The sequence below is a fragment of the Helicobacter sp. 16-1353 genome (genome assembly GCF_003288815.1).
GTDB lineage: Bacteria > Campylobacterota > Campylobacteria > Campylobacterales > Helicobacteraceae > NHYM01.
The window spans coordinates 1-57671 of sequence record NZ_NHYM01000008.1 but is presented as its reverse complement, the minus strand read 5'-3'; the positions used below and the strand labels follow the sequence as shown (position 1 = coordinate 57671).

58 protein-coding genes and 1 pseudogene (1 of these 59 running past the window's edge) are annotated in these 57671 nt (G+C 33.3%); 36 read left to right on the top strand and 23 right to left on the bottom strand.

Features of this window, described 5'->3' with window-relative positions; translation table 11 throughout:
- The 3 genes in view from CCY99_RS06140 to CCY99_RS06130 are tightly spaced (at most 33 nt apart) and all read right to left on the bottom strand, a layout consistent with a single transcriptional unit that may run on beyond the window.
- Nucleotides 1–769 carry the 5' portion of a cytochrome bc complex cytochrome b subunit gene (locus CCY99_RS06140; RefSeq protein ID WP_112060544.1) on the bottom strand. The gene continues 470 nt to the left of window position 1, outside the view, so only the first 769 of its 1239 coding nucleotides appear in the window; its start codon is at nucleotides 767–769; the stop codon falls past the left edge of the window.
- Nucleotides 770–779: 10 nt separating this feature from the next.
- On the bottom strand, nucleotides 780–1283 hold the full coding sequence (petA, locus tag CCY99_RS06135; protein ID WP_112060543.1) for a ubiquinol-cytochrome c reductase iron-sulfur subunit: 504 nt from the start codon (nucleotides 1281–1283) through the stop codon (nucleotides 780–782).
- 33 nt (nucleotides 1284–1316) lie between these two features.
- Nucleotides 1317–2744 carry an SAM-dependent methyltransferase gene (locus CCY99_RS06130; protein ID WP_112060542.1) on the bottom strand — a complete coding sequence of 476 codons (1428 nt, stop codon included), beginning with the start codon at nucleotides 2742–2744 and terminating at the stop codon, nucleotides 1317–1319.
- 26 nt (nucleotides 2745–2770) lie between these two features.
- Between CCY99_RS06130 and CCY99_RS09580 the strand changes: the two genes are divergently transcribed.
- Entirely contained in the window at nucleotides 2771–2938 is a 168-nt protein-coding gene (locus tag CCY99_RS09580; RefSeq protein WP_181646864.1) for a hypothetical protein, read from the top strand.
- Nucleotides 2939–3246: 308 nt separating this feature from the next.
- On the opposite strand, the gene CCY99_RS06125 is transcribed toward CCY99_RS09580, so the two are convergent.
- From CCY99_RS06125 to dgt, 3 genes are all read right to left on the bottom strand, one after another.
- The gene (locus CCY99_RS06125; protein ID WP_112060541.1) at nucleotides 3247–3435 is read right to left on the bottom strand and encodes a hypothetical protein; all 189 of its coding nucleotides are present in this window, start codon (nucleotides 3433–3435) and stop codon (nucleotides 3247–3249) included.
- 61 nt (nucleotides 3436–3496) lie between these two features.
- The gene (locus tag CCY99_RS06120; RefSeq protein WP_112060540.1) at nucleotides 3497–4687 is read right to left on the bottom strand and encodes an aspartate aminotransferase family protein; all 1191 of its coding nucleotides are present in this window, start codon (nucleotides 4685–4687) and stop codon (nucleotides 3497–3499) included.
- A 1-nt stretch (nucleotide 4688) separates the two neighbouring features.
- Entirely contained in the window at nucleotides 4689–5738 is a 1050-nt protein-coding gene (dgt, locus tag CCY99_RS06115; RefSeq protein ID WP_112060539.1) for a dGTP triphosphohydrolase, read from the bottom strand.
- A 94-nt stretch (nucleotides 5739–5832) separates the two neighbouring features.
- Between dgt and CCY99_RS06110 the strand changes: the two genes are divergently transcribed.
- The 7 genes from CCY99_RS06110 (at nucleotide 5833) to CCY99_RS06085 (ending at nucleotide 12627) form a co-directional block, all read left to right on the top strand.
- Nucleotides 5833–6591, top strand: a complete 759-nt coding sequence (locus CCY99_RS06110; protein ID WP_112060538.1) for an MBL fold metallo-hydrolase — start codon at nucleotides 5833–5835, stop codon at nucleotides 6589–6591.
- A gap of 330 nt (nucleotides 6592–6921) precedes the next feature.
- Nucleotides 6922–7692 (top strand): HesA/MoeB/ThiF family protein, encoded by a 771-nt coding sequence (locus CCY99_RS06105; protein WP_112060537.1) that lies wholly within the window; start codon nucleotides 6922–6924, stop codon nucleotides 7690–7692.
- An 88-nt stretch (nucleotides 7693–7780) separates the two neighbouring features.
- Nucleotides 7781–9157: a hypothetical protein gene (locus CCY99_RS06100; protein ID WP_112060536.1), complete on the top strand. Its 1377-nt coding sequence runs from the start codon at nucleotides 7781–7783 to the stop codon at nucleotides 9155–9157.
- A 109-nt stretch (nucleotides 9158–9266) separates the two neighbouring features.
- Nucleotides 9267–9464 carry a hypothetical protein gene (locus CCY99_RS06095; protein ID WP_112060535.1) on the top strand — a complete coding sequence of 66 codons (198 nt, stop codon included), beginning with the start codon at nucleotides 9267–9269 and terminating at the stop codon, nucleotides 9462–9464.
- Complete coding sequence (locus tag CCY99_RS06090; RefSeq protein ID WP_112060534.1) at nucleotides 9461–9649, top strand: hypothetical protein; 189 nt, start codon at nucleotides 9461–9463, stop codon at nucleotides 9647–9649. The genes CCY99_RS06095 and CCY99_RS06090 overlap by 4 nt, the downstream gene beginning before the upstream one ends.
- A gap of 48 nt (nucleotides 9650–9697) precedes the next feature.
- Nucleotides 9698–9832 (top strand): hypothetical protein, encoded by a 135-nt coding sequence (locus tag CCY99_RS09930; protein ID WP_258443660.1) that lies wholly within the window; start codon nucleotides 9698–9700, stop codon nucleotides 9830–9832.
- Nucleotides 9833–9858: 26 nt separating this feature from the next.
- Nucleotides 9859–12627 (top strand): hypothetical protein, encoded by a 2769-nt coding sequence (locus CCY99_RS06085; protein WP_112060533.1) that lies wholly within the window; start codon nucleotides 9859–9861, stop codon nucleotides 12625–12627.
- A 286-nt stretch (nucleotides 12628–12913) separates the two neighbouring features.
- Here CCY99_RS06085 and CCY99_RS06080 read toward each other — a convergent pair whose 3' ends face one another.
- The 3 genes from CCY99_RS06080 to CCY99_RS06070 form a co-directional block, all read right to left on the bottom strand.
- Complete coding sequence (locus tag CCY99_RS06080) at nucleotides 12914–14146, bottom strand: MFS transporter (protein WP_112060532.1); 1233 nt, start codon at nucleotides 14144–14146, stop codon at nucleotides 12914–12916.
- A complete protein-coding gene (locus CCY99_RS06075) occupies nucleotides 14136–15137 on the bottom strand; it encodes a sugar phosphate isomerase/epimerase (protein ID WP_112060531.1) in 1002 nt (333 codons plus the stop codon). Before CCY99_RS06075 ends, CCY99_RS06080 begins: the two co-directional genes overlap by 11 nt.
- 92 nt (nucleotides 15138–15229) lie before the next feature.
- Nucleotides 15230–15982 (bottom strand): formate/nitrite transporter family protein, encoded by a 753-nt coding sequence (locus CCY99_RS06070; protein WP_181646863.1) that lies wholly within the window; start codon nucleotides 15980–15982, stop codon nucleotides 15230–15232.
- A gap of 166 nt (nucleotides 15983–16148) precedes the next feature.
- Between CCY99_RS06070 and CCY99_RS06065 the strand changes: the two genes are divergently transcribed.
- From CCY99_RS06065 to CCY99_RS09925, 5 genes are all read left to right on the top strand, one after another.
- Complete coding sequence (locus tag CCY99_RS06065; protein WP_112060529.1) at nucleotides 16149–17726, top strand: flagellin A; 1578 nt, start codon at nucleotides 16149–16151, stop codon at nucleotides 17724–17726.
- Between the two features lie 454 nt (nucleotides 17727–18180).
- Nucleotides 18181–19779 (top strand): tetratricopeptide repeat protein, encoded by a 1599-nt coding sequence (locus tag CCY99_RS06060; protein ID WP_112060528.1) that lies wholly within the window; start codon nucleotides 18181–18183, stop codon nucleotides 19777–19779.
- Nucleotides 19763–20419, top strand: coding sequence for a 3-methyladenine DNA glycosylase (locus tag CCY99_RS06055; RefSeq protein ID WP_112060527.1), 657 nt, complete (start codon nucleotides 19763–19765; stop codon nucleotides 20417–20419). Before CCY99_RS06060 ends, CCY99_RS06055 begins: the two co-directional genes overlap by 17 nt.
- Nucleotides 20416–21663, top strand: coding sequence for a M20/M25/M40 family metallo-hydrolase (locus CCY99_RS06050; RefSeq protein ID WP_112060526.1), 1248 nt, complete (start codon nucleotides 20416–20418; stop codon nucleotides 21661–21663). The genes CCY99_RS06055 and CCY99_RS06050 overlap by 4 nt, the downstream gene beginning before the upstream one ends.
- Nucleotides 21664–21674: 11 nt before the next feature.
- On the top strand, nucleotides 21675–21803 hold the full coding sequence (locus tag CCY99_RS09925; protein ID WP_258443653.1) for a hypothetical protein: 129 nt from the start codon (nucleotides 21675–21677) through the stop codon (nucleotides 21801–21803).
- 69 nt (nucleotides 21804–21872) lie between these two features.
- Here CCY99_RS09925 and CCY99_RS06045 read toward each other — a convergent pair whose 3' ends face one another.
- The 7 genes from CCY99_RS06045 to CCY99_RS06015 form a co-directional block, all read right to left on the bottom strand.
- Complete coding sequence (locus CCY99_RS06045) at nucleotides 21873–22397, bottom strand: sel1 repeat family protein (protein ID WP_112060525.1); 525 nt, start codon at nucleotides 22395–22397, stop codon at nucleotides 21873–21875.
- Between the two features lie 26 nt (nucleotides 22398–22423).
- Nucleotides 22424–22906, bottom strand: coding sequence for a hypothetical protein (locus CCY99_RS06040; protein ID WP_112060524.1), 483 nt, complete (start codon nucleotides 22904–22906; stop codon nucleotides 22424–22426).
- A gap of 36 nt (nucleotides 22907–22942) precedes the next feature.
- Entirely contained in the window at nucleotides 22943–23422 is a 480-nt protein-coding gene (locus CCY99_RS06035) for a sel1 repeat family protein (protein WP_112060523.1), read from the bottom strand.
- Between the two features lie 239 nt (nucleotides 23423–23661).
- Nucleotides 23662–24009, bottom strand: a complete 348-nt coding sequence (locus CCY99_RS06030) for a hypothetical protein (protein ID WP_112060522.1) — start codon at nucleotides 24007–24009, stop codon at nucleotides 23662–23664.
- Between the two features lie 156 nt (nucleotides 24010–24165).
- Complete coding sequence (locus CCY99_RS06025) at nucleotides 24166–24408, bottom strand: hypothetical protein (RefSeq protein ID WP_146744950.1); 243 nt, start codon at nucleotides 24406–24408, stop codon at nucleotides 24166–24168.
- 172 nt (nucleotides 24409–24580) lie between these two features.
- The gene (locus CCY99_RS06020) at nucleotides 24581–25060 is read right to left on the bottom strand and encodes a sel1 repeat family protein (RefSeq protein ID WP_112060520.1); all 480 of its coding nucleotides are present in this window, start codon (nucleotides 25058–25060) and stop codon (nucleotides 24581–24583) included.
- Between the two features lie 71 nt (nucleotides 25061–25131).
- On the bottom strand, nucleotides 25132–25431 hold the full coding sequence (locus tag CCY99_RS06015) for a hypothetical protein (RefSeq protein ID WP_112060519.1): 300 nt from the start codon (nucleotides 25429–25431) through the stop codon (nucleotides 25132–25134).
- 368 nt (nucleotides 25432–25799) lie between these two features.
- Here CCY99_RS06015 and CCY99_RS09340 point away from each other — a divergent pair, with 368 nt between their 5' ends.
- Nucleotides 25800–26006, top strand: coding sequence for a hypothetical protein (locus CCY99_RS09340; protein ID WP_146744949.1), 207 nt, complete (start codon nucleotides 25800–25802; stop codon nucleotides 26004–26006).
- Between the two features lie 354 nt (nucleotides 26007–26360).
- On the opposite strand, the gene groL is transcribed toward CCY99_RS09340, so the two are convergent.
- The 4 genes and pseudogenes from groL to selD all read right to left on the bottom strand — a co-directional run bounded on the left by groL (nucleotide 26361) and on the right by selD (nucleotide 30665).
- Nucleotides 26361–27998 carry a chaperonin GroEL gene (gene groL, locus CCY99_RS06010; protein ID WP_112060518.1) on the bottom strand — a complete coding sequence of 546 codons (1638 nt, stop codon included), beginning with the start codon at nucleotides 27996–27998 and terminating at the stop codon, nucleotides 26361–26363.
- A 29-nt stretch (nucleotides 27999–28027) separates the two neighbouring features.
- Nucleotides 28028–28291 (bottom strand): annotated as a pseudogene (gene groES / locus CCY99_RS06005) (co-chaperone GroES); the annotation flags it as partial.
- Nucleotides 28292–28631: 340 nt separating this feature from the next.
- Complete coding sequence (locus tag CCY99_RS06000; protein WP_112060516.1) at nucleotides 28632–29210, bottom strand: class II aldolase and adducin N-terminal domain-containing protein; 579 nt, start codon at nucleotides 29208–29210, stop codon at nucleotides 28632–28634.
- 324 nt (nucleotides 29211–29534) lie between these two features.
- Nucleotides 29535–30665, bottom strand: a complete 1131-nt coding sequence (selD, locus tag CCY99_RS05995) for a selenide, water dikinase SelD (protein WP_112060515.1) — start codon at nucleotides 30663–30665, stop codon at nucleotides 29535–29537.
- A gap of 411 nt (nucleotides 30666–31076) precedes the next feature.
- Between selD and CCY99_RS05990 the strand changes: the two genes are divergently transcribed.
- The 16 genes from CCY99_RS05990 to mnmA all read left to right on the top strand — a co-directional run bounded on the left by CCY99_RS05990 (nucleotide 31077) and on the right by mnmA (nucleotide 46184).
- Nucleotides 31077–31850: a heat-shock protein gene (locus CCY99_RS05990; RefSeq protein WP_112060514.1), complete on the top strand. Its 774-nt coding sequence runs from the start codon at nucleotides 31077–31079 to the stop codon at nucleotides 31848–31850.
- A gap of 21 nt (nucleotides 31851–31871) precedes the next feature.
- Nucleotides 31872–32462, top strand: a complete 591-nt coding sequence (grpE, locus tag CCY99_RS05985) for a nucleotide exchange factor GrpE (RefSeq protein WP_112060513.1) — start codon at nucleotides 31872–31874, stop codon at nucleotides 32460–32462.
- A gap of 16 nt (nucleotides 32463–32478) precedes the next feature.
- A complete protein-coding gene (gene dnaK / locus CCY99_RS05980; RefSeq protein WP_112060512.1) occupies nucleotides 32479–34374 on the top strand; it encodes a molecular chaperone DnaK in 1896 nt (631 codons plus the stop codon).
- A gap of 244 nt (nucleotides 34375–34618) precedes the next feature.
- Nucleotides 34619–36058: a DUF6056 family protein gene (locus CCY99_RS05975; protein WP_112060511.1), complete on the top strand. Its 1440-nt coding sequence runs from the start codon at nucleotides 34619–34621 to the stop codon at nucleotides 36056–36058.
- A gap of 45 nt (nucleotides 36059–36103) precedes the next feature.
- Nucleotides 36104–36568, top strand: a complete 465-nt coding sequence (gene aroQ / locus CCY99_RS05970; RefSeq protein WP_112060510.1) for a type II 3-dehydroquinate dehydratase — start codon at nucleotides 36104–36106, stop codon at nucleotides 36566–36568.
- Complete coding sequence (locus CCY99_RS05965; RefSeq protein ID WP_112060509.1) at nucleotides 36568–37584, top strand: M24 family metallopeptidase; 1017 nt, start codon at nucleotides 36568–36570, stop codon at nucleotides 37582–37584. The genes aroQ and CCY99_RS05965 overlap by 1 nt, the downstream gene beginning before the upstream one ends.
- A 15-nt stretch (nucleotides 37585–37599) precedes the next feature.
- On the top strand, nucleotides 37600–38079 hold the full coding sequence (gene folK / locus CCY99_RS05960) for a 2-amino-4-hydroxy-6-hydroxymethyldihydropteridine diphosphokinase (RefSeq protein WP_112060508.1): 480 nt from the start codon (nucleotides 37600–37602) through the stop codon (nucleotides 38077–38079).
- Nucleotides 38080–38088: 9 nt separating this feature from the next.
- The gene (gene flhF / locus CCY99_RS05955) at nucleotides 38089–39498 is read left to right on the top strand and encodes a flagellar biosynthesis protein FlhF (RefSeq protein ID WP_112060584.1); all 1410 of its coding nucleotides are present in this window, start codon (nucleotides 38089–38091) and stop codon (nucleotides 39496–39498) included.
- The gene (locus CCY99_RS05950; RefSeq protein ID WP_112060507.1) at nucleotides 39495–40355 is read left to right on the top strand and encodes a P-loop NTPase; all 861 of its coding nucleotides are present in this window, start codon (nucleotides 39495–39497) and stop codon (nucleotides 40353–40355) included. The genes flhF and CCY99_RS05950 overlap by 4 nt, the downstream gene beginning before the upstream one ends.
- 20 nt (nucleotides 40356–40375) lie before the next feature.
- Nucleotides 40376–40702, top strand: coding sequence for a hypothetical protein (locus CCY99_RS05945; protein WP_112060506.1), 327 nt, complete (start codon nucleotides 40376–40378; stop codon nucleotides 40700–40702).
- Between the two features lie 2 nt (nucleotides 40703–40704).
- Complete coding sequence (locus CCY99_RS05940) at nucleotides 40705–41409, top strand: RNA polymerase sigma factor FliA (RefSeq protein WP_112060505.1); 705 nt, start codon at nucleotides 40705–40707, stop codon at nucleotides 41407–41409.
- Entirely contained in the window at nucleotides 41402–42472 is a 1071-nt protein-coding gene (fliM, locus tag CCY99_RS05935) for a flagellar motor switch protein FliM (protein WP_112060504.1), read from the top strand. Before CCY99_RS05940 ends, fliM begins: the two co-directional genes overlap by 8 nt.
- Entirely contained in the window at nucleotides 42469–43299 is an 831-nt protein-coding gene (gene fliY / locus CCY99_RS05930) for a flagellar motor switch protein FliY (RefSeq protein ID WP_112060503.1), read from the top strand. Before fliM ends, fliY begins: the two co-directional genes overlap by 4 nt.
- 43 nt (nucleotides 43300–43342) lie before the next feature.
- Entirely contained in the window at nucleotides 43343–43942 is a 600-nt protein-coding gene (locus CCY99_RS05925) for a LemA family protein (protein WP_112060502.1), read from the top strand.
- Between the two features lie 71 nt (nucleotides 43943–44013).
- Nucleotides 44014–45069: a M48 family metalloprotease gene (locus CCY99_RS05920; RefSeq protein WP_146744948.1), complete on the top strand. Its 1056-nt coding sequence runs from the start codon at nucleotides 44014–44016 to the stop codon at nucleotides 45067–45069.
- 80 nt (nucleotides 45070–45149) lie between these two features.
- Nucleotides 45150–46184, top strand: a complete 1035-nt coding sequence (gene mnmA, locus CCY99_RS05915) for a tRNA 2-thiouridine(34) synthase MnmA (RefSeq protein ID WP_112060500.1) — start codon at nucleotides 45150–45152, stop codon at nucleotides 46182–46184.
- A gap of 149 nt (nucleotides 46185–46333) precedes the next feature.
- Here mnmA and CCY99_RS05910 read toward each other — a convergent pair whose 3' ends face one another.
- Nucleotides 46334–47719 (bottom strand): DASS family sodium-coupled anion symporter, encoded by a 1386-nt coding sequence (locus CCY99_RS05910; protein WP_181646862.1) that lies wholly within the window; start codon nucleotides 47717–47719, stop codon nucleotides 46334–46336.
- A 232-nt stretch (nucleotides 47720–47951) separates the two neighbouring features.
- Entirely contained in the window at nucleotides 47952–50708 is a 2757-nt protein-coding gene (gene ileS / locus CCY99_RS05905; protein ID WP_112060498.1) for an isoleucine--tRNA ligase, read from the bottom strand.
- Nucleotides 50709–50815: 107 nt separating this feature from the next.
- Here ileS and CCY99_RS05900 point away from each other — a divergent pair, with 107 nt between their 5' ends.
- Entirely contained in the window at nucleotides 50816–51376 is a 561-nt protein-coding gene (locus CCY99_RS05900) for a rhodanese-like domain-containing protein (protein WP_112060497.1), read from the top strand.
- A 68-nt stretch (nucleotides 51377–51444) separates the two neighbouring features.
- Here CCY99_RS05900 and CCY99_RS05895 read toward each other — a convergent pair whose 3' ends face one another.
- Nucleotides 51445–53106, bottom strand: a complete 1662-nt coding sequence (locus CCY99_RS05895; protein WP_112060496.1) for an N-6 DNA methylase — start codon at nucleotides 53104–53106, stop codon at nucleotides 51445–51447.
- Nucleotides 53107–53329: 223 nt separating this feature from the next.
- On the opposite strand from CCY99_RS05895, the gene CCY99_RS05890 reads away from it, so the two are divergent.
- The 5 genes from CCY99_RS05890 (at nucleotide 53330) to CCY99_RS05870 (ending at nucleotide 57431) form a co-directional block, all read left to right on the top strand.
- Complete coding sequence (locus CCY99_RS05890; RefSeq protein ID WP_112060495.1) at nucleotides 53330–54247, top strand: methylenetetrahydrofolate reductase; 918 nt, start codon at nucleotides 53330–53332, stop codon at nucleotides 54245–54247.
- A gap of 145 nt (nucleotides 54248–54392) precedes the next feature.
- On the top strand, nucleotides 54393–55055 hold the full coding sequence (locus tag CCY99_RS05885; RefSeq protein ID WP_112060494.1) for a type II secretion system protein: 663 nt from the start codon (nucleotides 54393–54395) through the stop codon (nucleotides 55053–55055).
- Complete coding sequence (locus CCY99_RS05880; protein ID WP_112060493.1) at nucleotides 55052–55894, top strand: hypothetical protein; 843 nt, start codon at nucleotides 55052–55054, stop codon at nucleotides 55892–55894. The genes CCY99_RS05885 and CCY99_RS05880 overlap by 4 nt, the downstream gene beginning before the upstream one ends.
- Nucleotides 55891–56361, top strand: coding sequence for a hypothetical protein (locus tag CCY99_RS05875; RefSeq protein ID WP_112060492.1), 471 nt, complete (start codon nucleotides 55891–55893; stop codon nucleotides 56359–56361). The genes CCY99_RS05880 and CCY99_RS05875 overlap by 4 nt, the downstream gene beginning before the upstream one ends.
- 20 nt (nucleotides 56362–56381) lie before the next feature.
- The gene (locus CCY99_RS05870; RefSeq protein WP_112060491.1) at nucleotides 56382–57431 is read left to right on the top strand and encodes a PilT/PilU family type 4a pilus ATPase; all 1050 of its coding nucleotides are present in this window, start codon (nucleotides 56382–56384) and stop codon (nucleotides 57429–57431) included.
- The last annotated feature ends 240 nt before the right edge of the window (nucleotides 57432–57671 follow it).

Below are 57671 nucleotides of genomic sequence, written 5' to 3'. Positions count from 1 at the left end.
CTTTTGATAGGAAATCAGGCCAAAACGCCACGATTTTAGATTCCTTTTTATTGCCATTTTTATATTTCTCTACTTCTTTATCAAAATCTAGCTCCTCGCCATCTTGATTATTTACATGCGGGACTCTTAACGAGTAGAAATGCACCACGATTAAAAGCATAATAACCACAGGAAGTAAGAATACATGCAACATAAAGAATCTAGTTAGTGTCGCATCAGCTACAGTGAAATTTCCACGAATCCACACAACTAAATCTGGTCCAATAAATGGAATTTTTGCAAATAAATCCGTGATAACTTTCGCCGCCCAATAGCTCATCTGCCCCCAAGGTAGCATATAACCACTAAATGCCTCTGCACTAAATAGCACGAAAAGTAGCATTCCAGTTAGCCATATCATCTCTCTCCCTTTTTTATAAGAGCCATAATAAATCGCAACTAACATATGGATATAAATCACAAGGAAAATGAGCGATGCACTCACAGCGTGTGCGTGTCGCCAAAGCCACCCATAGCTAACCTCATTCATAATAGTTAGATTTACGCTATCAAATGCAAGTTTCACATCTGGCTTATAATACATAAGCAAGAATATCCCAGATACCACAAGCACACTAAATAGCATAGTTAGAACCACACCCATCGCCCAAAGCCAATTTATATTTTTTGGAATCCAATATTCCGTCATCAAAACTTTTGTAACAGCTTTTATAGCCAATCGCTGGTCAAGCCAGTCTATAAAACTATCTGCTTTTTTAATATTCGCCATTAATTTCTCCTTATGCTTTTGACACTAATTGCTTATATACTTCGCCCTCTTCACCAAAAGTAAGCTTAGTTCCATCAATATTGAATGGAGGTATTTCCATCGGTCTTGGTGGTGGTCCAGCTAGATTTACACCCGAAGAGTTAAAAACTCCGCCGTGGCAAGCACATAGGAATTCTTTCTTATTTGCTACATATAAAGGAATGCAGCCAAGATGCGTGCATACCTGCAATCCAACCGTATACAACTCGCCATTTACCTCAAAGTCTCTTCCCTCGACTTTTGTATCATCTGCGGCTTTTTTAAGCACATATACAGGTTGCCCACGCCATTCAAAAGTTTTCAATTCCCCAACTTGAAGTTGAGAAATATCCACAGTTGTAAATCCACCTGTAACCACACTAGGAAGTGGGTCCCAACTTTTTTTCATAGCATACAATGTCCCAATAGCCCCAATTGTCGCCACTCCTGCTAGGCTCATTCCTAGAAAATCGCGTCTATTGACATTTTCTTCCATGTAATCTCCCTGATAAAATTTTAAAAAGTAATATTATACTAGCTTAGGTTTAAAATTGATATAAATTGATGTTTTAAAATTATCATTTAATACATTAAGTAAAGTTTTAATCTTATTACTTTCCTTTAAATATATAGTGTTTGTGATTGATTTGCTACTATGAAACTTTTGCAATAAATCCAAAATGCCAAAATCCTCTATTAACGCAATATCTTGTTTTTTAAATAAAATTTTCTTCCCACCAATATTTTCAAAAGATTTATCAAGCAATAAAAAAGGCACATTATAGGTAATATCACTTGTTTTAAAATATGATTTAAGGGCATTTATTTTTTCAAAAAGTGGAAATACCTTATGTTTGTGAAAGATTCTAATATTAAAATGATTATTATAATATCTATCCCCATAGTCAAATACAGCAAAAATCCATCTTTTATTTTCTGGATTAATGTCTCTTAAGGTAGCACAAAAATCAAAATAGCTAAGCGGAATCTCGCCTTTTATGATATGTAGAGATTCTGCAATTTGCATTATAGAATCTAGGTTTTTAAACAAATCCCCAGATTTTCCAATATCATTGGAATTTGCTATAAAGTGGGATTTTGGCTTACTATTGCTCGTTTTACAGGAAACTTCGCTATTGCTAGTTTTACAGAAAATTTCCGCACCGGAAAACGGCGGATAGGATTTGTCTAATTGTTTAGAACAATCAAATTCATTAGATTCTAGATTATTAAAATTATTGGAATCTTGATTTTTAGAATATCTTAGAATCTCTTTAGAATCTAAGAATCTTATATTCATATTTTTATCCACAAATGCCATTTTTCCATCACTATAAAGCTCGCAAGGCAAAGCGTCAAAAAATTCATTTGCGATAAAAAATGTATTATTTTTAAGTGGTTTTAGAGAATCTAGATTTTTTAAAATATGGATTTTTGGAGGTTTGGAATTATTAGAATCTAGCGAATCTTTGGGATTATTGGGCGAATCTATCGTAGAATCTGCAGATTCTCGGCATTTTGTAGAATCTAGCTTAGAATCTATGGCAGAATCCTTAGATACTTGCAAGTTTTTAGAATCTAAATCTTTAGAATCCGCTAAATTGCAAGCTAGTTTTTTATTCGCTATTTTGGTATTAGATTCCATCTCAAGCCCAGCTATTTTTGCATTAGATTCGATTATATAAAACTCGCAGTTTTCCGCCACACCAATCCCTAAAGCCTCCAAAAAACTATAAATATCTTTTATTAGATTCGTGTTATTTGCCCCGCAATCTACGATATTTAGTGGTAGCTCCAAGTTTCCATTTTCAAGATTTTTTAAGATGTAATTTGCAATCGCTCCTCCAAAAAATTTACTTACGCTCACAGCGGTATAAAAGTCCCCAGATTTGCCGATTGTTGCATTTTTATAATATTCACTCACCCACTGGGCGAAAAACTCACTAAAAGGTTGCATATTATTTCCTTAGTATTATTTTCCTTTTGCATTCTATAAAAATGCCCTTAGATTCTATCTTTTTCGCACCCATTTACGGCGTAAAACCATCGTTTCACACAAGATTTATCTTATGCGGTAGCACCAAAAAAGGCGGATTGTTAAAAACTCCAGCTTTTGATAATCCGCAAAAAAATGGCGGTGGGCGGGATTAGACAAAATCAACCTATTAAAAAATCTTAATTTTTAAGCGAATTCGAATCGAATATAACACTCGTGTCAAAAATCAATAAAATTTTTCTTTTAAGGCGAATCTGTTTCCTTGTTTTGGTGTTTTTTGCAAGGAAATTTTAAGAGCTAACGCCCTTAAAATCTTTCATCTATTCTCGCTTACTACCCCTATTTTTGGGTGCTAAAGCACGGAATCTTTAAGTTAATGAAAAATTGCGAAGCAATTTTTAAGAATCTCGTGTGAGTCGGTAGCCTCACACCTTAAAAGGGTGGAGGACAAAATAAACAGACTTTAAGAATCTAAAAAATTTTTATAGATTCCCAAGATTCCACAGATTTTCAAAACTTCAAAGATTCCAAATTGTGAGAATCTAAAGAATCCAGCAAAGAATTTTAAAGATTCGCTTAAAACAATTTTTTTAATTAGTGGAGAGCTTTGCCCTCGATTTAATCTATCGCTCACCGCCTTTTTATGAATCATCAAAAACCAAATCTTTTGCTAACTCACCATATTTTAGGCACTAAAGCATAGAATCTAAAATTTAAATTTTTATAGAATCTAGTGCCTTTGTAAGCCGCTCAAAGCCCTCTTTTATCTCTTCTTTTGAAATGGTAATTGGCGGTAAAAATCGAAGCGTAGATTTGCCTGATTTTAGTAGTAGCACGTCCTCTTTTTTTGCCGCTTTGATGATTTGCCCTAGAATTTCATCGCTTGGCGTTTGCATTCCACGCATTAGCCCAAGCCCAGAAATCCCCAAAAATATACGCTCATATTTGGCTTGAAGTTCCCTTAAATGCTCCTCAAAAAATGCGATATTTTCACTCAATTCCCCACTTTTTTGATACGCCTCCAAAACCTCCAAGACGCACAACCCAGCCGATGTAGAGAGGAAGTTCCCACCAAATGTGCTGCCGTGCTCACTTGGCTCAAACACATCGATTTTATTTGTCATAGTCGCCCCTATGGGGACGCCTCCAGCAAGCCCCTTTGCAAGGCTAACTACATCTGGCGTAACCCCATAGGCATTCGCACACAAGAATTCTCCGCTTCGATACACGCCACTTTGCACCTCATCAATCATCAGCAATACATCGTTTTCTTGCGTCCATTCCCTAAGCTTGGCGACTTCATCTCTTGGCATTGCGTAGATTCCGCCCTCGCCTTGGATTAGCTCTAGGAGAATCGCCACGACGGATTTGCGATTTTTAGCGATTTCTATGGCGTTTACGATATTTTCAGCGTAAATAAAGCCATTTGGAAAGGGTGCGAAATGCGTATGCATCTTATCTTGCCCGCAGGCTTTTAGCGTCGCGATACTCCGCCCATGAAAGCTATTTTTAAGCGTGATAATCTCAAATCGATTTTCGTGCTCACCATATTTTCGAGCGATTTTTATGGCACATTCATTCGCCTCTAGTCCCGAATTGCTAAAAAATGTCCGCATTTTATAGCCACTAATTTCGCTTAGCTTTTTTGCCAATCTCGCCTGTGGCTCGATTAAATATAGATTTGAAGTGTGGATTAGATTTTTAGCTTGGGAGGCGATAGATTCTACTAGTTTTGGGTGATTGTGCCCCAAGCTATTTACGCCAATCCCAGCGGTAAAGTCGATGTATTCTGTCCCCCTCTCATCATAGATTTTTGCCCCCTTTCCACGCACAAAATGCGTGTAATCCCTCGCATATGTGTGTAGCACAAAGTCCTTATCCATTTGCTCTAAATCTTGTTTCATTTTACTCCCCTATGTGTAATTCTTTGTAACATTTTATAGCGTATCTATCCGTCATTGATGCGATATAGTCGCTTACTACTCGGTGTTTTTTATATCCATTATCGATTTTATTTTGCGAATCTTTTGGCAAAAGGCTTGGATTATCCATAAAGTCGCTAAAAAGTGAGCGAATGCAAAGTCGCCCAAAAAACATTTTTCGTTGCACTTCCTCGTGTCTGTAGAGATTCTTAAATAGAATCTTTTTTAAACTCGCTAGATTCTCCGCAAGATTTGCATCGTAGCGGATTTGCTTCGTTTGTTTGAAATTATTAATGATATTTTCAATCAAAAGATTTATAAGCGATGAAATGAAACGATAGCGGAAAATCTTATCACTTGGTGAAATGCCATGTCGCTGGATATTTTCCGTAATATCACGGACGATTTTATTCTTTGAGAGAATCTCAAAATTAATTAATTTCTGCTTTATCCCATCATCAATATCGTGGCTACAATAGGCGATTTCATCGCTTAAATCTACGATTACCGCCTCTAATCTTGGCTCCTTTTTTATATCAAAAATCTGCTTTAGATTCGAGCTAAAAAATGGCTTTTCATATGGCTTGGAATGCTTTAAGATTCCCTCCAGAGTGGCAAAAGTAAGATTTAATCCACTAAAATCCTTATATCGCTTTTCTAGCTCTGTTACCACGCGAAATGATTGGAAATTATGCTCGAATCCATTCTTAAAACCATATTTTTTTAGCACAAAATCCAGCTCATCGCCCCCAGCATGTCCAAATGGCGAATGCCCCAAATCGTGCGATAAAGCGATTGCTTCAGCTAGATTCTCCTCTAAGCCACAATGATTGGCTATAACTCGTGCGATTTGGCTAACTTCGATGGTGTGCGTTAGTCGCGTCCTAAAATAATCTCCCTGCGTGTTTAGAAATACTTGGGTTTTGTATTCAAGTCGCCTAAAACTACTGCAATGGATTATCCTATCTCTATCCCTTGCATAGGGGTTTCGAAAGTCCTCTTTAAATGGATAAAACCTATCTGTATATTTCATAATCTAATAGCCTATTTTAATTTTAGATTGTGATTTTATCAAAAATAACATAGAATCCACTTTGTATTATTAGTAAACTTATAAGGTATATAAAATGGAATTATTAAAAAAAGCATTTGGGGTTTATGCCACGAATTGCTATATTTTGAAAACAAATATTGGGGATTTTATCATTGACCCGGGCGTTGGTAGTGCGGAATGGGTGCTAGAAAATGCAAAAAATCCAATAGCGATTTTAAACACACACGGGCATTTCGACCACATTTGGTGTAATGCCGAGCTTAAAAAAACGCTGAATGTGCCAATTTTCTGCCCTAAAGAAGATTGCTTTATGCTAGAGAGCGATTGCTTTAATCTCGGGCTAACTCCGCAAAATGCGGATAGAAAAGTGGAAAATAACGAAATTTTTTATTTTGATAAAAATGGGTTGGTGGAAACAGATTCGCCGGATTTAGCGGAATCTGGGGCAAAATCTCGCGGGGATTCAGGGGAATCTAGCCTAGAATCTCGTGTCGAATCTCGCGGAGATTCCAGCGTGGAATCTGCAAAAAAGGCGGAATCCGCAGAATCTAAGGCGGAATCTAACCCCCAAATCAAGGTCGAATATATGTTTTTCCCGGGGCATACGCCGGGCTGTAGTATGATAAAAATCGGCGATTTTATCTTTAGCGGGGATTTTATATTTTTGAATTCTATCGGTAGGAGCGACTTTCCGTATTCTAGCGATGAGGCTATGCAGGAATCTTTAAGGCAATTTGGAAAGATTCCCTATGATTTGCCACTTTATCCCGGACACGGCGATAAAACAAGCATTAAAGCAGAGCAGGGGAATCTTAGATTTTGGCTAAAATAAAGAGAGAAATTAATTTTTAAAAATTAATAGATTTTAAAAATAAACCTTTCAAATCTCGTGCGAAGCTACTTTGAAGTGTCGTCGAGGGTTGGTTGGGAAACGAGGCTAAAGCTTATTTGACGAAGAATATTCGTTTTACAAGAAGCTTTGCTTTATAAGAATCTTTGCTTTGGGGGATTCTGGGGATAGGAGTGAGATTTGCTTTTGCTCGTTACGTTTTGAGTAGCAAACTATCATTAGCCCCTTTAAGTAAAGCCATATTTATTTTTTTGAGAAAATTAACAATTTTCTATAATTAAATATTCAAATTTTAAATTTTAAAGGACAAAAATGTTAAGCGAAGAGGATAAATTCCGCTACACAAGGCACTTAATGCTTGATGAGGTAGGCGAGGCGGGGCAAGAAAAGCTTATGCAAAGCTCGGTTTTGATAATTGGAGCTGGGGGGCTTGGGTCTCCAAATGCGTTTTATCTCACGGCTGCGGGGATTGGGCGGATTGGCTTGGTGGATTTTGACAAGGTTGATTTGAGTAATTTGCAAAGGCAGATTTTGCATAATATGGGCGATTTGGATAATTTCAAGGTGGATTCTGCCTTGCAGAAGCTCCAAAATATCAATGACAAAACAAAGTTTGATATTTATAAGGAGAAAATTTCGGCTTCAAATATCTTGGATTTAATCGCACCCTATGACTTTATCATCGATGCGACGGATAATTTTGCCGCGAAATTTTTGATAAATGATGCGTGTATTTTAGGCTCTAAGCCCCTCGCCCATAGTGGAATCTACAAGTTTTGCGGGCAGGCTATGACGATTTTGCCAAAAGAAAGTGCTTGTTTTGCGTGTGCGTTTGAAGCCCCACCGCCAAAAGAGCTAAATCCTATATTTAAAGCTGGGCTTTTTGGGGTTATCCCGGGTGTGCTTGGGTGCATTCAGGCAAGTGAGGCGATAAAATACTTTCTAAACACGGGCGATTTGCTCCTAAATACACTTCTTAGCGTGGATTTAAAGCATATGATTTTTAGAAAAATTGACATCAAGCGGAATCCAAATTGTAGAATCTGTGGAGAAAATGGGATAAAAAAACTAATTGATTATTAAAATTAGCTTAATTTATTTTCAATGAAAAGCAACTTTATTATAATTTACAACTTTATATTTTAACTATATCAAAAAATAAAGGTGTAAGATGAAAAAAATATATTTAGCATTGGCTATTATATTAAGCCACACAGGACTTTATGGCGAGGAATTACTAAAAAATGTAATTGACAATACTACGATAGATGGATTTCTATTTGGCAGAATCTTTTCAAACTTCGGCAAAGATGGCAGTGGAACTTCTACACAATATCGTTTAAAATTTGATGTTAGGACGGGAGATTTAGCGGGATTTCGCGTTGGAAGTGGGATATTTTTTGGTATTGGGACATCAGTTCCAGATGGCACTAAGGCAGATGGCGATATTCAGGGCTGGAGAGCAGCAGTCCCACGACGAGCAGGAGATAGATTTGGATTATCAAATCTATTTGCAGATTACCATATAAAGCCCATAAGTTCATATATAGAGGCAGGTAGATTAAATATAAAACATGTAAATACAGACCCCGTTCTTGATATGGGTAATGGTGCATCAATGTATGGCAAAATGGATACTATAAAATATAGAGTAAGCTTTTATGATAGTTGGCTAACAGATTTGTTTTATTATCTAATTGTTGGTAGAGGAGCATATACTAATCAATCAAATACAAATAATTTCGGCATAGGAAATAATCTAGTTATTGCTGATTTTAACCAAACTATTAATGATTTTAATTATATATTAAGTGCGACATATGCGAGTAAATTTATGGATTATAATCTATGGGCGGATTTAATGTATGATTTACCTAAGGGATTTTTCTTAAGAGGGCAAGTTGGAATCGCTAGATTAAATAAAAATGCCAAATTACAAATTGGTGGTGCTAATCTACCTGCTGCAAATATATACAATGAAAGTTTTAAACTAGGCAATCACGCAAAAGACAGGGGAATCTACAATCTCCAAGCTGGTTATAAAAATGAATTTATGACATTAAAGATTGGCTTTTTGGGTAGTTTTTTGCAAGGTTATGGTGTGATGATGGAGGAAATAGGCTCTCTTGATATAGGAGGTGCAGTTTGGTATGGGGGAATTACATCTGCATACGAGGGATTTAGCTTTCTTGGCTCTGGCGGGATAAAAAATAGCTCAGTTTATAGCCCATATATAAAAACATCATATACCATAAATGATATTGTGGGACTTGGGCTAGACCTTGCGTATATCGGTGGTAATAACTATATGCCAATTCTATCTAAAGCAAAACGAGACAACACCTATACCATCAATGAAATATATGGGATTACTAATGCAATAGATGCGGATAATTATAGATTTATCAAAAATCTTAAATTTTTTGAATTAACACCCAGCATAACACTACAAGTTAATAAATACATTACTATAAATGCCTATTTGGCGAATTTCTTTGGTGGGCTTTCGTATTCAAAAGTGAAGTTTCAAATAACTGCAAGAATCTAATTTTATATTATCAATTAGGTTTATAATAACTTAATTGATAATAAACCACTTCAAAATTTTTAAATTTAATAGTATAATTATAGGCTTTTTTATTAGCAAAGGAGCGAAAATGCAAATTGATTTTCATAAAATAGAAGACATAGAGAGATTCTATAGAATCTTAAGCGATGAAGATTTGGAAATCATTAAAAAAGCTGAAGAGATTTTTAATCATTATTTAGATTTCCAAAAAACCAATAAAGTTTGTAGGGCAGAACTAGAAAAGCCTGAAGTTATGGCTGTTTTTAAAAGGTTAAAAAATAGATGAAGTTGGCAGAAAACTGCGTTTTCAAAGAAACTTCGTTTTCAAAGAAACTTCGTTTTGTTGATTTGGAAAAAGCCATTAAATCCACATTAAAAATATCTCGTGTAACTTTGTGTCGCTATGTAAAGATGGGCAGATTCGCACTCAAAGATTACCAAATGGCTATAACGATGATGTATATGCATTAGTTGGGCTTATATTTACTTAAATTACTAAATTTTTTTTAGGAGGGAAAAATGTTTAGAAAATTAGGGCTTAAAATATCATTTTTGACATATCATAGATTTAGCGATATAGGGGGGGGCAGCAACAATCAACTAAATCTAGATTCTATAGATTCAAGCGAAAGATTAAAGCAGATTCTAAACTAGTAGATTCCAAAATAATAGATTCTGCTATGCAAACCCCAAAATTAAAGCTAATTCTCCCCTCTATCATTCTCTTATTTTTTTTATCACAAAATGCGTTAGCTGATGTCATTCAATTGCAAAATGTTTGTAACGGATACAATACTGGCAATTGCGTTATAAATACTATCCCATCTGGAAATAGTGATATTAGTATGAGCGGTGATACCATAACTACAAATAATAAAATAGTGGTCGGTAGTAGTGGTAATGCATTAAGCAGTATAGAAGTGCCAAGTAATATTACAATAACAAGCACATTTATTGGTTCACAGAGTGGGGGCTTCGCAACAGACGGTGTATTAAACTTCACTGCACTTATACTAAGTGGCACTGGCTTTACTAATAACGGCACGATAAGAAGCACTGCAGTTGCTAACGCTGTATTCCTTAATCAATCTGTCTCAATGGCTAATCTTATAAATAACGGCACGATAGAGACGACTAATAGCGGGGCTTCGGCACTCTATGCTGTCTCTGGCAATAGTGATACCGTGGTGAATGTAACAAACCTTATAAATAACGGCACTATTACCGCCCAACAATATGCATTTTATCTCACAAATGGCACATCGGTAAATAATATCACAAATAACGCCGACGCCACAATCACCGCACAAAATAGTGCGATTTATATAAGTAAATCAGCTATAGGTGGAGGTGGCACGAGAGAAAGCAATGTAGGCACTATCACAAACTACGGCACACTAACCACGCAAACCACAGGCAACACCATACATATCCAAGAGAGCAATATAACTAGCATTATAAACCACGGCACGATAAATGCCCCTACAAACGGCAATGCAATCTATATCCATAGTGGCAACACTGGTAGCACCGTTAAAAGCGTGAATAGTATCCAAAACTCCGGAACAATAAACGGCAAGATTAACTTATATGCGAATCTAACGCTAAATACGCTAGAAAATAGTGGCACAATCGCTAATGGTGTAACAGCCATAGCTTATAATAATACGACTATAAACAATCTTATAAATACCGGCTACATTGGCACTCATAGTTATAGTGGTAGGCATGTAAACTTCTCTGCTATAGGGAGCTTAACTATCCAAACTTACGCATTGAAATTAAACGAAGATGCAGCGACTTTTAATGCTTTTGGCGATAGTGGCACTTATTACACTAGCGATAGTGTGGATAATACCTCGCACTTGGTGTTTTCTGCTGGTGGGACTAACGACCAAAAATTATATTTGAAAAATAATGGGCAGATTTTGCTTAGCTTTGATTTTACGAAGTTTCAGCTAAATACGGATTATTTGCTATCTAAATTAGTCGTGATAGACAATCCCGGAACAACTGGATTTGTATATGAGGGCGGCACAACTAAGGTGGGCGATAATATCTATAATCACCTCGTATCCACCGACCCACTTTATGCCATAACTCGAAATGGAAGTTATTTCCAAGTAAATTTGCAAAGTGCGAATTCATCTAGTAATAATATCCATAAAAGCAATATTTCACTCCTAAACACAATGCTAATGCAAAGTAATCAAGCCATTTATAATAATTCACTTCGCAAATATGGCTTCCCATATAATAGAATCTCAAGTAATGATAAAACCCCAGAATCTAGAGGCTTAAAAAGCTATGCTTCTATAGCTCCACAAGCAAGTTTTGTGAGAGTGAATTACAATCCAAGCCAAAGGGAATTCTACTCATATTCTCAAGCCAAAGATGTAGATTCTAGCTTCTACATCGCCCAAGACTTACAAACACAAAATTATAGACGAAGAGGATTTGTAGGCACAAGGCAGAAAAACGCCCCAGAAGAGGTAGAATCCACCCCAAGCCAAGTAACCCCAAATAAAACTCCAGAGGTAATAGAGCCAAAAGCTACACAGCCACAAATCGTAGAGCCAAGAATCGTAGAGCCTGTAGAATCCACAAGAGATTCTATAGCAATCGCTCAAATCGCTCCAGAAACAAGCACTAAAAGCGATAACGGACATTTCTTTTTTATGCCATTTATTAGCAATCAACAAATAAATGATAGCGATGGATTAAAATCAAGTGGAAATACATATGGCTTTATAACAGGACTTAGCGGAGACTTTGGAAGCACGATAGTTGGGGCTCATTTCGGCTTTGGCTATGGCGGATATAATAATAAGGTAAATTTAGATTATACGCAAATCGCCACAATGCTAGGACTTCATCTAAGGGCTGATTTGGTTTATGGACTATTTATAAAAGCAAGGGCAGATGGATATTATTTCCAAAATACCATAAATCCGGTAAGCACCGAGCAATCAAAAAATGCATTAAATTCCATTGGGTTTGATGTGGTGGCTAGTTTTGGTAAACAATGGAATATAAAAAGCGGTGCAATGAAAGGAATTGCTAGTATTGAAGCAGGGCTTAGCTACGAGGGATTAAGCAACTCTGGCTATAGCTTTGGCACAGAAAATTATAATTCAAGTTTATTAAATCTCCTATATGGCGAGATTTTCGGGCGATATGATAAATTCTTTGGGGATTCTAACGCGTGGGTGCTAAATATGGGATTAGGTGTGAAATACTTGCTTACAGGGCGACCTGAAATAGATATGATGCTTGGCACAAGAAATTATAATGTGGTAATTGGCACAGATAAATTCTATGGCATAGCCCAACTTGGAGTGGATTATCGTATTAATGAGAATCTAGCATTAAATCTTAATTACTTAGGAATGTTTGGCGATAGAAGTATGACTAATAGTGGATTCTTTAATGTTAGATTGTGGTTTTAAATGGGATTCTGCTAATAGATTCTAATACTAGAATCTAAGGAATCCCAAATAATTAAATTATTTTTAAATACAAACCCAGCCATTATCCAATCAAACAGCCCAAAGCCATCGCACTTCCAGCGTATTCTCGTGGTGTGCCTATCTCGTCCATCGGGGCGAAAAATACCGCCCTTTGTGCAAAAACTATAGCTTCAAATAAACTAATTATTTATTTTTTTAACTCTCTTTTTAAAAGCTTTGCAACCGCCTTTGCGTAAAAACAATAACTCCAAATAATCAAATTATTTTATTTTTCTAATTCTTTTTTTAAAAGACTTGCGATTATAAAGCCGATGAATGCAAATCCAGCCATACATAGGAAAATAAATCTAAATCCAGCCATTCCCTCAAATGTATCTAGCAAATATCCATATAGCGTATAGCCAAACATACTTGGCATATAGCCAATCAAACAGCCCAAAGCCATCGCACTTCCAGCATATTCTCGTGGTGTGCCTATCTCGTCCATCGGGGCGAAAAATACCGCCCTTTGTGTGAAAACTATAGCTCCTACAAAAAGTGTGATAGTCATACCTAAATATATATTAATACTTTGATGTGGTAAAAATGCAAATATAATCACCACAATACAAACTAATAAAAATGTAAATCGCAGATATTTCAATGGACTTTTAAAAACCTTATCACTGAAAAATCCACCCACAACGCCACCTATTAGCTTTAATCCATATTGATTTATAATCCCATAAGCCCCCACTAACGCCACAGGAAGTGCATAAATCGTTTTCATAAATGGAATAAAATATGTTAATCCAATATATGTTGAATATACGAAAAATATCACAAATGCCGCTAACCAAGTTCGCTTATCTTTAATTACATATTTTATGCCATCAAATACAAATCTATCCTTATCCTCATTATTGATTTTATCACTACTATCAACAATAAAAAATGTGATAATCCCAATTGCAATAGTTACAATCGTGTAATACCAAAGCCCAGCTTTTAGCCCAGCTAAACCCTCGCCAAATAATGAAAATACTATTAATGCCCCACTTGCGATACATATATCAACTATACCTCTTCCAGCCTCTAAGAATCCAAATAATCTTCCTTGAGATTCCTTATCCCCGAGTAATCTAACGGCTTTTAGCAATGAAGGCCAGTAGATTACCTCACCAAAGAGAGCTAAAAATCCAAATGCAACGCAATATCCAATATAATCTGGCAATGTCGTTAGATACATTCCACACAGACCAACGCCTATCAAGCCAATTGGTAATAATAATTTTTTACTAAATCTATCTGCTAGATACATAGAGAAAAAATATCCAATAGTTTGCACGATTGCATAGCAGGTAAATGCCAATCCAATTTGTGTATTTGAAAGTCCCCAATCCTGTTGCATAGGGACATAAAAAACATCTTTAATCGAAGAGAGTTTATATATAGTCCCAGCTCCCAAAATCAAAAATGCAAGTTTCATATAGCTAAATCCGGCAGTATTAGTTTTCATATTTTCTCCTTAGATTTTTCATAAATGCTACGCTTTTTATAACGCATTCCTCTTGTAGTATTAAAAGCTTTTCCAACCATTCCTCCCCAACTCTATGTGGATAATAGTAATCCATCGGGCAGATTCCTTGTATCGGGTTTGGTTTGATTTCAAATACTCCTTTAAACTCAAATCCATCTACCATAAAATCTTCTTTTGTTAAGATTCCCTTTTTTGCCCTCAAATCTTGGCTTTTGCTATCTTTTATCGTTGCAGAGTATGGATAACAAGTTTCTATATTAATGCGATGGAGTTTGCCACTTAGGATTTTATATATTTGTTCTACTTCAATGCTCCCCTCTCCAATAGGAACGCCTGTGATAACGGGCTCATTATTGGAATTCATCGTTACAATATGGTCTTTAAAATGCACATTAATGATATATGGCAGTAGCTTATGCAAAGATTCTAGTGGAGTTTCTTTTACCATCATAGAATTACCCACATCAAAGAGAATCCCAACATATTCACTATTTATAGATTCCATAATTTCTATTAGATTATCACTAGTTTCATACTCGTGATTTTCTATCGCTAGTTTTATATTATAATCTTTAAGCAAGGGGAGAATCTTTTTGATTTTTGCGATGGATTCTATGATATTTTTTTGATTAAATTGATTATTTTCTACCTTTATATATGTTCTTAAAATATCGGCATTTAGCTCTTTTGCTATTTCTAAATCTTCCTTGCTTAAGCTATATTCAAGCCATCTTGAATCTATCTGGCAATATAGATTTAGATGTTTCAAATGTGTTGCAATCTCTCTTAAATAACCCTTATCATTGCTTTTAAGTGTCCCGAAACGTGGATTTAGGTTTAAATCCGGGATTATATTGATTTGAACTCCGTCTAATCCAAGAGATTTTGTTTTGTCAATAAAATCAAAAATATCCATTTTCCCGTGCTGAAAATATAAATGATAGCTTTCTGTTTCAAGTCCAAATTCCATCTTATCTCCTAGTCTTATTGATGATTAGAATCTATTATATTGTAATAATTTCTTATAGTTTATAATATGAAGTAATATTAGTAAGTTAAGGTTTATTTTAGTAATCCAAAATAATACATAATTGGCAGAAATATAGCACCAGATAGAAAGTTGCCAATGCTAACAGCTAATAAATGCAAAGAAAGAGTGCTAAAACTAAATATGGAAATATCTAAAAGGATTCCAACACTTAGATAATACATATTTGCCACGATATGCTGGAATCCGCCGACGATAAAAAGCATCACAGGGAAAAATATCGCTAGAATCTTGCCCTCTAAACTCTTTGAAGCTAGGGCAAACCAAACTCCAATCGCTACTAATGCATTACATAAGAATCCGCTACAAATCGCTTCAAAAAATCCTAAATGAAGTTTAGAATCGCAGATATTTACGATAAATTCACTAAAGCCCAAATCCTTATATGAGCCTCCAAAAAATGATACTAAAGCAATGAAAAATGCCCCAAATACATTGCCAATCCAAACAAAAATAAGTTTTGTAATAAATAGACTTGTAGTAAATTTTCTTTTCATTAATGCTAAAAACGCCAAGCAATCGCCTGTGAAAAGCGACCCTCCCACAAGAACGCAAAGCATAAGCCCTGTGGGGAAAATACAAGCCCCGATAAATGCTCCAAGTCCCCCGCCAATCCTATAATATGCAATCAAATATCCAAGAGCTGCTAAGCCAATATACGCTCCGCCTAGGAATCCTAAAATAATTGTTTTAAGATTCGAATATTGCATTTTTGCTTCGCCTAGCTTTAATACCTCTAAAGCAGTTTCTTTATTACTCAAAAACATCATAAAACCTAAATCTATATTTATTGGTATTATAATTTAAAATTAAAATATTTTAAGCAACTAATATAAATTATAATTGAAAATTTTACATTTATTTTTTTATTAATTATCCGATTTAACTTTACCAAGATAAGGATATCTTGTAATATATAAAAAGGAGTTTATTATGGCTTTTCAAGTCAATACAAATGTTAATGCGTTAAATGCGCATGTGCAATCTACTTTCACACAATTAGGTATGAAAAATTCTCTCGAGAAATTAAGCTCAGGTCTTAGGATTAACAAAGCGGCAGATGACGCTTCTGGTATGACTATCGCCGATAGTTTGCGTTCTCAAGCAAGTGCATTGGGTCAGGCGATTCGAAACACAAATGACGCAATGGGTATTATCCAAATCGCCGATAAAGCGATGGACGAGCAAATCAAGATTCTAGACCAAATCAAAGCGAAAGCTACACAAGCCGCTCAAGATGGGCAAACTACAGAATCTAGAAGTGCGATTCAGAGCGATATTATTAGGCTTATTCAAGGTTTGGATTATATTGGTAATACCACAAGCTTTAACGGACAAGCTTTACTTTCTGGGCAATTTACTAATAAAGAATTCCAAGTTGGTGCGTATTCAAATCAAAGTATTAAAGCGTCTATCGGTTCTACTACGAGCGATAAAATCGGTCAAGTTAGGATTGAAACAGGCGATATGATACAAGAATCTTTACAAGCAAAACTTGTTTTCAAACAAGTTGATGGCGTAAATGATGTAACTTTGGAGAGCGTAAATATCTCCCACTCTGCTGGAACTGGAATTGGCGTTTTAAGTGAGATTATCAATAAAAGCTCCGATAAAACAGGCATAAAAGCAACATGGAATGTGCAGTCAACTTCCGACCTTGCGATTGTTTCTGGTTCACTTGCGGCAGTAAATATCAATGGTATGGTTTTAGGTGATATTACTGGAATCAAAGCAAATGACTCCGATGGTAGATTAGTAGCTGCGATAAATAAGGTTACTTCAGATACCGGTGTTGAGGCGTTTGTAGACCAAGAGGGACGATTGAATTTACGAAGCACAGATGGTAGGGGGATTAGATTCTCCGCTGATGGTGCTGTAGGTGGCGATGAGATGGCAGTCGAAGATATGAATGACGGGCAGTCAATCGATGGTGCATCAGATGACCCAACAGCAGGTTCTCTAAACTATGGTAAATTAACTCTAACTAGAGTTGATGCAAGAGATATTGTTGTAGCGAGTGCAGATAGCCCAACGGATTTATTTTTCGAAGAGATTGGATTCTACGAAGATGACCCAGATTTGACCGCACAAACAACGGTTAATTTACGAAGTGTTATGGGGCTTTTTGGTAGCGATGTCCGCTCTGCAGCTGGTATCAATGTCAATAATCTAAAACGATTAGAGGCTACAGACTTAGGTCTTGGAATGGCATCTGGTGTAACAAGCCTAAAAGGTGCGATGCTAACTATGGATATAGCGGAATCTGCAATTAAAATGCTAGATAAAGTTCGCTCTGATTTGGGTTCTGTGCAAAACCAAATGATAAGCACAGTTAATAATATCTCTGTAACTCAAGTTAATGTTAAAGCCGCTGAATCTCAAATTAGAGAAGTGGATTTTGCTGCTGAGAGTGCAGAATTTAGTAAGCTTAATATCCTTACACAAAGCGGTAGCTATGCGATGAGCCAAGCAAACGCAGTGCAACAAAATATCTTAAGGTTATTAAACTAATTTCCTTAATTTCACTTCGCAAAACTAGCAAAGCTTTCTTGTCAAGCTAGTTCTTGCGAATAATGGCTTTGGCATTCGAAACCATCGAATATTTTTGCTAACGCAAAATGGCAGTGGCGATTGGCTTGGTTCAAAGCGAAGATTCCTAGCCAAAGCTACGATTATTTGCTAATGCAAAGATTCCTGTAAAATGAAATTTCTTGTAAAACGAAGTTTCCTGTAAAAAGATTCGAGAATCTAAGGGGTTTTGTGAAATTTGCTAAGCTAGTGAAGTTTCCCACTATTTGCAACAATTGGATTTCTCTTTGGGATTTCTAAAACCACAAATAAATTTTTATTATTTCAAATATTGATTTTAAAAGGAGAATTTTCTCGCTCCTTTTGCTTTTACATTGTTTGGGAAAAAAATATTATATAATTACATAGTATTACAAAAATAAGTTATAAGGCTAATATGGAAAAATATAGTAGTTATGAGATTGAAAGTATTGAAATAGCGGAGAATTTCTTAAAAAATTCCAAATATAAAGATTCTATTGCTATTTGTTTAGAGGTTTTGCAGCAATATCCAAATAATTCTAAAGCTTATAATTTGCTTGGTATAAATATGATGGAAATGAAGTCATATAAAAAAGCTATTAAGTATTTTACAAAAGCATTAAATCTACTACCAAATAATGTGCATTATGTAACGAATTTTGCAAGAGCATTAAATTTAGATGGCGACAATGAAAAGGCGATAGAGACACTCACGGCATTCTTAAATCAATCAAATGAAACTATAGCGTTTTTCGATTTGGCACAATATTTTAGTCAAAATAAACAGCATAAAAAAGCAATTGATTTATACGAGGGATTACTTGTAATAAAACCAAATAATTTAGATATTCTATTTACTTTAGCAGATGAATATATTAAAAATAATGATATTAAAAATAGTCTTCCACTCTTAGAAAGAGCGTATAATCTAGGACATAAAGAAGCTGGAATCAAACTTTTAAATCAATATGTTAAATTAAATATGGCTTGTGCTGCAATAAGTTTTGCTAAAAAATATACTTATACTAAAAATGCAGATTTTTATTTTCTATATGCAAATGCCCTAAGTTTAAATGGTAATATAAGTGAAGCGAAAACTTGCTATAAAACTGCGATTTCAATGAGTAATAAACCACGATATATATTTGGTTATTCAACTTTTTTATTGAAAAATAGGGAATATGCCGAAGGATTTAAGTATTATGAAACACGAAAAGAAATAGAAGGTTTTAGTGCTAATGTTAAAAAATCATTTTCAAAACCAAGCGATGTTTATAATAAAACAGTGCTTGTGTATTACGAACAGAACTTAAGTGATACAATTATATTTTCACGCTTTCTACCACTTCTTCAGCAAATAGCAAAAAAAGTATATTTTTATCCTCAAAAAGAATTATCAAATATATTTGATATAGAGTGTGTTTCACCTCCATTTAATATTGATTATGATGTATCTGTTCTCCTGCCATCGTTGCCTTATATACTAAATGTTTCTAAACCTAGTGATTTAGATGTGAAAACCCCATTTACATATCAATGTAAAGCTAATTTACAATCTAGTAATGAAAATATTATAAAAATTGCATTTGCTTTTGGTGATTTAGGAAAGATGAAGCACGATAGAATGAAGCTAGAGAAAATCCTAGATGCAACGATTAGCATAAATGTAAATCTAGTTTCTGTTAAACTAGATGGGATTGATAGCTCCTATACTGAAAATTTTTCTAATATTGTTGATAAAGGCAGGGAGTGTAAGAATTATTGTGATATTTTAAGGATTCTTAGTAGTGTTGATTTATTTGTTGGGACTGATACGCAATATCTACATTTAGCTGCTAGTTTTGGAATCCCTTGTATTTTATTTAAAGATACACAACGATGGATTTGGGAAAATGGCAAAACGACAAATTGGTATAAAAATTTAATAATCCTAGAGCCAGATAGCAACTTGCGATGGGATAATGCACTAAAAGCGGCATTTAGACAAATTAAAAAATATGCTTCCAAACATTGAAAATTCCTTTGAATTACTAGTATTTTTAAAAAATCAACTCCTACTAAAGGATTCCAAAGATGAGTTTTGGTGGGAAAATAGTGGCTCATTTGAAGTAGTAGTAGGTGCGATTCTAGTCCAAAATACAAAATGGGAAAATGTCATTTTCTCGCTAAATAATCTAAAAAATCAAAATCTACTAAACCTAGAATCTCTCTCAAACTGCGATTTAAGATTATTAGAATCATTGATTATGAAATGTGGATTTTTTCGCCAGAAAGCCCAAAGATTGCAGAATCTTTGTGCGAATATCCTAGAATCTTTTGGGGATTTTGAAAATTTCAAGGAAAATGTAAGTAGAGAGTGGCTTTTAAGTCAAAAAGGAATTGGTTTTGAGAGTGCGGATTCTATCCTAAATTACGCACTTTATAGAGAAGTTATGGTTGTAGATAGATACACACAACGACTTTTAAGCGAATGTGGATTTGAATTTTACGATTATGATGAGATTCAAAATTGGCTACAAAATGGCATTATTGAAAACTATGAAAGAGTGGAGAATCTCTATGGAAAAAATGTTTCTTTGGCAAAGGTTTATGCTAGATTCCACGCTAAAATCGTAGAATTTTCTAAGCAAATAAAAATAAAGGGCGAAAAGTGAAAGATAAGATTAATGCATTAGATTTATTTTATAAGATATGCGAGATTCCGCATCCAAGTAGCAATACAGAAAAACTAAAGGATTTTATTATTTCTTTTGCCTTAAGGCAAAAATGTGAGGTTAAAAGCGATAGTTTTGGAAATATCCATCTTTTAAAAGGAAAGCCGAAAATCTGCCTACAAGCACATTATGATATGGTTTTGATAGGGGAAAAAGTAGAGCCTATTATAAAAGGTGATTTTATCACCTCTAAGGATTCTTCGCTTGGTGCGGATAATGGAGCGGCACTATCAGCGATACTTTATTTTTCACAGCTTTTGGATAATTTTGAAGCGATTATTACAAATGATGAAGAGATTGGAATGATTGGGGCGAATAATCTAGCCCTTAAGATTCAATCAAAACAAATATTAAATTTAGATAGTGAAGACATAAATCAAATTGTAGTTGGCTGTGCTGGGGGATTTGATGCGGATATAAAGCTAAAACCGAAGTTTAAAAAATGCAAAATGAAATATTTTTATGAGCTTCGTTGTCATAATTTTAGCGGTGGTCATAGCGGGATTGATATAAATAAAAATATTCCAAATGCGATAGTTGAGCTAGTGTGGGCTATTTATAATATCCCTTGCGAGATAGTTTCTATTAGCGGAGGGGAAAAGCGGAATTCCATTCCCGCTAATGCAAGGGCGATAATAGCCACGAAAAAACCGCTAAAATATGCAAATGATAATAGTATCAAGCCTACTATAAAGATTACAAAAATCAATAAAAACTATAAAAAATCCTTTAATAAAAAGGTCTTAAAAGCAATTTATTCCATTCATAGCGGTGTTTATGAAATGTGCGACAATAGTGTAATTTCTAGCCTAAATATATCGCTAATTAATAATAAAAATATAAAAATGATGATTCGGGCAAATAGAAAAAATCTTCTTTTTAGACAAATGGAATCGCTAAAAATGCGATTTAAAAATATTAAGATTAGCGGTTTATATGACGCTTGGGAGCGGGAAGATTCTATATTGCTAAAAAATATCGAGCAAGTTTACAGAAATCAAAAAATAGATTATGAGATTGTTGAGATTCACGCTGGATTGGAGTGTGGAATCCTTAGGGCGAAGTGCGATGAGATTGTATCCATTGGACCTACTATCTCAAATCCGCACTCAAAAGCGGAATCTATGGACTTAAAATCATTTAATCAATTTTTAGAGATTCTAGAAATCTTAATTTCTAGCTAATTTTTAGACAAATGGAATCGCTAAAAAAGCGATTTAAAAATATTAAGATTAGCGGTTTATATGACGCTTGGGAGCGGAAAGATTCTACATTATTAAAAAATATCGAGCAAGTTTATAGAAATCAAAAAATAGATTATTAATCAATTTTTAAAGATTCTAGAAATCTTAATTTCTAGCTAAGAGATTAAAATTCTCTTAGTAGTTTTTAATTATTTCGTAGATTCTAAATCTTTGGCTTTTTTGCTATAAGATTCTGCTTTTTGCTTGTATTCATTCTTAAGATTGGGGTCTTGTTCGTCTTCGAATTTATATTGATATTTTCGCTCTAAGGACATACAAGATTCTCTTACTTCGTATTCATCACAGGCTTTTATTAGGTATTCAAAGGATTTGCTCTCATCGCTTAGAATTTCCTTTGGAGTGCCACTATTTAGGCTACTATCGTATAATAGCCCTAATACCGCACAGCCCCTGCCATAGCCCAAATCGCAAGATTTTTCCATATATTTTATGGCGGATTTATGGGATTCTAGGGGGTTTGCGGAATGTGATTTGATATATTGCATTCCAAGAGCATAGCAAGAATTTGCTTTACCTAAATCGCAATTTTTTAGAATCTCTGCTGTTTCGCTATCTAAGCTATTTGAAATATTTGTGAGATTCGCATTTCCGCAACCAACTATAAAACTACTTGCAATCGCACTTATCGCTAATATATAAAAGATTTTTTTCATTTACTACTTTGCTCCATATTATTCTATTAATCACAATATCTAGATTCTAGCCTACAGGCTTTCCTATAAAACTTTTCAGCTTCTCTTTCTAGCTCTTTTTTAATGCTTCTATTAGCCTCATCTTGGGCTATCGCCTCACTCTCACTTCCCGCGCGTCTACAAGCAAAGGCGTCATTATATTCGCAACCTTTTTTAAAATATTCAATTCTAGTTTTTAGCACTTCCTCTTTACTCATCGTGTTGCCGATTGCTTTATTAAACAGATTGGACAATCCTATTTGGGCACAACTAGAGCCATCTTTTAGATTACAACCTTTCGACAAATACTCATATGCAAGGGGCAAGTTCTCGGTATAAAGGTCTCCAATATAATATCCCCCAGCTTTACGACAATCACTCGCATTATTTGCCTTACAACCAGCTATGGCACTTTCTAACTCGGCTTGGGTTAATTTTGCTGCAAAAACTCCACTAAAAACTAAAGCCAATATTAATAATATCTTTTTCATTTTATTTCCTTTTGTGATTTTGATTTATGATATTTATCAAACATCTCCACAAGCCAATTTATGCCCTAGATTACAGGCTTTTTTGTTGTATTGCTTTGATTTTCTTATTAATTCTTTTTTATCTTTTCCACTTGCGTTGTTCGCATCACTCTCATATATATTTGCAAGAAGCCTACAACTATTCGAATTATTATAATCACAAGCTTTATTATAGAACTCTAATTCTTTATTTTTGTCTTTTTCTACTAAACCATAATGTGAACCTAAACTGCTACAACTACGCCCTTCTCGTAAATCATTGCAACCCCTCATAAAATATTTAAGCTTTAATTGTTTTGTTTCTAAATCATTCGTAGATAAACCAAGTTTGTTTGAATAATGAGAGCCTAAATCATAACAAGCGTCTTTGTTTCCAGCTTCACATTTTCTCTTATAATTTTCTATGTCGGCTTCGTTAATAGTGAAAGCAGACAAAAAAGCATAAGACAAAGCTAATAATAAAACTATTTTTTTCATTTTATTCCTTTGTAGCTTGATTTATGAAGTCTAATGTATGGGAGATTTTAGATTCCACATTTAATTCATTAAATTAATTATAAATCCTACATTATAAACTATTTCTTAAATATTTTTATAGAATCTTTATTGAGATAATGCTGTGAAATAATGTAATTTGTGGGCTTAGAATTTAATTTAGTAGAATCTAAACCAAAGAATCTAAATGGTGGAATCTTTTAAGGGAGTTTTTAAAGCTATTATTGATTTAACATTACATTCATAGAAACAATAGTAGCTCCAAGCATTACAGAAAAATATACAAAAAGTTTAAAAATGGAATAATCATCTTTATTAGTCTCAGTTAGTAGAAGCGACCACGAGCCACAAATAAGAAGCAATGCAAGTATTGAATGAAAATTATCGATAATATCTTTAATGTTTTTTAGAGCAATAAGACAAATAATAACGGCTATAGCGATATATATTTTTGTCTTATGCTCATCAAGGCGAAATACACGCCAAGCAACGCTAACTACCGCAAGCATTATTATATATTGATAATCGATACCATAATAGCCATCACCAAACGCAATAGGCGTAATCATTCTTTTTTAACTCGCAAATATTAATATTTATATTGCAAAGATTCTATTAGATTTTGAAATCCTAGGCAAATCTTGCAAAAATCAAATTTTACCTTGAACTTTGCAAGAGTGGAGATAGTGGCAAAATAGCATATAAAAGTATGGTGAATGAGATTCTCATAAAAACCACAATCCACCGCCCAAAAAAACGATAATTATGGTAAATATGATACTTGCAATATTTGAAGTTTGGCGACTGATTTCCCTGCCTACTACGCAGATTATAATACCAAATATAGCAAATAGTCCAACAAATTTCATCATAAAATAACAAGCAATCCCAAAAGCTATAAATGTAATGATATTAAACCCCCAATTTGTATCATTTTTGGCAAACATATACGAATATAAAGCTATCATAAGATACCCGCCTAAATGCATTTTCCCTCCAATTTATTAAATTAATTTCTAAAATTTCATTAAAAATTTATGCTATTTGCAATATTTCGACTCTAGTTTACAAGCTTTGTATAAAATATTATGTTTGTTTATATAAATCTAAAAATTACACAAAGAAAAGATATGTTTAAACTTATCCACAAGCTGGTTTATGCCCTAAATTACAAGCTTTTTTATAAAATTGCTTTGATTTTCTTATTAATTCTTTTTTATCTTTTCCACTTGCATTGTTAGCTTCTCTTTCAAGTTTACTAGCAAGTAAATAGCAACCACCGGCATCACCATAGCTACAAGCTTTTTCATAAAATTCAAATTCTTTATTTTTATCTTTTTCAACTATCGCATAATAAGAACCCAAGCTAGTGCAACTGCCACCTTCTCGTAAATCATTACAAGCTCTCATAAAATATTTAAGATTTAATTCCTTTGCTACTAAATCAGTATATCCAGAAGCACTAAAAGTATTAGAGTAATGAGAACCTAGCTTGCTACAAGCGTCCTTATCCCTAGCCTCACATCTTGCCTTATAACTTTCAATCTCTGATTCATCTAAATAGAAAGAGGCAAATAAATAGCCATAAGATAAAGCCAATATTAATAATATCTTTTTCATTTTATTCCTTTTGTGATTTTAAAAATTATGAAGTATATGGGAGAATCTAAGCTCTCCCATATTATATTATTTTACATAAAACCCAAAAAGGCTAATTCGATATTGCCTTTTTCTCTAGCCATTACTTGCGTTACAACAGCCCAAGCTAAGCCATTAGTTCTAAGATTATCTCGCTCACTAACAAGTTCTGCCAATGTTTTGTCTTTTAAAATATCTACATCGTCATTCCAGCCACCTGTAATAACTTCCGTTGCTAAAGCAAATAAGAATCCTGTTACTCCACCACCTGCCAATATTGAAGCAAGTTTTTTAAATATAGCTGAAGCAGCTGTTACCACTCTAGTATTTGTAAATACAATAAATCGATTCATTGTATACATTACAATATAAAACTATTCTTAAATATTTTTATAGAATCTTTATTGAGATAATCTTGTGAAATAATGTAATTTGTGGCATTTTAAGAATATTTATAAGATAATAAAGATTCTATCTTACAAGGTTGATTGAAACGACCACCCAATCAAAAATAAATCTTTTTAGGAAGTGAATCTTAGATTTTGAATCTAGAATCTAAGAAACTTTAAATATTCTTACATTCTTAAGTTTGCTTTATTTTGTCCTATCCATCGCTCGTTCTATGCTTACGCCTCATATAAGATTCTTAAAAATTGCTAAGTAATTTTAGGTTAAATAAAACCCTGTGCGTTAGTAGCAAATAGGAGTATTAGGCGGAAAAATGAAGTTTTGTATAATAGATTGCAAGAAAAACCAAAACCAAAACCATCTTCATAGAATCCTATTTTATCGCTTTAATTTGGCTTGTTTCATAAAAAAAGAGGGCAAAAAGGGCTTAAATGATGAATTTTCCAATTCGTGGCAAAACGAGCGGAGAGAGTTTCTTGCAAAACGAGCGGAGAGAGTTTCTTGCAAACGCAGTTTCTAGTAAAAGTGAAATTCGCTCCCCTTATCCCCCGAAGCCCCCAAAACAAGCGTAGCTTCCTTGCCAACTATTGATAATGCTTCTTGTCGTCGCTATGCTTTACATAGAATCTAAATTTACTAAAAATTACTTTAGCCATTTTAAAAAGATTCCGTGAGGAGTGAGCCTCATATTTAAAAAAGGGCGGTAGGTAGGACAAAATAAAAATTTTAAAGCTAAACAATTTATTAGAATCCAGATTCCCAAGAATCCAAATCTTTTAGAAGTTATATATGAGTTTTTGTGGATTTTTATGATTTTTAAGGAGGTGATTCGAAGCTAGAATCTAGCCTCGAATCTAAGAATTAAAAAGCGAAATTACATCATTCCGCCCATACCACCCATTCCGCCCATATCAGGCATTGGAGGCATTGGCTTATCTTCTTTTACTTCATTTATCGTTGCCTCAGTGGTAAGTAGTAGGCTAGAAACTGAAACAGCATTTTGCAATGCGATTCTAGCGACTTTTAGTGGGTCAATTATACCCTTATCAAACATATCTACATATTCTCCGCTACTTGCGTCAAATCCATAGCTATCTTTTTTAGATTTTTCAATCTCATTGACAACCACACCTTTATCATATCCAGCATTTTGTGCGATTTGCTTTAATGGAGCACTTATCGCTCTTTTGATGATGTCATAGCCGATTGCCTCATCGCCGTTTAGGGATAGTTTTACTTTCAATCCAGCACGGATTAGAGCTACGCCACCGCCAACTACAATGCCCTCTTCTACGGCTGCTTTTGTCGCAGATAGTGCGTCATCAACCCTATCTTTTTTCTCTTTCATCTCTACTTCGCTTGCCGCACCTACTTTGATTACAGCTACGCCACCGCTAAGCTTTGCAAGTCGCTCTTGGAGCTTTTCTTTATCATAGTCGCTTGTGGTAGTTTCGATTTGTGCTTTAATTTGCCCAATTCTAGCTTTCACATCGTCTTTTTTGCCCTTGCCATCGACTATTGTGGTGTTATCTTTATCGATTGAGATTCTAGCACATTGTCCTAAATCTGCAATTGTAGCGTTTTCTAATGTGCTTCCTAGTTCCTCGCTAATGACATTTCCACCAGTTAAAATCGCAATATCTTTTAGCATTTCTTTTCGCCTATCGCCAAAGCCCGGAGCCTTCACAGCAGCGACATTTAGCACACCTCGAAGTTTATTTACCACAAGTGTAGTTAGCGCTTCGCCCTCAATATCTTCAGCGATGATTAGTAGCGGTTTGCCACTTTTCATAGTAGATTCCAAAAGTGGCAGAATATCTTTCATAGAGGTGATTTTCTTATCAGTCAAAAGCACATATGGATTGTCTAGCTCGATAGTCATTTTCTCGCTATTTGTAACGAAATATGGGCTTAGATAGCCTCTATCAAACTGCATTCCCTCGACCACATTTAGCTCATCGTTGATTCCTTTTGCTTCCTCAACGGTGATAACGCCGTCTTTGCCGACTTTTTCCATTGCCTCAGCAATCAAGTTCCCGATATTTTCATCGGAGTTTGCGGAGATTGTAGCGACTTGAGCGATTTCTTTTTTACCTTTTATTTCTTTGCTTAGTTTTTTAAGCTCATCTATAATCGCATTTGTAGCCTTATCCATACCTCGTTTTACCTCGATTGGATTTGCTCCAGCTGTGATATTTCGTAAGCCTTCTTTAAAAATGCTATACGCTAGAACAGTTGCTGTAGTAGTTCCATCTCCTGCGGCATCGGCAGTTTTTGAAGCTACTTCTTTTACAAGCTGTGCACCCATATTTGCAATTGGCTCTTTTAGCTCGATTTCTTTAGCTACACTCACACCATCTTTTGTAATTGCTGGTGCACCATAGCTTTTTTGAATTAGGACATTTCGCCCTTTTGGTCCCATTGTTACCTTAACTGCGTCATTTAGCTGTTTAATACCATCAAATAGCTTATTTCTTGCATTATCCGAAAATACAATTTCTTTATTTGCCATAATTTTCTCCTTAAATATTAGTTTTAGCCTAAGATTCCAAGTAAATCTTCTGCGTCAATTACGATATATTCTTTGCCATCGATTTTGATTTCTGAGCCTTTGTATTTGTCAAATACCACATTATCGCCAACTTTGAAATCGCAATCTTTTTCAATTTTCTTGCTGATTGCTTTTACTGTTCCCACAAGTGGTTTTTCTTTTGCATTATCTGGAATGATTATCCCAGAAGTAGTTTTTGTTTCTTCTTCGATTCTTTCCAATAGAACGCGTTTATCAAGCGGTTTGAACTTCATAACTATCTCCTTACATTTGTGATATTTTTTGAAATTAAAATTTAAAAGTTTTCATAAAGCACCAAAAAATCATAAAACTTTTTTGGACTTAAATTTTAGCACTCTTAAAATTTAAGTGCTAGAATTATATGTTTTTTTAGATGATAAGTCAAGATAAAAATATAAAATATCATAATATTTATATGATAAGACTAAATATTATTTAGCTTGATTATGTAATTATTTAATAGTTCTAGTAACTAAATTATTATTAATATAGTTTTGTAATAAATTAATTGACACATTTAACTTTATGCTATAGAAGTTTTAATATTTGATTATTGGAGAAAGATTCTATATATTAATTTATCTTAGATAAAAGTAGTATTTTGGCACTATTTTCGATTATAGCGATAGTTTTTGCAAGTTGATATATATCCCTATCATAAATATATATCCCATATCCCTTTACTACTATAAAATTAATTTTATTTTGTTTTAAAAAGTTGCAAATCTCTACATCTGCCCTTTCATACCAACTATTATATTCTTTTGGGTCGTAAATGAGTATTTCTTTGCATTTTTTATATCCAAAATAATCTTGCGGTATGATTTTTGTATTATTTAATGAATAAGCAACGCTAAATGGCGGAAAGGCATATGCTATATATTTTGCTTCGTTTATTTCTCTATAAATAAATGAATGAATAAAGGCATCTATACTTGCATCTTGCCAACTATAATCTTGTTTGTGTGATAAAACTATAAGATTATTTTTAGAAATATCATCAAACATAGCATCTTTTGTGTTGATTATAAATTTACTATCATCTATTTTTGCAGAAATCGCCCCGTGAAAAATCCCAAAAAAGTTTTTTCTAAACATTGCTAAGGAGACTTCCATTAGCTCTTCTATTGTTTTATTATCTATATTTAACATAAATGGGATTCTAGCATAAATATAATATTTGTATTAGATGTAAGAGATAACCAAATCGCCATTATGCTGATGAATGCAGATAATTTAATTTTTAAGAAAAATGATTCTAATTTATATCTTATTAAAAACTATGATTATTTAAGTGGGCATTTGGGATTTTGGAGATTCAAAAATATATTTAGATGTCAAAAATTATTTAAGGATAATAAATTTAATGTTTATTGGGATTATAAAACCTAAATTATCATTAATTCTTATTTCAAAATAAATAGGCAGATTCCACTTTTGTTTGCGATAGTTTCTTAAAGAATGAGATATATGGCATTATATTAAATAAATCCTATAATCGCTTTTTGCGACACATTCGGCGATTATGTGGGATTCTACGCCCTCTTCATTTAAGATTCTATTTAGCTTTTCTGCCACTCTAGATTCTAAGGCGATTAAAAGTCCGCCGGAGGTTTGCGTGTCATAATAAATTATGTCGTTTTTTTGGTTTTTAATTTTGCTAGATTGGGCGGATTTGCTAGATTCTGCTAGAGAATCTAAGGCGTTAGATTCCGCAGATTTTCCGGATTTAGCAGAATCTAAAGAGCCGGATTTGCTAGATTCTGTAGATTCCCCAATTTTCGCCCCCATATTATTTTTTACCACAGATTCTAAAGCCATTTTATTTTTCCAGCTACCGCCCGGAACAGCCCCTTTCATCGAAAATTCCTCCACTCTATCAAAGAGCAGAATATTATTCGTGTAAATCTTTATCGAAATATTTTCATTTATCATTTCGTTCAAATGCCCGATAAGCCCAAAGCCCGTTACATCGCTACAAGCGTGGATTTCAAAGGCTTTTGCAACTTGCATTGCCTTTAGATTTAAACTCGCCATTGAAATTACCACATCTAAATTTGGCTTAAACTCCATTAGCCCAGCTTTCATTGCCGTCGTTAGAATCCCGCTTCCAAGCGGTTTGGTTAGGATTATAGAATCCCCAATTTTGGCAGTATTATTCCGCCAATAGCCTCCCTTAGGTGCGTCTTTTGCTTTTAGGTCAATTACGCCTGTTACGCTTAAGCCGAACTTCTGCTCTTTATCGTTTATGCTATGTCCGCCAAGCAAGGCACAATCCGCCTCTATTAGCTTGGAAAGTCCGCCTTGCAAGATTTCATTAACCTCGCTTGTGGTGATATGCACATCGTCCCACATAAGGATACTTAGGGCAGTTTTCGCCTCCGCACCTTTCGCAAAGACATCGCTTAGGGAGTTCGCCGCGGCAATCTGCCCATAGATATAGAGGCTATCGACTACCGGCGTGATAAAATCCACGCTCTGCACCAAAAGCATATCGCCCACTTGGTAGATTCCGCTATCGTCGTTGTCTTTAAAATCGACTAGCAAGTTTGGGTAATTTGGTTGATTGAGATTCGCTGTGATTTGTCTTAGGTCTGCCAGACCCACTTTTGCAGCTCAGCCCGCACAACTAACAAAATTTGTGATTTTCTTTATCTCTTCCACACTTTTATATACCTTAAAAAATTATATGAATTTATTCAAATATTATAACAAAATATTAGGTTTTTAATTTAATCAAGATTCGATAATTATATTTTGCTTTGCGGATTTTCTTGCAGTATTGTAACCTTAAAATAAATATATTGATTTATAACTTGTTTCTTAAAATAGTAAATATTCATTAATAATATCAATTAAATTAAATTAAATTATTTATAAAGATTAACTATATTAGACTAAATATTTATAAAAATTATGATAAAAAATAGCAATATTTTTATTAGAGTGCTAATTTTTTAAAAATTTATGCTATAATTCTTTTTGGATTTCTTATAATAATTTTAAAAGGATTTGATTTTGAATAAAAAACGCGAAAGATTATTGAATGAAATGATAGCAATCTATATCAAAGATGGTGAGCCTATCGGTTCTGAATCATTAAAGCTTAGTGTTGATATGAAAATCTCATCTGCTACTATAAGAAATTATTTTAAGGTTTTAGTTGATGAGGGAATCTTGGCACAACCGCATATTAGTAGCGGTAAAATCCCTACAAATAATACTTTAAAATCATATTGGCGAGCAAGAATTAATATTGCAAATGTCATTAATATTGATAGTATGGATAGCGTAAATAAGGCTAGTGAGGAATATAAAATATTTTGTAATATAAAAATTTTTAAACAAGAAACTTTACAAAAACTTATAAATTATGAAAACAAATATAGTATTTTAGTCTTTGATACGACAGAAACAATTGTGCCATATACGAAACATTTGCATAATTTTCTAAATGAATTACTTTATCAAGATATTGAGGAGATTAAAAACATCGCTAAAAGCGTATGTGCAAACTCTCTTTATACTAAATTAGAAAATATAAGTAGCTCTAAAGTTTATAATTTTGGCTTTGATGAGTTAAATTTTATTAAAGATTTAGGTTTTATTTTAAATCTCATTAAAGGTAAAATATACTACGAGCTTAAAAATGGATTTTATTTTGATTTGCTAGGAGAAGGGTATCTTGGTATATTACAAGACATAAGATTTAAAGATAATTATGGCAAGATGTTTGTAGCTGGTGAGTTAAGACGAGATTATAGTTCATTCTATAATGCAATTGCATCTTAAATCTTATAAAAGGAGGTTAATTTGGGACATAAAAATTTTAATGATAAAAATAAGAATAAAAAGCAAGATATAAAAGATGTAGATAATTTAGATTCTACAAACAATGGTGAAAATGAATTGGATTCTAAAGATTTATTAAAAGAAAAAGATTTAAAAATAAAGGAGTTAGAGGATAGATATGTGCGAGCGTATGCAGAGTTTGAGAATGTGAAAAAGAGATTGGAGCGGGAAAAATATCAAAGCTTGGAATATGCAAATGAAATGATTTTAAAAGATTTGCTTCCAGTGCTAGATACGCTTGAATCTGCACTAAATGGGATAGATTTAGATTCTAAAGATTCCACAGATTCTGCAAATCTAAAAGAAAAATTACAAAGCGTAAAAAACGGCATTCAGCTCACGCTTGAAAACTTCTTAAAAGCACTAAACAAGCACGGCATTACGCCAATTCCAGCGGATAAGGAGTTTGACCCAAATTTGCATAATGCCATTATGCAGGTCAAAGATGAGAGCAAAAACGATGGCGAAATATCCCAAGTTATGCAAAAGGGATATAAGTATAAAGAGCGTGTAATACGCCCTTCTATGGTTTCAATCACAAAAAACAATTAAAATTAAGGAGATAAAAATGAGTAAAGTTTTAGGAATAGATTTAGGAACAACAAATTCAGCAATGAGTATTTTTGAGGGCAATGAGGCGAAAATCATAGCCAACAAAGAGGGTAAAAACACCACCCCATCAATCGTAGCATTTACCGATAAAGGTGAGATTCTAGTGGGTGAGAGTGCAAAACGACAGGCAATCACAAATCCACAAAAAACGATTTATTCGATTAAGCGAATTATGGGGCTTATGTTTAATGAAGACAAAGCTAAAGAGGCTGAGAAACGATTGCCTTATAAGATTGTCGATAGGAATGGAGCGTGTGCTGTTGAAATTAGTGGGAAAATCTACACCCCACAAGAAATCAGTGCGAAAATCCTAATGAAGCTAAAAGAGGACGCCGAGGCGTATCTGGGCGAAAGCGTAAGCGAGGCGGTGATAACTGTGCCGGCGTATTTCAACGATAGCCAACGAAAGGCGACAAAAGAGGCTGGAACTATCGCTGGGCTAAATGTCTTGCGGATTATAAATGAGCCTACAAGTGCGGCTTTAGCCTATGGCTTGGATAAGAAAGAATCTGAGAAAATTATGGTTTATGACCTTGGTGGCGGGACATTCGATGTGACCGTGCTAGAGACTGGGGATAATGTAGTGGAGGTTCTAGCTACTGGCGGAGATGCCTTCCTTGGGGGCGATGACTTTGATAATCGCATAATTGATTGGGCGGCAAAGGAGTTTAAAGATGAGAGCGGTATTGATATAAAAAATGATGTAATGGCGTTGCAGAGGCTAAAAGACGCCGCAGAAAATGCCAAAAAAGAGCTAAGTAGTGCGAGTGAGAGCGAGATAAACTTGCCATTTATCACAGCTGATGCAAGTGGTCCAAAACACTTGGTTAAAAAGCTCACTAGAGCGAAGTTTGAGAGCCTAATCGATGACTTAATCGAGCAAACGATTAAAAAAATAGAAGAGGTTATTAAGGATTCCAAACTCTCTAAAAGCGATATTTCTGAGGTTGTGATGGTCGGCGGCTCTACTAGAATCCCAAAAGTCCAAGATAGAGTTAAGGAATTCACCAACAAAGAGCTTAATAAGTCGGTCAATCCAGATGAGGTTGTGGCGATTGGAGCGGCGATTCAAGGTGGGGTGTTAAAAGGCGATGTGAAAGATGTGCTATTGCTTGATGTAACGCCACTTAGCCTAGGGATTGAGACTTTGGGCGGCGTGATGACAAAGGTTATCGAACGAGGGATTACCATTCCGGCGAAAAAAGCGCAGATTTTCTCCACCGCAGAAGATAATCAACCAGCAGTTTCTATACATGTTTTACAAGGCGAAAGGGAGCTTGCAAGGGATAATAAATCGCTAGGGCGATTTGATTTGACTGGGATTCCATCTGCTCCTAGGGGTGTGCCGCAAATCGAGGTTACATTCGATATTGACGCTAATGGAATCCTAACTGTTAGCGCGAAAGATAAGGCAACAGGCAAGTCCCAAGAAATCAAAATCACTGGCTCAAGCGGACTAAGCGATAGCGAAATAGATAAAATGGTAAAAGACGCCGAGCTACACAAGGAGGAGGACGCCAAGCGAAAAGAGGTGATTGAGGCACGAAATACGGCGGATTCCCTAGTGTATCAAACTGAAAAAAGCCTAGGCGAGATAAAAGAGGGCTTGAGTGATGATGATAGGGCGAATATCACAAAGGCGATTGAGGACTTAAAAGCGACATTGAAAAATGAAAATGCTTCAAAAGAAGAGATAGATTCCAAAATAAAAGCCCTAAATGATGTGAGCCACAAACTAGCCGAAGCAATGTATGCCAAATCTGGCGATAAAAATGGAGCTGGAGCATCTAGCGGTGAATCTAGAGCAGAATCTAAAAAAGATGATGATGTAATCGACGCTGAAGTCGAGTAGTTTTTATGGCAATTATTATATATAATTGCCATATTATTTGCTATGTTTTTAATACAATCTATGGTTAAGAATCTGCTTCTTAATTATTAAATCTTCAATTATTTTAAAATCATATTTTCAATTTGCACTTGGTGCTAAGTAATACAAATCTTATAATCTTAAAATATAAATATCAAAAGATAAAGAAACCTAAAATTTATAAGCTATGTTTTGATAGCATTAGATTTATTTTTTAAGGATTGTTTTGAATAGAAATGTAGCATTTAAGCTTTTTTTCATATCTTTAGGGATTTTTCTTTTTCTCCTTTGTTTAAATTTCTTACTTCCACCGCAAGCCGATGATTTATATGCTGCAATAAAAGCAAAAGATGGTATAAAATCCTCAATAGAATCCTATCTATCTTGGAATGGCAGAATTGGAGAGTTACTTTTTGTCGGCTTTGTTGGTGGCATAAATGAGCATTTATTTGATGTTTTAAATGCTTTTGTTGGAACAATCTTTATCTTTATATTTTTTATATTTATATTCGCGAAAACCCCATCAACATCAAAAGATTTTCTTACTATTTTATTAATTTGTTTTTTATTGCTTTATTTTGCACCATTTGGGGCGGATTTTCTATGGGGTGCTGGAAGTGTAAATTATATGTGGGGAATCCTGCTTTTAATGCTTGTTTTACTTCCATATCGATTATTTTATCAAGATATTTTTACACATCAAAAAACATTATTTTGTGTTAAAAATAGATTTTTGCCATTATTTATTATATTTAGCTTTTTTGGAGGAATGGCAAGTGAGCCGATAGGAGCGGTTAGCATAGTAATTCATATTATATTATTATGCTATGCACTCAAAGTAAAAATAAAGATTCCATTGTGGTATATATTGGGGATTGTATTTTTTATACTAGGATTCTGTGTTTTATACTTTTCTCCCGGAAATGCCGCAAGAGCATCAATGTCTGTTTTAGATGGGCAGTTTTTAACTTTGGGAGAGTTGTTGCACCTTTCCTTTAGCGATAAAATAGGCAGAATCTTAGCTACCTTAGATTCATCTAAAACATTCATTTTTGAATTTTTTGTTTTTATTATATTCGCGATATTTTGTAGATTTAAAGTCGTAGATAGATTTAAAATAGCATATTTTGCACTTTGTGTTTGTGTGCTTGTGCTACTTTTATTAAATACTAATACGCTTTTATATCACATTCTTGTATTTTTCTTACTTTGGTATTTGAGAAAAGATAGGATATTTTTTATTATTTTCTGTCTTTATTTGGTTTATTTGCTTTTATGTTTATCTGGGATTCAGATTCTCATATTACCACCTCGTGCAAGACTAGGAGATAATATGATTATTATTGCGATATTTTGTATTTTATATAATAAATTAGTAAATTCTAAGATTGTAAATTTAGCACTAATATGCCTTACTATTGGCTATAGTAGTTTTGTTTTTAGCGATTATTATGCATTTTATAATCGTTGGAATAATATGCTGACTTATATACAAAAGCAGAAATCTATGGGGAATTATGATGTTGTAGTGGAGAATATTTTTAGATTCAAGTATCGTAATTTTATAGATTCTCTGCTTCCTACAGATATTCCACAAGAAAGTCCAAATCCGCTTTATGCTCATAAATTTGGATTAAATAGCTTTCGTGTTGATGAGTTTTATTAATTCCTATGTGATATAATTCTTTTAAATAATATTTTGGAGTAAAAAATGAAAATAATTGTAATTCAAGGACCAAATCTAAATATGCTAGGACACAGAGACCCACGACTTTATGGACCGATGAAGTTAGAGCAGATTCATCAAAATCTTGAGACTTTAGCAAAGCAAAATAATTTTGAAGTAGAATTTTTTCAAAGTAATTTTGAGGGTGAAATCGTAGATAAGATTCAAGAATGTATCGGCGTGAGCGATGGAATCCTAATAAATCCTGCTGCATTTTCACATACATCAGTAGCGATAGCCGATGCAATTGCATTAGCTGGAATGCCTGTTGTGGAAGTGCATTTGAGTAATATTTTTGCGAGAGAAGATTTTAGAAAAAAATCTTATAGTGGTGCAGCTAGTGCTGGTGTGATAACGGGATTTGGACCTTTTGGGTATCATTTGGGATTATTATCATTAATGCAGATAATAACAGAAATAAATGCACAAAAACAGCAAGAGCAGAAATAATGTCATTTATTACAATGAACGAAAGTGCTATGTTTTATGAATGTGGATTCTCCTGTGATAATGGAATCTTGTTTAAAAACGATGAGCATATATATTTTATAACGGATAGTAGGTATACGCTTGAAGCAAAGGAAAGAACAAAACATAGAAAAAATATCGAGATTATAGATAGCGATGACTTAGTAAAAAGCCTTTTTCTTGTCGCAAAAGATGAGAAGGATATAGTTTTTGACCCATTTGATTTGAATCTAGAATCTTATAATAAAATCAGCTCTAAGTTAAATCTAAAAGCCGAAATTAGTTTTCATAAAAAACTAAGAATGATAAAAAGCGAAGATGAGATTAATATTATTAAAAAATCGCAAAAGTTAAACAAAAAAGCGTTTAAAAAATTTGCAAAATATCTAAGTAGAAACAATATTGATGGTAGAGATGAGTATTATTTGAATTTCAAAGCAAGGCAGTTTTTGGAGCATAAAGGCAAATATTCTCTTTCATTTAGTCCTATTGTTGCATTAAATAAAAATGCTGCTAAACCCCACGCACAAGCCACAAAAGATAGATTTAAAAAGGGCGATTTGATTTTATTTGATGCAGGGATTAAATACAATCGATATTGTTCGGATATGACTAGAAGTGCGTATTATGATGGGGAGATTCGCTTTTCAAAATCACAGAAATTCCCTAAACAAATACAAAAGATTTATGACATTGTTCTAAAAGCACAAAAAAATGCGATTAATAAAGCAAGAAGCGGAATGATGGCAAAGGAGATTGACCATATTGCAAGGGATATTATATTAAAAGCTGGGTATGGAGATTATTTCACCCATTCTACAGGACACGGAATAGGGCTTGATATTCACGAATTTCCTATAATCTCACGCAAAAGTGATACGATTATAGAAGATGGAATGGTTTTTTCTATAGAGCCAGGAATCTATATTCCAAATGATTTTGGGATTAGAATTGAGGATTTAGTTGTGATGAAAAATGGCAGAGCGGAGATTCTATAAAAACAAGGGGAGAATATGCGAGAAATAATTTGCCATTCATTTTTTCCTATGAAACAAACAAATAGATTATATTTGCAAAATACCAGCATTTTATCACTTGGTGGGAATCTTAAAAATCCCATCAAAACATTTATAAATCTATTTCGAAGTTTGCAAAATAATCGCAATATAGTTTTAGTTTCAACATCGCCGATATATAAAAATCCCCCATTTGGATATACTAATCAAAATGATTTTTATAATGCTACGATGATTTTGACTACTAATATGTGCTTGATTGAATTTTATAGATTTGTTTTTTACTTGGAGCGTATTTTTGGTAGGAAAAGAAAAAGGAAGTTTAAAAATGCCCCGAGAATCCTAGATATTGATATTTTATTTTTTAATGATATTTTTTTTAGAAGTAGTAAGCTAAATATTCCTCATCCGCATTGGCAGGAGAGAGAGAGCGTTCTCATTCCTCTTTTATATCAAGTTAATTACAAGGGAAACTAAATGCAAGATTTGCAGATGTATACATACACAGCTCCAAGCTATAAAGAAACGATGGAGATTGCGAAGAATAAACACGGCGAAGATGCACTCATCGTATCTTCTAAGGAAATTCGCAAGAAATCATTATTGGAAAATGGATTGTGGGAGATAGTTGTAGTTGCTCCAAAACAAGAAGTAAAACAAGAGGTAGTGGATAATGATGAAGATGAATTGCCCGATAATAGCGTTCAAAAACGATTACAAGATATTGCACAAAAGGCAATTGAGCGAAAAAAAGAGCTAAAAGAACGACAAAATAGTGATATTAGCACCCAAATAACTAATGCAGTAAAAGAAATAGCCAAATTAACCCCACTTACGCAGAAAAATTCTATAAACCCTAGAGAAAACATACCAAATACCAAACAAACAGAAGATTCTATAAGTAAAGATTCTAAGATAAAGGATTCCATAGCTAGAGAAATGGTAGCTAAAAGAAACCAAGAAGAGCCAAAAGAATTAAAAAGCATTTGGCAAGAGCTTGATAAGATGAATGATAAAATGAAGCTAATACAAAGTATGTTTTGGAATAATATGAATGTTCGCACACAAAATACAAATAATATTCCACATGAATTTGCTGAGATTTATAGAATCTGCAAAAATAGTGGAATGAAAAATGAACATTTAGATGAGATTATGCAATTATCGCAGAATCTTATGCCTGTAAATATGCGTGAAAATAGCATTACAATCAAGCGATATTTTAGGGAAGTTTTACGAAAAATGATTTCTTGTAGACCTGAAAATATAGATATGAAGCGAAAGCGAATCGTTATGCTAGTAGGTCCAACAGGTGTGGGGAAAACCACGACTCTAGCCAAACTAGCTACACATTATTCTGTTCGCCATAAATACAAAGTAGGGCTTATTACACTTGATAGCTATAGAATCGGGGCTTTCGACCAACTTGCTTTTTATGCAAAAAAACTAAAACTTTCGATAAATGCAGTTAATGACACAGTGGAATTCACCCGCTCATTGGAAGATTTGAAATATTGTGATTATATTTTGATTGATACGATTGGAAGCTCACAACACGATAAACAAAAACTTGATATTTTAAAAAAATATGTAAATGCGGATTATAATATCGATGTGAATCTTATATTATCCGCAACTACAAGATATGAGGATTTGCGTGATATTTATAATTCTTTTGGAATCTTAAATATCGATACTCTTATTTTTTCCAAGCTTGATGAAAGCAAGGGATTTGGAAATATTTTTTCACTAATCTATGACACAAAAAAGCCTGTTAGTTATTTTACTATCGGGCAGGAAGTGCCAGAGGATATTTTAGTAGCTAGGAATGACTATCTAGCAGATTGTATCATCAATGGTTTTTCAAAGCCAAAAAGAGATGAGATTCTGCGATGAGAAATCAGGCATCTGGATTAGACAAACTTTTAAGCGAGGTAAAACCTGCTACAAAATCAACAAAATTTATTGCTATTACAAGCGGTAAAGGTGGCGTTGGAAAATCTACAATAAGTGCAAATATGGCTTATACGCTATGGGCGATGGGTTATAAAGTAGGTATATTTGATGCAGATATTGGGTTGGCAAATTTAGATTTAATCTTTGGTGTAAAAGTAAAAAATAATTTACTTGATGTTTTAAAGGGAAATGCGTCATTTGAGGATATTATAATAAATATTGAAAGTGGTTTATATCTAATACCCGGACACACAGGAGATGAGATATTAAAATATAATACAAATATCTTAGAAAAGTTAAACACCCAAAGCGTTATTTTAGATTCCCTAGATTATCTTATAATTGATACAGGGGCAGGGATAGGGGAGAGTGTCCAAACATTTTTAAATGCAAGTGATTATTTAGTTGTGGTTACTATGCCAGACCCAGCAGCTCTAACAGATGCTTATGCTTCAATAAAGGTTTCTTCAAAGCATAAGGATAGAATCTATATGATAATAAATCAAGTTCGAAATACCAAAGAAGCGACAAAAGTATTTGAGCGAATTAAAAGTGTAGCTAGTAGCAATATACCAAATCTAGAGCTAGAAATGCTTGGCAAAATATCAAGTAGCGATATAATTATCCAATCAAATAGACAGCGAAAATTATTTGCTAAAGCTCTCCCGCAATCCAATGTAACCGCTAGTATTCAAACAATAACTAGAAATCTTTTAAATAATATGGAACAAAATGTGCTTTTAAATAATGAAAGTGGGTTTAGTAGATTCTTGAGGAATATATTGTATCGATTTTAATTTATTTTTAGAGAAAAATATTGAAACAAGATAATTATATGAGTTTTAGCATTGTTGCAGGATTTTTCATAGGGCTTATTATCTCTATCATTAAATTTAATACGCCGGAATTAATTATTCTTTGCACGATTATTTGCACCATTTCTTTATATTTAATCGTAATTTTTTGCGTATCTTTTTATATGATGTTTATCGATTATAATGAAACAAAACTCAATACAGATAAGCTAGATTCTACTCTTGATTATTATTTGAATGAATTTGATAAAAGAGAAAAAGAGATTCTTAGCGTTAGAAAATATTTAAAGCATAGTATAAGTTCATTAAATGACAATAGAGAGGAATAGATATGCTAAAGCAACCTCTAGATAAATATAAAGCAGAGTTGAAAAATGCACAAGATGCATTGATGTTGCAGTATATGCCAGCACTTCGGGCGATGGCATTTCGCCTAAGAGAGCGACTCCCAAGCTCTATTGATATTAATGACCTTATTTCTATTGGCACTGAAGAGATGATAAAACTTGCAAGGCGATATGATAGCTCGATAAATGACTCATTTTGGGGCTATGCCAAAATGAGAGTTTATGGCTCAATGTTGGATTATTTGCGTGGGCTTGATATAGTATCTCGTGCAAATAGAAAACTTATAAAATCCATCGATAGGGAAGTATCAAAATATTTTAACGAATACGAGGAAGAGCCAAGCGATGAGTATTTAGCAGAGATTCTAAATGAAGATATTAAGAAAATAAAAGAAGCAAGAATCGCTTCGGATATTTACGCTCTTGTTTCTATTGATGAGCAATACAATGCAATAGAGGGTGATAATACTATTGAAAAAATACAAAAAGATGAATTAGTCGAGATAATCCAATCTGTTTTGCAGACATTATCAAAAAGAGAGCAAATGATAATCCAACTTTATTATTTTGAGGAATTATCATTAAATGAGATAAGTGAAATATTAAATATTACAAGTTCGAGAATCTCACAGATTCACAAAGAAGTAATTAAAAAAGTAAGACTTAGAGTGGGGGATATAAATGGCTGATATATTAAGCCAAGAAGAAATCGACGCCTTGCTTGAAGTCGTAGAAGATGATAGCGATGATAAATCAAGCCTAGAAAATAATGAGATTTTTAATCGCAAACAAGTTACATTATATGATTTTAAACGACCAAATCGAGTAAGTAAAGAGCAACTTCGAGCATTTCGCGGAATCCACGATAAAATGGCACGGAATCTTAGCTCCCAGATTTCAGCTATTATGCGAAGCATCGTGGAGATTCAGCTCCATAGTGTAGACCAAATGACTTATGGCGAGTTTTTGATGAGTTTGCCAAGTCCAACTAGCTTTAATGTATTTTCGATGAAGCCACTTGATGGAAGTGGCGTTTTGGAGATAAATCCAAGCATTGCATTTCCTATGATTGATAGACTTTTGGGTGGAAGTGGCGAACCATACGAAAATAATAGGGATTTTAGTGATATTGAACTAAGTTTATTAGATACGATTTTACGCCACATAATGCAGAATCTAAAAGATGCTTGGGCACCTATAACGGAGATTTACCCAAGTGTCGATGCTAAGGAATCTTCGCCAAGCGTTATCCAAATAGTCGCACAAAATGAGATTGTTATTATGGTGGTTATGGAGATAATAATTGGGCATAGTAATGGAATGATGAATATCTGCTATCCGGTAATTTCGCTAGAATCTGTGTTATCTCGCCTTGCAAGTAGGGATTTAATGCTAAGTGAAACTAGCTCCAAAAAGAGCAGAAATAAGGAATTACAAGTTTTAATCGGCGGAGCTATTGTCAATGTATCAGCTATGCTTGGAAGTGCGAGATTGAGTATGATGGATATTTTAGATTTAAAAGAAGGGGATATTGTTCGCCTTGATAGAGTAGCTGATGATACGGTAATAGTGAATATTGATGATAGAGACAAATACATAGGTGAAATTGGTTTGCAAAGATATAGAAAAATAATTAAAATAAAAGATGTGATTGTAACAGAAAAAGATAAGGTAAAAGAAGTATTAGAAATGCTAGAAAGCAACCGCAAACATCGTGCCGAAAATATCAAAGAGGAGGACGATATAAAATGAATAGTTTTATAAATCTAATCCAAAATGAAAGTATATCCACTATAGAGGGTTTAACAGGGAAAAAGCCAAGTATAAACTATAGTGATATAGTAAATAAAAATAAGATTAACATACAAGGTTCATTCGCTTTTATTGAATTAGAAAATAATAATGGCTCAAAAATAGCATTTTTATCCCCAAGTGATTTATCTAGTGCATTGGCAGATTTAATGCTGGGCGGAGATGGGATAAGTAGCCAAACAATTACAAATGATGATTTAGATGCGGTAAAAGAGATTGTATCAAATATATTTGGGGCATTATCCACCACCTTAAAAGGGCAAAAAGATTTGCCTAAAATGGATTTTAAAGTAGTGGATTCTAAGATTCTAAGTAAAAGTGAAAATTTGGATAATTTCGATTTTGGCTCTACTTTCTCATTTGACCTAAATAATATCCATTCTAATTTTATTATTTTATTAGGAAAATCATTAATGGGGGAATTAGACAAAGATTCCGCTACACAGATAAGTAATGTTGGGAATCCTCAAGAACAAGTAGCCCATCATCTAAATTCTGCCGAGATTAGAAATATTAATATGCTACTTGATGTAAAAATGCAGGTTAAGGTTCGCATAGGACAGAAAAAAATGCTACTTAAAGATGTAATCTCAATGGATATTGGAAGTGTAATCGAGCTAAATCAGCTTGCAAACGACCCATTAGAAATATTGGTTGGCGATAAAGTCATAGCAAAAGGCGAAGTTGTAATAATTGATGGAAACTTCGGCGTCCAAATCACAGAAATCGGCACAAAGAAAGAGAGATTAGAGCAGTTAAAACTCTAATGCAATTTTGCTATAATTATCAATAAAAGCTAAAAGGTTTTATATGCTTAATATAATTATTTTTATTCTTATTGTTATAGCTATAGTTTTTTATGTATTTAGTATCTATAATAATCTTGTAGAGTATCTAAATCGTGCACAAAATGCATTTGGACAAATTGATGTATATCTCAAGCGTAGATATGATTTAATCCCGAATCTCGTTGAAATTGCTAGAAAATATATGCAACACGAAGAGCAAACATTAACAAAAGTTATAGAAGCAAGAAATGAGGCTAAAAGTATATTGGATTCTATTGCTAGTAGCGGTTTAGATTCCACAAAATTGCAGAATCTTAGCCAAGCTGAAAATGGATTAATGGGAGCATTACAAGGATTAAATATCGCATTAGAAGCTTACCCAGATTTAAAAGCTAATCAAAATATGATGCAATTAAGCGAAGAAATATCATCTAGTGAAAATAAAATCGCCTTTGCCAGACAAGCATATAATGATAGTGCGACTAATTATAATATCTACAAACAAAAGATGCCAAATAGTATTGTTGTGGGATTTTTCCCTAGATTTAAGGCAGATTTAAGTTTATTAGAATTTGAAGATGGTAAAGAAGAGCTAAATAAAGCACCAAAAGTAAGATTCTAGTTTGTAGATTGCTAAAGGCTGATTGTGCAAATTTTATATATATCAAATTTCGGTTTATTTTTTGCTCGTTTATGCTTTTTATTGCTACAAGGATAATTTTAGGTAGAGAAACAAAAATCAAAGGTGATTTTTGGGAGCATAAAAAACTAGCTAAAAGCAAAATAGCTTGGCTTGGCTTTTTATTTCTTGCGACATTATTGTTAATTTTTCTAACTGCTTATGGGCTTTTTATGTTTATTATAGCATTCATTTATTTTGATGCCACAAATGAATTAAGCATAAGAATCTCATTTGCCATTAGTGCTTTTATAGTTATTATTATCATATTTTCTTATCTATATAAATCTATGGAAATGTCAAAGCATAGTATTAATAACCTTGCCAAAACACTAAAAGCCACTGAGATTAAAAAATATCATAAGCTAAGCCCACAAGACCAAGTGCTTTTAAATGTAGTTGAGGAAATGGCTATTGCTTCAAATATGAGTATTCCTAGAGTGTTTGTTATGCGAGAGGAATTAGGCGTAAATGCAATGTGTAGTGGTGAGAATTTTGGGAGATATAATGAAAAAATAGCAATTTTTGTTACACAAGGTGCTTTAGATACCTTTAATAGAGATGAATTACAAGGGGTTATTGGGCACGAGTTTTCCCACGCATTCCATCAAGATGTAGAGCTAAATATAAAGCTATTTTCCATCGTTTTTGCCCTTACTTGCGTAATGATATTAGGAGAAACATTATTTAGAACAATTAGTTCAAAATCCAGAGATAGTAGCAAATCAATGCTACTTATATTGCTTTTCACTTTGGTTTGTTTTCTACTTGGGTGGATAGGTAATATTTTTTCACAAATTATTCAAAGTGCCATTTCGCGACAAAAGGAATTTTTAGCAGATGCTTCAAGTGTGCAATACACGCGGAATCCAAATGGAATAAAAGATGCCCTAGTAAAAATTATGAATCTAGATAGAAGTTATCAACTAATGACAACAATCAAGAATCCAAATGCCCATCCTTGTGCTCATATGTTTTTTCTTAAACCATTTAATTCGATATTTGATACTCACCCGCCGTTAGATGAGCGTATAAATCGTTTGATACAAATAGGGGCAATAGGAAAGTAAATTGTTGGGTGTGATTATTAATACTATCTTAAAGCTTTTATCATTACAATAAAAACTTTATTTTAGCATTAGGAATTATTTTGAAAAAGATTGCATTATTAATGAGTGGCGGAATAGATAGTTCATATAGTGCATATTTATTAAAGCAAAAATATGATGTTTGCGGAATCTATCTAAAACTACATAATAAAGAAGAAAAGCATAAATTTTTTATTGACAAATGCAATATTGTCGCAAAAAATCTAGATATTGATTTTAAGGTAATAGATTTACAAAAAGAATTCAATGAATTTGTTTATAGATATTTTGTGGATTCTTATAAAAACGCCCAAACACCGAATCCTTGTGCTATGTGTAATCCATATATTAAATTTGGCTTAGCATTAGAAAAAGCCTTAAGTTTTGGTTGTGAATATATAGCAAGCGGACATTATGCAAGGATAAAAAATATTAATGGAGTAAATTACATACAAGAAGCTATAGATAAGACAAAAGACCAAAGCTATTTTTTATTTGGCATTAGCAAGGAGGCAAAAGATAAGCTTATTTTTCCACTTGGGGATAAAATAAAAGTTGATGTCAAAAAAGAGGCATTTCAGGCAATGACTTGGTTTGGAGAATTAGAGGATTATAAGGATTCTCAAGAAATATGCTTTGTGGAAAAAGACTATATCCACACTATAAGCAATGATGTAGATGTCAATATAAGTGGTATTTTAAAAGATAAAGATGGAAATATAGTAGGGGAGCATAAAGGCTATATGCACTATACAATAGGCAAAAGAAAGGGCTTAAATGTGCGTGGTTCACATACTCCAAGCTATGTTTTAGATATTAATGCGAGTGATAACATCGTAGTTATAGGCACTAAAGAGGATTTAAAGAAATCCCAAATAACAGCGAAGATTCTATCTTTAGATAATTTTATAGATGGAATCTATGATATTAAGATTCGCTATCGTTCTAAAAGTATAAAAGCAGATATTAAAATCATAGATAATAAAATCATCGCAACACCTATCGATGATATTTATGGTGTGGCAAATGGACAAGCTTTAGTGATTTACAAAGATGATATTGTGCTTGGCGGTGGATTTATAGAATCCTCAATATAGGGCTATTAAAGCCCTTTTATCTCAAATGATATGTGGGATTTAGAATCCCCTTTTTTAAGATGGCTAATTAAAGATTGTATTGCTCTTAAATATTTATAGAATCTTGATTTAGAATCCTCTAAATCAAGGGGGCTAATAAAGCCCTCTAATTATATAAATCTCCATATAAACCACGCAAAAAGGCTAACTATAATTATTGATATTACATTTAGCCACATTCCAACCTTTATCATCTCTATTTGTCGTATATATCCTGTTCCATATGCAATGGCATTTGGCGGTGTCCCAACTGGTAGCATAAAACCACAACTAGCCCCAAATCCAATAACCAACGCAAGTAAGGCAGTAGGCATTCCTATTGCTTCGCCAACTGTGGCAAAAACAGGGACTAGCAATGCCGCACTCGCTGTATTACTAGTAAATTCTGTTAATAGCACAACAAATGTTGTAACTGCTACAATGATTATTAGCCAATTACTTGAGCCAAATATATGTGCCATTCCATTTGCCATAACAAGACTAGCACCAGAATCTTTCAATATACCGCTAAGTGCAAGACCTCCACCAAATAGCCATAAAACTCCCCATTCTGTGTTTTTTTGGATTTGTGTCCAAGAAGCAGTTCCAGTAAATCCAATCGCAACTGCTGCTGCTATGGCTATAAGGGAATCTAAATCCTTAACCCCACCAAAATACTCGCTTATTTTTACACTAAATATCCAACAAAGTGCTGTAAGGGCAAAAATAACAATAGAAGCAATGGAGTGAAAATTCCAATGAAAATCTTCCTCTTTCATATTAAATGTAAAATTTAGCTTAGGTCGTAGCACTATAAACATAAGGAATATACAAGATGGCAACATAACAATCATAAATGGAACGCCAAGTTTCATCCACGAGAAAAAATCAAGTCCTAATTGTGCTGCTGCAATGGCATTCGGCGGACTTCCTACTAATGTTCCAAATCCGCCAATAGTTGAGCTATAGGCGATTCCTAGTATAACAAAAACGAATGTTTTTCTATCATGTGAGGCATCGATATTTGAAAGGATTCCAAGTCCAAGCGGAAGCATCATCGCAGCAGTTGCGGTATTGCTAATCCACATCGATAATAATGCCGTAACTAAAAACAGCATTATTACAGCTAACCACATTTTTCCACCTGCTAACTTTATCATACGATTTGCAATATGTCTATCAACCCCTTGAATATGCAATGCCGTAGCTAAAGCAAAACCACCAAAAAACAAAAATATAACAGGATTCGCAAATGACTTTAAAGCATTAGATGTGTCTAAAAGTCCTAAAGCAACAGCTAAAACCGGAACTAAAAGCGCGGTTATCGTAACATGTATTGCTTCTGTGAGCCATAAGATTCCAATAAATATTAATAGGCAAATCCCTGAATTTGCCTTAGTGTCAAATGGTAAAATATTGTATAAAATAATAAATAAGATAATATCAACTATAATAATAGCTAATGCCCTCTTTGGTGAATGTGTCCCAATCGAGGGGGTTAAAGGTTTTATTTCCATAATTACTCCTTTGGCTTAATAGGGTTGGAGTTATTTTGGAGCGTTTTTTTTTGCAAGCATAAATAAACAAAAAGATATAAGACAAACAATTGCAATAGTTAGAAATGCATCCCCATAAGTAACTTTTGAACTGAAGTCAAAAAATCTATATCCAAAAATCTCAAAACCCATATTTTGTCCTTAAAGTATAATATTTGTAGCTTATATTATGTAAAAATATTATTTATTTTATTTATATATTCGTATTTTTAGCGAAAACTACACAAGAAACACATCTCTCACATAAGATATTTTCCTCTTTAGATACAAATCTCCAGCAACGCGGACATTTAAAGAATGGTGATTTTGAGATTCGTAGAATCTTGCTATTATTTAGAGTTATAGCTGAGATAATGTTTTCATCATTTTTATTATTATTTACCGAGCTTACTATAAGCCATTTAGCCAAGATTCCAGAATCTATTCCATCAAATTCAACCTCTAATTCAAGGGAACTTTTTATTGTCTTATCTTTTTTTAATCTATCCAATTCAGCCCCAAATAATGCTCTAATCTCAAGCAATTCATCAAAATTATCACTAAACTCTACATTATAATCAATATCAAAATCTATACAATCAAAAACATCGTTCCAATCGCCCTTTAATGCAGGAGTGGCATATTTAAGTGCTTCATCAACGCTATAGGTTAAAATTGGTGCTAAGAATATAAATAATTTTCTTGCAATTAAGCAAAGCGTTGTTTGTATAGCCCTACGCGAGATGGAATCTTTACCATCGCAATATAGGCTATCTTTGCATAAATCAAAATAGATTCCACTAAGCTCATTTGAAATAAAGCCCATAATAATATTAAAAGCCTTAGAAAACTCATATTCGCTAAATAATCTATTTGCTTCATCAAACACATTGATTGTTTCTTTTAGAATCCATCTATCAATACTGCCTAATTCATCTTTTGCAACAAAAGCGTTAAAATCATTAGTATTTGCAAGTAAAAATCGTATTGTATTGCGAATCTTTCTATATTGTTCGCTTATTTGCTTTAGGATATTAGCAGAAATCTTTAAATCACTTTGATAATCACTCAAAGCGACCCAAAGACGCAATATTTCGCTACCATATTCTTTTAAAACAGATTCAGGTAAGACGACATTTCCTTTTGATTTGCTCATTTTTTCATTATTTTCATCAACGGTAAAGCCGTGTGTAAGGATATTTTTAAATGGTGCTTGATGTTTTAAAGCACAAGATATTAATAATGAGCTTTGAAACCATCCGCGATGTTGATCGCTTCCCTCTAGATACATATCAGCTGGATAACTTCCTGCATCATATTTAGGCGAATCTAAAACAGCATTCCAAGTGCTTCCGCTATCAAACCAAACATCAAGTATATGCTCACCCTTATATAAATCCTTTGCCTTAGATTTCCAAGAAGGTGGCAATAAATCTACAATATCTTTATCCCACCAGCAATTTAATCCCTCTTTTGCAAAAATATCTTTTAGATATGCAAATAATTCATCATCAAATATTGGCTCTTTTGTGTCTTTGTAATGAAAAAATGCAATTGGCACACCCCAAGAGCGTTGGCGAGAAATGCACCAATCTGGACGATTTTCTATCATTGATTTGAATCTCTTATATCCGCTTTTTGGATAAAAATTAACTTTTTCTATTTCCTCTAATGCGATTTGCCGTAAGCTTTTATTATTGAAAAATGGCTTATCCATTAAAATAAACCATTGTGTTGTAGCACGATATATAACAGGTTTATGAGAACGCCAACAATGTGGATATGAGTGAATTATCTTTATATGTTTTAAAAGAGAATCCCCCAAAAGTTTTAAAATCCCATCTTGAGCTTTAAATACATTCATACCTAAAAATTCTTTTGGTAGTAGATTTTCTTTTATAATTAATTCATCAAAATTTCCAAAATCATCAACTGGAACAAGAATAGGAAGATTATATTTTAAGCCTATATAATAGTCATCTTCGCCGTGTCCGGGTGCAGTATGGACTGCACCACTGCCTTCTTCTGTGCTTACATGTTCGCCTAGAACTATCTTAGAATCTCTACCATTAAGTGGATTTGTAGCAAGTAGATTCTCTAATGTTGTTGCTTGAAACTCGCTAATAATCTCACCTAGATTCAAATCATCTTTTAATTTATCATATAGTTTTTTTGCCACAATGAAAGAATTCGCACTTAAGATATAGATTTCATTTGGATTTAAAGCAATAGCGGTATTCGCTGGAAGAGTCCAAGGCGTAGTAGTCCAAATGATAATCTTAGCTTCTTTAGCATTAATCTTTTTTAATGCTTCATTTTGGAGATTGAATGCAACAAAAATAGATGGAGATTCCTTATCCTTATACTCTACTTCAGCTTCTGCTAGTGCCGTTTGACAAGCCCAAGACCAATAAATTGGCTTATGTCTTTGTGCTAGAATCCCACTTTTTGCTATTTGACATAAGCTATCAAAAATCTTTGATTCAAATACAAAATCCATCGTTATATACGGATTATTAAAATCTCCCAAAATACCAAAACTTTGAAATTCATCACTTTGAATCTTGATAAATTCTTTAGCGTGATTTCTGCAAAGCTCCCTAAATTCGCCCTTAGATATTTGGGATTTTTTTTGAGAGCCAATTTTTTGCTCAATTTGTTGTTCTATTGGAAGTCCATGACAATCCCACCCCGGCGTATAATAAACCCTTTGTCCTTGAAAATAGTGATATTTTGTAACAATATCTTTTAATATCTTATTTAATGCGTGCCCTATGTGTAAATGCCCATTTGCATAAGGTGGTCCATCGTGTAATACGAACGATGAATTGGAATGTTTTCGTTTTGATTTCATTTGACCCCAAATATCCCGCTCTCTCCAGCTTTTATAAATAGGTGGTTCATTCTGCGGAAGATTCCCTCTCATAGGGAAATCACTAATAGCCAAATTTAATGTATCTTTATAATCCATACAAATACCTTTAAGATTTTCAAAAATTTAAGTTTAGATTTTACCTAGAATCCTTTATAAAAAAAATTAAATACTTTATAATTCAAAAAAAATATGGAGAAAGTAGTTTGAAAGTATTATTAATTTTTATAATGTTGTTTTTTATGGGTTGCAATGCGAATAGTGAGAATACGAATAGTGAAAGTAGATTTATAGCATTAGAATCTACCACATTTGAATTATTAGGAGGAAAGGAAGTAGAAGCTAATAGCGAGATTGTAGAAGATGCAAAAGCATTAATCTCAAGGTCAAATATCAGTGAATATAAGCTTATAAAAACCGATGATGTAAAGCAGAATCTAGATAATGCAATAATCATTGCTACGATTGATGATAGTAGAAAGATTCCCAATGCCAAAACTTTCACTTTTGCAAAATCAATATCCTTAAATGAAGATGGCTCTGGTTGGAATTGGAATGCTGATAGTATGGGGCAGAATCTAGATGATTTTAAGAAAATATTAGGCGATGATAAAGATAAATTAATAATATTTTATGATAGCGGAGAAGATATTTTTAGTCCAGCAGGAAGTGCTCATACTGCCTTAATTTGGGCAAAGCACCTTGGGTATAATAATATAGCAAGGGTAGTTGGCGGACTAAATGCTTGGGTAGATAAAGGATATTAAAATTATTAGATTTCTATAAAAGCAATGGAGATTTTCTTGCGAGTTTAAATCCTAGAATCTTAGAGATATTAACTATCTCTAAGAGATTCTAATTCCTTATATAAGTTTTTGATTTTATTTCCTATATTATTTATTTGCTTAAATTTTTCTAAGGCATTTTCCCTAAAATCTTGCGGTAATTCTATATTGTATAAATCATTTATATCAATCGTTCTTGTTTCTGTTTGCTCGTATAATTCACTTAATATTTTTTGTGTATTTTTTGAAAATAAAAAGCAAAATAATCCAAGTGCATCCTCTTTATTTTTTGCCCTTAGGATTAGGATTCCAGCATTTGCTACCATATCAATCTTGCTTTTATTAACCATTGTTAGTTTTGGAGCAATTCCACGCAAAGATAATAAAATATCATATGGTTTAAGCTTACAAGCCTCAATCTTATCCACATCAGCGATATTTTGCTCAATATTACTTTCATCGATAAAACCGCATTCATTAAAGTTTATAATCCCGATATTTAGATATGGTTTTGTGGCATTTGTTTTGGGAGTGCAGATTCTCTGTCCTCTTATAATCTCCACCCCAATACTTTTTATAGTCATCATTGAATGATTTGAATGCTTTTTCTTTAGATATGGTTGGACGCGTAAATCATCGATATTAATATTTTTTAATTTTGTTAATTTGGAATATTCTGTATCTTTTCTCTTTTTTAATAGCTCTAGAATCTCATCAGTTCGCACTAAACGATTGTATTTTCCCTCTTTTTTGTAAAATTGAGAAGCATCTATATGTAATACACTATTATTATTTTTTGAAATAACCATCAATGAGAAATCTGCACTATTATGTGGAAATATATTTTTTGGTAGCTCAATAATCGCCTCTAAAAGCCCATTTTTGCAGATTTTTTCTTTGAATTTTTCTTCCACCGATGTTTTTTTAAGCAATTGATTCCTTATCACAAATACCCCTTTATCTTTTAGATAAGAGATTCCATTTATAATAAAGCTAAGCTCTGGAGTGCTTTTTGTGATAAATCCATATTTTGCGAATCTTTCATTATTTTTTAAATCTAAAGTGCCAATATAAGCATCAATTGGGGGATTACACATAATCTTATTAAATTCCCTTTCTGGCGGGAATATTTGATTTTTGAGAATATTATTTACAAATAGATTATTTGTCGGGATATTAAGCGTTCTTAATAATAATCTTGTGATTTTATCAAGGCTAGAATCCAGCTCTTCGCCATAAATCTTAAATTTTTTATTTGTTCTTGCTAATGCTAGAAAAAGACTGCCTATGCCATAGCAAGGATTATAAATCTCATCATTATTTTTAATATCTAAGATTCCTACGATTAATCTACTTATCTCCATAGGTGTAGAATATGTATATAGTTTATTAATCGTTCTTTTTTGTGTTATTGCATTGATTAAAAGCTCGATTTGTTCATTAGTAACATTTGCTTTATCAATTTCGCGTAATACTTTAATCAAATTAATATTTGCATTTGGCTTGACATATAAATCCCCAAAAAGATTTGTCATAACAGCATTAAAATCATCTACAATGGGTTTTCGTTTTTTTGCTTTATCTAATAATTCTTCAATCTTTTTATTTGCATATCGTTTCAATGTGATAATCTCAAGCAAAATACATACTACATCAAAAATATCCGAATGGTATCGTTTTAAATAATCAAACACAACAAGCATTTTTTGCATTCATATGTCCTAAGTTCTTTAGTAGATTTATAAAAATCAATATTGATATTATATAATTTTTTACACATTATTAAATATACCATATATTTTCAACCATAAACTACACTTTATGCGATTTCTTATATAAAAATTATAAAAGGCTTGATATTGTAAAATTTTTATCTTAAAATTACTAATACATATTAAAATTATATTTTAATGCAAATACAAAGGTCGTTTTTAAATGAATGGTGATAAAAATAGTTTAGATATAGAAAGATTAATAGAAAAGATTCTTAGCGATGATGAATTTTTGAGTTATGAGATAATTCCGCAAAAAGCATTTAGTTTAGATTCTACATTAGAAAAAATCAAGCAAAGCGAATTATATAATTTATTTGATGCATTTATTTGCACAGATTCCCCACTTGCTAGATTGAAACATAGCTCTATTTTAGCGAGCATAAAAGCACAGAATTATTTAAAAAAGCCTACTATTTGCACAATTAGCGTTAGAGATAAAAACTCCATAGCTATTCAAGGCGAGATTCTAGGATTAAATGAATTTGATATTAGAATCTTTCTAGCACTAAAAGGCGACCCAATACGATTGGGCGACCAACCACAGGCAAAAGGTGTTTTTGAATCAAATAGCTATATGTTATTTGATATTATTAATGCTTTAAATGATGGAAAAGATTTAGCAAATCTTAATATTAAAGATAATGGGCGTAAAATCTACCCATTTGCTGTGGTTAATTCATTTGCAAATGATATGGAAAATATATATAAACGAATGTTTAGGAAAGTGCAAAAAGGTGCTATAGCTTTGGTTACACAACCCATTTATGATATAAATAATGCAAAAGAATTATTGCTTATATTGGAGCGAGTAAATAAAGAGCTTGGAAAAAATGCAAAGCTTATTTTAGGGTATCACCCTGTATCCAGCCTAAAGGCAGCCGAATTTCTATACAATAAATTACCCGGTTGTTATATACCTAGCAAGTGGATTGATAAATTAAGAAATGCTAGTGATGAGAGAAGTTTGGGTTTGGAATTAAGTCGTAATCTATATAAAGAGCTAAGAGCAGTATATCCCAAAATACATTTTATGTGTGCAAATAGTATCAAAATGGCAGAATCTATCATTTTGGAGTGATTTTTATATCAATGAAATATGCTAAAGTTTCTATACATTTGAATTTTTTAATATATTTATAGTATGATTCTGTTATATTTTGATTTACTTTATAATAATATTAAGTTATTTTATGGATAGTTTCATTAAGCAAGGAGAGTGATTTATGAAAAGGGTAGCATTTACCTTTATAGAGCTTGTTTTTTCCATAGTTATAGTTGGGATTGTAATACTTAGTATTCCACTCATAGTTCGCCAAAGTAATGCAAATACAATAGAATCCCAAAATGTTATAGGATATTATAATGCTTTAACATTGATGGAGACTATTAAAAACAAGCCTTGGGATACAAACAATGTAAGTGATTTCGAAAAATCAGGAGAATATTATATCTTATTTACTGATGATACTACTCATAATTGCAAACAAGACCCCATCTATACAAATATATATACAAAACCCGGACTTGGTCTTGCCGATAGAAGACGAATGTGCGACCCAGAGCAAAAAACAGCTACTGCAATTACAAGAAACACCAATCTAGCTTCTATTAATGCTTTTAATGAATTTTCCCAAAGAGTAAGTAGCGGTGGCAATGATTTTTTTATTGTTAGTGTAAGTATAAAGTATGTAAATGTTAATTTTGGCACAGGCACAACTGCAGGAAGTATCACTGATGCAACTAGAGGAACTACAGATGTCAAAGCGATAACTGTGAGATTGCATAGAGTAGGTGTGGGTGGAGCTGCTAATGAATTAATATCCTCCTATATATATTATGCTGCAAATATTGGGAGCGATGTTCCTTTTGCAAAGGATAATGTATGAGAAAATCATTTACTATGATAGAGATAGTTTTTGTTATAGTTATTACAGGATTAGTTGCTGTTGCTGGCTCTATGGCGATAGTTCAAATTATGCAAAATTATGCGATTCAAAAAGAATATGCTAAGTTGGAAATAGATAGTGCCTCAACTATAAGACAGGTTTCAAAATATTTACAAGATTCTATTTGGGATTCTATTGCAATAAAAAATGGCAATACTTATACGGCAATATCACTAGTTAATAAAGCTGAAGATGGCTTGGTGAGCAATAATAATCAATTAGTATTTATAGAAAAAAATATGGAAACGATAAATGGTTATTTTGGAACATATCAAAGCAATAATATGAATATTCCATATTTTAGTGGATTTATAAATTTAAGCTTGTCTAGTGGTAATTCAATAACAACTGTTTTTGCCGAAGATAGATTATTAAGTCTTAATAGTTTGGTAAATTCTATCGCCCTATATTTTCCATTTACACTTCAATATGGAACTATAGTTGATAAGTTTTATGCGACAAATGAATTAGCTAGAACAGCTTTATTTAAAATTACTAATATAGTTAATAATAATACAATGATATTAAGCCACAATCCAAGCCAAATAGGCGATGTTGCTACTATCGTCAATATAAATCCTGTATTTATACAAAAAAATGCAAATGGTGATTTACAACTAATAAAAGATAGCCAAACAACAACATTAGCTCAAAGTGTATCTAACTTTTATATATGGTCGGAATCTCAAGCAGGTATTCTTAGGGTTAGATTGTGCTTTATAAACTCAACTATGGATTTTATGCCAGAATTTTGTAAAGAAGGGATAATAATGCAATGAAAAGACAAGCATTTGGTATGATATTTGCGATTATAATAACAGTATTAGTCGCTACTTTGGCAATATTGGGATTAAAGCTTAGCACAAGCACATTAAATACAACAACAAATGAGCACATCGCAATACAACTTGATTTATACCTAAACTCTACAGCAGAATTAGCGATTTTATATATCCAAAGAAATGGTTTTAAATATCAAGAAGGTAGCACAACAACAGTTAGACCAAATGTAATGGAACCTATAATCAAAAATATCAATTATGGGGCAAATGGTGAATATCAATTTACATATAAAATGACACCATTAGTTAGTCCAGATGTTACAAATGTGGGAGGAGTAGCTATAACAGATGAGCAAAAAAATACGATAATAAACACTATGATATTGGATATATCTGGATTTGTCGTCAGTCCTATCACAAATCAAACTTTTAGAGTTACAAAAAGACAGGTTGTCAAGCCTTAAATTTTTATATTGGAGAAACAATGGAACAACAAGCACCACTTTATGACATAAGCACATTACTAAGAACCACACTAAAGCACAATGCCTCAGACTTGCACTTAGTTGCTAGAAGCGAACCACAAATAAGAATAGATGGTATATTAGTAAAATTAAATCTTCCTATTTTAGAAAAAAGAGAGATTGATAAATTATGTTATACACTCTTAACAGACAAACAGAAAAAAACACTCGAAGAGGAGCGAGAGCTGGACTTCTCAATCGATTTGGAGGATATTGGGCGATTTAGGGTGAATTACTATTACACAATGGGAAGTGTCGCAGCTGCCTTTAGGGTGATAACGACCAAGATTCCAACGCTAGAGGGTATAAATGCACCTAGCATTTTAAAGCAATTAGTTACAAGGCGAAAAGGGCTAATTCTAGTTACAGGACCTACTGGAAGCGGTAAAACAACTACCGTTGCGGCAATGATAAATGAAATCAACCAAACGCAAAAAAAGCACATTCTTTGTATCGAAGACCCAATCGAATATGTCCATAAGGGTATAAATGCGTTATTTTCATATAGAAATGTTGGCGAGGACACGAAAACATTCAATAGAGCGTTAAAATCCGCCCTTAGGGAAGATCCAGATATTATATTCATCGGCGAGATGAGAAACACAGAGACAATGGAAATCGCCCTAGAAGCCGCAGAGACAGGACACCTTGTGATAGGGACACTCCATACAAACTCCGCAGCTCAAACGATAAATAGGATTGTAAGCTCATTTGAAGGCACAAAGCAAGACCAAGTGAGAAGTCAGGTTGCAATCACCATCGAGGGGATTTTATCACAAATCCTATTGCCTAGAGTAGATGGCGGAAGGGTCGCTGCAACAGAGATTCTAGTGGGAACCCCAGCAATTAGAAATCTAATTCGTGAAAACAAAATTCACCAAATCAACTCGCAAATGATGATAGGTCAAACATTAACAGAAATGAAAACAATGGCACAAAGTCTAGATTCCCTATATCAAGATAGAATCATTTCAAAAGAAGAATACGAACTAGCATCTTCTGTGCTATAAATAGATTCTTAGAATCTTACTTTGATTTAGATTCTGGGTAGTTTTGTAGAATCTGCTAGATTCTCTAAATTTATAGAATATTTAGTTTTTGATTTAGATTTGATAGATTCTATGAATCTTTAAAAATATAGAATCTAAATCGATAGATTTACTCTGCTACCATATTTAGCTATTTTATACCACTTTTAAGATTCTTACTATTTGGTGATTTTTTATTAAGATTTTAGTTTTAATATTCTT

What these genes read in the sequence shown, in the direction of transcription:
- CCY99_RS06025 (WP_146744950.1), bottom strand. Translation starts at nt 24,408, where the DNA reads ATGATAGCTTTATATTCGTATATGTTTGCCAAAAATGATACAAATTGG.
- CCY99_RS05890 (WP_112060495.1), top strand. Translation starts at nt 53,330, where the DNA reads ATGAATGGTGATAAAAATAGTTTAGATATAGAAAGATTAATAGAAAAG.
- CCY99_RS06100 (WP_112060536.1), top strand. Translation starts at nt 7,781, where the DNA reads ATGAAAAAAATATATTTAGCATTGGCTATTATATTAAGCCACACAGGA.
- CCY99_RS06000 (WP_112060516.1), bottom strand. Translation starts at nt 29,210, where the DNA reads ATGTTAAATATAGATAATAAAACAATAGAAGAGCTAATGGAAGTCTCC.
- CCY99_RS05870 (WP_112060491.1), top strand. Translation starts at nt 56,382, where the DNA reads ATGGAACAACAAGCACCACTTTATGACATAAGCACATTACTAAGAACC.
- folK (WP_112060508.1), top strand. Translation starts at nt 37,600, where the DNA reads ATGCGAGAAATAATTTGCCATTCATTTTTTCCTATGAAACAAACAAAT.
- CCY99_RS06095 (WP_112060535.1), top strand. Translation starts at nt 9,267, where the DNA reads ATGCAAATTGATTTTCATAAAATAGAAGACATAGAGAGATTCTATAGA.
- CCY99_RS05875 (WP_112060492.1), top strand. Translation starts at nt 55,891, where the DNA reads ATGAAAAGACAAGCATTTGGTATGATATTTGCGATTATAATAACAGTA.
- CCY99_RS05920 (WP_146744948.1), top strand. Translation starts at nt 44,014, where the DNA reads ATGCTTTTTATTGCTACAAGGATAATTTTAGGTAGAGAAACAAAAATC.
- CCY99_RS09340 (WP_146744949.1), top strand. Translation starts at nt 25,800, where the DNA reads ATGAAGTTTTGTATAATAGATTGCAAGAAAAACCAAAACCAAAACCAT.
- CCY99_RS06070 (WP_181646863.1), bottom strand. Translation starts at nt 15,982, where the DNA reads ATGTTTTTGAGTAATAAAGAAACTGCTTTAGAGGTATTAAAGCTAGGC.
- CCY99_RS06080 (WP_112060532.1), bottom strand. Translation starts at nt 14,146, where the DNA reads ATGAAAACTAATACTGCCGGATTTAGCTATATGAAACTTGCATTTTTG.
- petA (WP_112060543.1), bottom strand. Translation starts at nt 1,283, where the DNA reads ATGGAAGAAAATGTCAATAGACGCGATTTTCTAGGAATGAGCCTAGCA.
- CCY99_RS06075 (WP_112060531.1), bottom strand. Translation starts at nt 15,137, where the DNA reads ATGGAATTTGGACTTGAAACAGAAAGCTATCATTTATATTTTCAGCAC.
- CCY99_RS05880 (WP_112060493.1), top strand. Translation starts at nt 55,052, where the DNA reads ATGAGAAAATCATTTACTATGATAGAGATAGTTTTTGTTATAGTTATT.
- CCY99_RS05940 (WP_112060505.1), top strand. Translation starts at nt 40,705, where the DNA reads ATGCTAAAGCAACCTCTAGATAAATATAAAGCAGAGTTGAAAAATGCA.
- CCY99_RS06015 (WP_112060519.1), bottom strand. Translation starts at nt 25,431, where the DNA reads ATGAATCGATTTATTGTATTTACAAATACTAGAGTGGTAACAGCTGCT.
- CCY99_RS06065 (WP_112060529.1), top strand. Translation starts at nt 16,149, where the DNA reads ATGGCTTTTCAAGTCAATACAAATGTTAATGCGTTAAATGCGCATGTG.
- CCY99_RS06040 (WP_112060524.1), bottom strand. Translation starts at nt 22,906, where the DNA reads ATGAAAAAGATATTATTAATATTGGCTTTAGTTTTTAGTGGAGTTTTT.
- CCY99_RS05925 (WP_112060502.1), top strand. Translation starts at nt 43,343, where the DNA reads ATGCTTAATATAATTATTTTTATTCTTATTGTTATAGCTATAGTTTTT.
- CCY99_RS06030 (WP_112060522.1), bottom strand. Translation starts at nt 24,009, where the DNA reads ATGATTACGCCTATTGCGTTTGGTGATGGCTATTATGGTATCGATTAT.
- dgt (WP_112060539.1), bottom strand. Translation starts at nt 5,738, where the DNA reads ATGAAATATACAGATAGGTTTTATCCATTTAAAGAGGACTTTCGAAAC.
- CCY99_RS05965 (WP_112060509.1), top strand. Translation starts at nt 36,568, where the DNA reads ATGTCATTTATTACAATGAACGAAAGTGCTATGTTTTATGAATGTGGA.
- CCY99_RS06060 (WP_112060528.1), top strand. Translation starts at nt 18,181, where the DNA reads ATGGAAAAATATAGTAGTTATGAGATTGAAAGTATTGAAATAGCGGAG.
- CCY99_RS06045 (WP_112060525.1), bottom strand. Translation starts at nt 22,397, where the DNA reads ATGAAAAAAATCTTTTATATATTAGCGATAAGTGCGATTGCAAGTAGT.
- aroQ (WP_112060510.1), top strand. Translation starts at nt 36,104, where the DNA reads ATGAAAATAATTGTAATTCAAGGACCAAATCTAAATATGCTAGGACAC.
- CCY99_RS06035 (WP_112060523.1), bottom strand. Translation starts at nt 23,422, where the DNA reads ATGAAAAAAATAGTTTTATTATTAGCTTTGTCTTATGCTTTTTTGTCT.
- fliY (WP_112060503.1), top strand. Translation starts at nt 42,469, where the DNA reads ATGAATAGTTTTATAAATCTAATCCAAAATGAAAGTATATCCACTATA.
- CCY99_RS06020 (WP_112060520.1), bottom strand. Translation starts at nt 25,060, where the DNA reads ATGAAAAAGATATTATTAATATTGGCTTTATCTTATGGCTATTTATTT.
- CCY99_RS06105 (WP_112060537.1), top strand. Translation starts at nt 6,922, where the DNA reads ATGTTAAGCGAAGAGGATAAATTCCGCTACACAAGGCACTTAATGCTT.
- CCY99_RS06125 (WP_112060541.1), bottom strand. Translation starts at nt 3,435, where the DNA reads ATGATTCATAAAAAGGCGGTGAGCGATAGATTAAATCGAGGGCAAAGC.
- groL (WP_112060518.1), bottom strand. Translation starts at nt 27,998, where the DNA reads ATGGCAAATAAAGAAATTGTATTTTCGGATAATGCAAGAAATAAGCTA.
- CCY99_RS05950 (WP_112060507.1), top strand. Translation starts at nt 39,495, where the DNA reads ATGAGAAATCAGGCATCTGGATTAGACAAACTTTTAAGCGAGGTAAAA.
- CCY99_RS06130 (WP_112060542.1), bottom strand. Translation starts at nt 2,744, where the DNA reads ATGCAACCTTTTAGTGAGTTTTTCGCCCAGTGGGTGAGTGAATATTAT.
- CCY99_RS06090 (WP_112060534.1), top strand. Translation starts at nt 9,461, where the DNA reads ATGAAGTTGGCAGAAAACTGCGTTTTCAAAGAAACTTCGTTTTCAAAG.
- CCY99_RS09930 (WP_258443660.1), top strand. Translation starts at nt 9,698, where the DNA reads ATGTTTAGAAAATTAGGGCTTAAAATATCATTTTTGACATATCATAGA.
- CCY99_RS05895 (WP_112060496.1), bottom strand. Translation starts at nt 53,106, where the DNA reads ATGCAAAAAATGCTTGTTGTGTTTGATTATTTAAAACGATACCATTCG.
- CCY99_RS06055 (WP_112060527.1), top strand. Translation starts at nt 19,763, where the DNA reads ATGCTTCCAAACATTGAAAATTCCTTTGAATTACTAGTATTTTTAAAA.
- ileS (WP_112060498.1), bottom strand. Translation starts at nt 50,708, where the DNA reads ATGGATTATAAAGATACATTAAATTTGGCTATTAGTGATTTCCCTATG.
- CCY99_RS06110 (WP_112060538.1), top strand. Translation starts at nt 5,833, where the DNA reads ATGGAATTATTAAAAAAAGCATTTGGGGTTTATGCCACGAATTGCTAT.
- CCY99_RS06085 (WP_112060533.1), top strand. Translation starts at nt 9,859, where the DNA reads ATGCAAACCCCAAAATTAAAGCTAATTCTCCCCTCTATCATTCTCTTA.
- CCY99_RS05885 (WP_112060494.1), top strand. Translation starts at nt 54,393, where the DNA reads ATGAAAAGGGTAGCATTTACCTTTATAGAGCTTGTTTTTTCCATAGTT.
- dnaK (WP_112060512.1), top strand. Translation starts at nt 32,479, where the DNA reads ATGAGTAAAGTTTTAGGAATAGATTTAGGAACAACAAATTCAGCAATG.
- CCY99_RS05910 (WP_181646862.1), bottom strand. Translation starts at nt 47,719, where the DNA reads ATGGAAATAAAACCTTTAACCCCCTCGATTGGGACACATTCACCAAAG.
- fliM (WP_112060504.1), top strand. Translation starts at nt 41,402, where the DNA reads ATGGCTGATATATTAAGCCAAGAAGAAATCGACGCCTTGCTTGAAGTC.
- CCY99_RS06120 (WP_112060540.1), bottom strand. Translation starts at nt 4,687, where the DNA reads ATGAAACAAGATTTAGAGCAAATGGATAAGGACTTTGTGCTACACACA.
- CCY99_RS09925 (WP_258443653.1), top strand. Translation starts at nt 21,675, where the DNA reads ATGGAATCGCTAAAAAAGCGATTTAAAAATATTAAGATTAGCGGTTTA.